The organism is Paracoccus acridae, from assembly GCF_014642735.1.
Lineage (GTDB): Bacteria > Pseudomonadota > Alphaproteobacteria > Rhodobacterales > Rhodobacteraceae > Paracoccus > Paracoccus acridae.
The window spans coordinates 109,889-165,247 of sequence record NZ_BMIV01000007.1 but is presented as its reverse complement, the minus strand read 5'-3'; the positions used below and the strand labels follow the sequence as shown (position 1 = coordinate 165,247).

Annotated in this window: 56 protein-coding genes and 1 riboswitch (2 of these 57 only partly in view); of the genes, 37 read left to right on the top strand and 19 right to left on the bottom strand. The window is 66.2% G+C overall.

The genetic code is table 11. The features are described 5' to 3' along the window. The 5 genes in view from odhB to IEX25_RS12135 are tightly spaced (at most 54 nt apart) and all read left to right on the top strand, a layout consistent with a single transcriptional unit that may run on beyond the window. Positions 1-945, top strand: the 3' portion of a protein-coding gene (gene odhB, locus IEX25_RS12155) for a 2-oxoglutarate dehydrogenase complex dihydrolipoyllysine-residue succinyltransferase (RefSeq protein ID WP_103171353.1). The gene continues 660 nt to the left of window position 1, outside the view; the window shows 945 of its 1,605 coding nt (coding positions 661-1,605); its start codon lies off the left edge, out of view; the stop codon is at positions 943-945. 54 nt (positions 946-999) lie between these two features. Further along, the gene (locus IEX25_RS12150) at positions 1,000-1,254 is read left to right on the top strand and encodes a hypothetical protein (protein ID WP_103171352.1); all 255 of its coding nucleotides are present in this window, start codon (positions 1,000-1,002) and stop codon (positions 1,252-1,254) included. Between the two features lie 5 nt (positions 1,255-1,259). Then, complete coding sequence (locus IEX25_RS12145; protein WP_103171681.1) at positions 1,260-1,649, top strand: MAPEG family protein; 390 nt, start codon at positions 1,260-1,262, stop codon at positions 1,647-1,649. Positions 1,650-1,695: 46 nt separating this feature from the next. Further along, complete coding sequence (gene lpdA, locus IEX25_RS12140; RefSeq protein WP_103171351.1) at positions 1,696-3,090, top strand: dihydrolipoyl dehydrogenase; 1,395 nt, start codon at positions 1,696-1,698, stop codon at positions 3,088-3,090. Continuing rightward, a complete protein-coding gene (locus IEX25_RS12135) occupies positions 3,083-3,622 on the top strand; it encodes a lytic transglycosylase domain-containing protein (protein WP_229665154.1) in 540 nt (179 codons plus the stop codon). The genes lpdA and IEX25_RS12135 overlap by 8 nt, the downstream gene beginning before the upstream one ends. 79 nt (positions 3,623-3,701) lie before the next feature. On the opposite strand, the gene IEX25_RS12130 is transcribed toward IEX25_RS12135, so the two are convergent. Further along, the gene (locus IEX25_RS12130; RefSeq protein ID WP_103171349.1) at positions 3,702-4,907 is read right to left on the bottom strand and encodes a phosphoglycerate kinase; all 1,206 of its coding nucleotides are present in this window, start codon (positions 4,905-4,907) and stop codon (positions 3,702-3,704) included. 159 nt (positions 4,908-5,066) lie between these two features. On the opposite strand from IEX25_RS12130, the gene IEX25_RS12125 reads away from it, so the two are divergent. From IEX25_RS12125 to IEX25_RS12115, 3 genes are all read left to right on the top strand, one after another. Further along, positions 5,067-5,573: a peptidylprolyl isomerase gene (locus IEX25_RS12125; protein ID WP_103171348.1), complete on the top strand. Its 507-nt coding sequence runs from the start codon at positions 5,067-5,069 to the stop codon at positions 5,571-5,573. Further along, positions 5,566-6,156, top strand: a complete 591-nt coding sequence (locus IEX25_RS12120; protein ID WP_103171347.1) for a peptidylprolyl isomerase — start codon at positions 5,566-5,568, stop codon at positions 6,154-6,156. Before IEX25_RS12125 ends, IEX25_RS12120 begins: the two co-directional genes overlap by 8 nt. 72 nt (positions 6,157-6,228) lie before the next feature. Next, entirely contained in the window at positions 6,229-8,772 is a 2,544-nt protein-coding gene (locus IEX25_RS12115; protein WP_103171680.1) for a putative PEP-binding protein, read from the top strand. A gap of 67 nt (positions 8,773-8,839) precedes the next feature. On the opposite strand, the gene IEX25_RS12110 is transcribed toward IEX25_RS12115, so the two are convergent. Further along, the gene (locus tag IEX25_RS12110; protein WP_158247936.1) at positions 8,840-8,995 is read right to left on the bottom strand and encodes a hypothetical protein; all 156 of its coding nucleotides are present in this window, start codon (positions 8,993-8,995) and stop codon (positions 8,840-8,842) included. A 61-nt stretch (positions 8,996-9,056) separates the two neighbouring features. Here IEX25_RS12110 and IEX25_RS12105 point away from each other — a divergent pair, with 61 nt between their 5' ends. Genes IEX25_RS12105 through glmM form a run of 4 tightly spaced genes read left to right on the top strand, consistent with a single transcriptional unit; the run spans position 9,057 to position 12,853 of the window. Then, positions 9,057-9,713, top strand: a complete 657-nt coding sequence (locus IEX25_RS12105; protein WP_103171346.1) for a cell wall hydrolase — start codon at positions 9,057-9,059, stop codon at positions 9,711-9,713. Between the two features lie 43 nt (positions 9,714-9,756). Beyond that, a complete protein-coding gene (locus IEX25_RS12100) occupies positions 9,757-10,536 on the top strand; it encodes a dihydroneopterin aldolase (RefSeq protein WP_188715261.1) in 780 nt (259 codons plus the stop codon). After that, a complete protein-coding gene (folP, locus tag IEX25_RS12095) occupies positions 10,533-11,510 on the top strand; it encodes a dihydropteroate synthase (protein WP_103171344.1) in 978 nt (325 codons plus the stop codon). The genes IEX25_RS12100 and folP overlap by 4 nt, the downstream gene beginning before the upstream one ends. Continuing rightward, positions 11,507-12,853, top strand: coding sequence for a phosphoglucosamine mutase (gene glmM / locus IEX25_RS12090; protein WP_103171343.1), 1,347 nt, complete (start codon positions 11,507-11,509; stop codon positions 12,851-12,853). Before folP ends, glmM begins: the two co-directional genes overlap by 4 nt. A gap of 65 nt (positions 12,854-12,918) precedes the next feature. On the opposite strand, the gene IEX25_RS12085 is transcribed toward glmM, so the two are convergent. Together IEX25_RS12085 and dksA are read right to left on the bottom strand one after the other, a co-directional pair. Continuing rightward, positions 12,919-14,046: an FAD-dependent oxidoreductase gene (locus tag IEX25_RS12085; protein WP_103171342.1), complete on the bottom strand. Its 1,128-nt coding sequence runs from the start codon at positions 14,044-14,046 to the stop codon at positions 12,919-12,921. Positions 14,047-14,050: 4 nt separating this feature from the next. After that, positions 14,051-14,473, bottom strand: coding sequence for an RNA polymerase-binding protein DksA (gene dksA, locus IEX25_RS12080; RefSeq protein ID WP_103171341.1), 423 nt, complete (start codon positions 14,471-14,473; stop codon positions 14,051-14,053). Between the two features lie 161 nt (positions 14,474-14,634). Here dksA and IEX25_RS12075 point away from each other — a divergent pair, with 161 nt between their 5' ends. Further along, the gene (locus IEX25_RS12075; RefSeq protein WP_103171340.1) at positions 14,635-15,474 is read left to right on the top strand and encodes an AAA family ATPase; all 840 of its coding nucleotides are present in this window, start codon (positions 14,635-14,637) and stop codon (positions 15,472-15,474) included. A 3-nt stretch (positions 15,475-15,477) separates the two neighbouring features. Here the strand turns inward: IEX25_RS12075 and IEX25_RS12070 are convergent, their stop codons facing one another. Next, positions 15,478-16,146 (bottom strand): hypothetical protein, encoded by a 669-nt coding sequence (locus IEX25_RS12070; protein ID WP_103171339.1) that lies wholly within the window; start codon positions 16,144-16,146, stop codon positions 15,478-15,480. 127 nt (positions 16,147-16,273) lie between these two features. On the opposite strand from IEX25_RS12070, the gene IEX25_RS12065 reads away from it, so the two are divergent. Then, entirely contained in the window at positions 16,274-17,554 is a 1,281-nt protein-coding gene (locus tag IEX25_RS12065; RefSeq protein ID WP_103171338.1) for an O-acetylhomoserine aminocarboxypropyltransferase/cysteine synthase family protein, read from the top strand. A 31-nt stretch (positions 17,555-17,585) separates the two neighbouring features. Here the strand turns inward: IEX25_RS12065 and IEX25_RS12060 are convergent, their stop codons facing one another. Continuing rightward, positions 17,586-18,656 (bottom strand): SIMPL domain-containing protein, encoded by a 1,071-nt coding sequence (locus tag IEX25_RS12060; protein ID WP_103171337.1) that lies wholly within the window; start codon positions 18,654-18,656, stop codon positions 17,586-17,588. A 188-nt stretch (positions 18,657-18,844) separates the two neighbouring features. Between IEX25_RS12060 and IEX25_RS12055 the strand changes: the two genes are divergently transcribed. Beyond that, positions 18,845-21,760 carry a hypothetical protein gene (locus tag IEX25_RS12055; protein WP_146038582.1) on the top strand — a complete coding sequence of 972 codons (2,916 nt, stop codon included), beginning with the start codon at positions 18,845-18,847 and terminating at the stop codon, positions 21,758-21,760. A 3-nt stretch (positions 21,761-21,763) separates the two neighbouring features. On the opposite strand, the gene IEX25_RS12050 is transcribed toward IEX25_RS12055, so the two are convergent. Next, positions 21,764-22,777: a TraB/GumN family protein gene (locus tag IEX25_RS12050; protein WP_229665153.1), complete on the bottom strand. Its 1,014-nt coding sequence runs from the start codon at positions 22,775-22,777 to the stop codon at positions 21,764-21,766. A 196-nt stretch (positions 22,778-22,973) separates the two neighbouring features. Between IEX25_RS12050 and IEX25_RS12045 the strand changes: the two genes are divergently transcribed. Both IEX25_RS12045 and groL read left to right on the top strand, forming a co-directional pair. Continuing rightward, complete coding sequence (locus tag IEX25_RS12045; RefSeq protein ID WP_089386456.1) at positions 22,974-23,261, top strand: co-chaperone GroES; 288 nt, start codon at positions 22,974-22,976, stop codon at positions 23,259-23,261. Positions 23,262-23,296: 35 nt separating this feature from the next. Continuing rightward, the gene (gene groL, locus IEX25_RS12040; protein ID WP_188715259.1) at positions 23,297-24,934 is read left to right on the top strand and encodes a chaperonin GroEL; all 1,638 of its coding nucleotides are present in this window, start codon (positions 23,297-23,299) and stop codon (positions 24,932-24,934) included. Positions 24,935-25,342: 408 nt separating this feature from the next. On the opposite strand, the gene IEX25_RS12035 is transcribed toward groL, so the two are convergent. Then, on the bottom strand, positions 25,343-25,720 hold the full coding sequence (locus IEX25_RS12035; RefSeq protein WP_188715257.1) for a DUF1622 domain-containing protein: 378 nt from the start codon (positions 25,718-25,720) through the stop codon (positions 25,343-25,345). A gap of 96 nt (positions 25,721-25,816) precedes the next feature. Here IEX25_RS12035 and IEX25_RS12030 point away from each other — a divergent pair, with 96 nt between their 5' ends. Continuing rightward, complete coding sequence (locus IEX25_RS12030; protein WP_188715255.1) at positions 25,817-26,266, top strand: DUF892 family protein; 450 nt, start codon at positions 25,817-25,819, stop codon at positions 26,264-26,266. A gap of 8 nt (positions 26,267-26,274) precedes the next feature. Here IEX25_RS12030 and IEX25_RS12025 read toward each other — a convergent pair whose 3' ends face one another. From IEX25_RS12025 to IEX25_RS12010, 4 genes are read right to left on the bottom strand one after another with little or no spacing between them, the layout of a single operon-like run. After that, on the bottom strand, positions 26,275-27,801 hold the full coding sequence (locus tag IEX25_RS12025; RefSeq protein WP_188715312.1) for a Ppx/GppA family phosphatase: 1,527 nt from the start codon (positions 27,799-27,801) through the stop codon (positions 26,275-26,277). Positions 27,802-27,857: 56 nt separating this feature from the next. Continuing rightward, positions 27,858-30,023 carry an RNA degradosome polyphosphate kinase gene (locus IEX25_RS12020; protein ID WP_103174642.1) on the bottom strand — a complete coding sequence of 722 codons (2,166 nt, stop codon included), beginning with the start codon at positions 30,021-30,023 and terminating at the stop codon, positions 27,858-27,860. 24 nt (positions 30,024-30,047) lie between these two features. After that, positions 30,048-30,746 carry a P-loop NTPase family protein gene (locus IEX25_RS12015; protein ID WP_103174662.1) on the bottom strand — a complete coding sequence of 233 codons (699 nt, stop codon included), beginning with the start codon at positions 30,744-30,746 and terminating at the stop codon, positions 30,048-30,050. Next, positions 30,746-31,960, bottom strand: coding sequence for an AI-2E family transporter (locus IEX25_RS12010; RefSeq protein WP_103174643.1), 1,215 nt, complete (start codon positions 31,958-31,960; stop codon positions 30,746-30,748). Before IEX25_RS12010 ends, IEX25_RS12015 begins: the two co-directional genes overlap by 1 nt. Positions 31,961-32,090: 130 nt before the next feature. Here IEX25_RS12010 and proS point away from each other — a divergent pair, with 130 nt between their 5' ends. The 7 genes from proS (at position 32,091) to IEX25_RS11975 (ending at position 39,319) form a co-directional block, all read left to right on the top strand. Continuing rightward, positions 32,091-33,452, top strand: coding sequence for a proline--tRNA ligase (gene proS, locus IEX25_RS12005; protein ID WP_103174644.1), 1,362 nt, complete (start codon positions 32,091-32,093; stop codon positions 33,450-33,452). Further along, positions 33,449-33,940, top strand: a complete 492-nt coding sequence (locus tag IEX25_RS12000; RefSeq protein ID WP_103174645.1) for a DUF2937 family protein — start codon at positions 33,449-33,451, stop codon at positions 33,938-33,940. The genes proS and IEX25_RS12000 overlap by 4 nt, the downstream gene beginning before the upstream one ends. A gap of 113 nt (positions 33,941-34,053) precedes the next feature. Beyond that, the gene (locus tag IEX25_RS11995) at positions 34,054-35,238 is read left to right on the top strand and encodes an ABC transporter substrate-binding protein (protein WP_103174646.1); all 1,185 of its coding nucleotides are present in this window, start codon (positions 34,054-34,056) and stop codon (positions 35,236-35,238) included. Between the two features lie 112 nt (positions 35,239-35,350). Continuing rightward, positions 35,351-36,133 carry an ABC transporter ATP-binding protein gene (locus IEX25_RS11990; protein ID WP_103174647.1) on the top strand — a complete coding sequence of 261 codons (783 nt, stop codon included), beginning with the start codon at positions 35,351-35,353 and terminating at the stop codon, positions 36,131-36,133. Further along, entirely contained in the window at positions 36,130-36,963 is an 834-nt protein-coding gene (locus IEX25_RS11985; RefSeq protein ID WP_103174648.1) for an ABC transporter ATP-binding protein, read from the top strand. The genes IEX25_RS11990 and IEX25_RS11985 overlap by 4 nt, the downstream gene beginning before the upstream one ends. Before the next feature lie 3 nt (positions 36,964-36,966). Beyond that, on the top strand, positions 36,967-37,974 hold the full coding sequence (locus IEX25_RS11980) for a branched-chain amino acid ABC transporter permease (protein WP_103174649.1): 1,008 nt from the start codon (positions 36,967-36,969) through the stop codon (positions 37,972-37,974). Positions 37,975-37,987: 13 nt separating this feature from the next. Continuing rightward, on the top strand, positions 37,988-39,319 hold the full coding sequence (locus IEX25_RS11975) for a branched-chain amino acid ABC transporter permease (protein WP_103174650.1): 1,332 nt from the start codon (positions 37,988-37,990) through the stop codon (positions 39,317-39,319). A 31-nt stretch (positions 39,320-39,350) separates the two neighbouring features. Here IEX25_RS11975 and IEX25_RS11970 read toward each other — a convergent pair whose 3' ends face one another. Next, positions 39,351-39,878 (bottom strand): CAP domain-containing protein, encoded by a 528-nt coding sequence (locus IEX25_RS11970; protein WP_158248071.1) that lies wholly within the window; start codon positions 39,876-39,878, stop codon positions 39,351-39,353. 101 nt (positions 39,879-39,979) lie between these two features. Here IEX25_RS11970 and guaA point away from each other — a divergent pair, with 101 nt between their 5' ends. From guaA to IEX25_RS11940, 6 genes are all read left to right on the top strand, one after another. Next, positions 39,980-41,539: a glutamine-hydrolyzing GMP synthase gene (guaA, locus tag IEX25_RS11965; RefSeq protein WP_103174652.1), complete on the top strand. Its 1,560-nt coding sequence runs from the start codon at positions 39,980-39,982 to the stop codon at positions 41,537-41,539. Between the two features lie 27 nt (positions 41,540-41,566). Then, positions 41,567-42,373, top strand: coding sequence for a GNAT family N-acetyltransferase (locus IEX25_RS11960; protein WP_103174653.1), 807 nt, complete (start codon positions 41,567-41,569; stop codon positions 42,371-42,373). A 66-nt stretch (positions 42,374-42,439) separates the two neighbouring features. Beyond that, a complete protein-coding gene (locus tag IEX25_RS11955; RefSeq protein WP_103174654.1) occupies positions 42,440-44,257 on the top strand; it encodes a M3 family oligoendopeptidase in 1,818 nt (605 codons plus the stop codon). Positions 44,258-44,315: 58 nt separating this feature from the next. Next, on the top strand, positions 44,316-45,506 hold the full coding sequence (locus tag IEX25_RS11950) for a dipeptidase (RefSeq protein ID WP_103174655.1): 1,191 nt from the start codon (positions 44,316-44,318) through the stop codon (positions 45,504-45,506). 3 nt (positions 45,507-45,509) lie between these two features. After that, positions 45,510-45,893, top strand: coding sequence for a D-ribose pyranase (gene rbsD / locus IEX25_RS11945; protein WP_103174656.1), 384 nt, complete (start codon positions 45,510-45,512; stop codon positions 45,891-45,893). 63 nt (positions 45,894-45,956) lie between these two features. Beyond that, positions 45,957-46,094 carry an entericidin EcnAB gene (locus tag IEX25_RS11940; protein ID WP_103174657.1) on the top strand — a complete coding sequence of 46 codons (138 nt, stop codon included), beginning with the start codon at positions 45,957-45,959 and terminating at the stop codon, positions 46,092-46,094. Between the two features lie 40 nt (positions 46,095-46,134). Here the strand turns inward: IEX25_RS11940 and IEX25_RS11935 are convergent, their stop codons facing one another. Continuing rightward, positions 46,135-46,395: a hypothetical protein gene (locus IEX25_RS11935; protein ID WP_188715253.1), complete on the bottom strand. Its 261-nt coding sequence runs from the start codon at positions 46,393-46,395 to the stop codon at positions 46,135-46,137. A gap of 66 nt (positions 46,396-46,461) precedes the next feature. Here IEX25_RS11935 and IEX25_RS11930 point away from each other — a divergent pair, with 66 nt between their 5' ends. Beyond that, the gene (locus IEX25_RS11930) at positions 46,462-46,845 is read left to right on the top strand and encodes a hypothetical protein (protein ID WP_103174659.1); all 384 of its coding nucleotides are present in this window, start codon (positions 46,462-46,464) and stop codon (positions 46,843-46,845) included. On the opposite strand, the gene IEX25_RS11925 is transcribed toward IEX25_RS11930, so the two are convergent. Beyond that, positions 46,842-47,342: a GAF domain-containing protein gene (locus IEX25_RS11925; RefSeq protein ID WP_188715252.1), complete on the bottom strand. Its 501-nt coding sequence runs from the start codon at positions 47,340-47,342 to the stop codon at positions 46,842-46,844. The genes IEX25_RS11930 and IEX25_RS11925 overlap by 4 nt on opposite strands. Positions 47,343-47,467: 125 nt before the next feature. On the opposite strand from IEX25_RS11925, the gene IEX25_RS11920 reads away from it, so the two are divergent. Beyond that, positions 47,468-48,130, top strand: a complete 663-nt coding sequence (locus tag IEX25_RS11920) for an REP-associated tyrosine transposase (RefSeq protein WP_229665151.1) — start codon at positions 47,468-47,470, stop codon at positions 48,128-48,130. On the opposite strand, the gene IEX25_RS11915 is transcribed toward IEX25_RS11920, so the two are convergent. Genes IEX25_RS11915 through IEX25_RS11900 form a run of 4 tightly spaced genes read right to left on the bottom strand, consistent with a single transcriptional unit; the run spans position 48,127 to position 53,233 of the window. Further along, positions 48,127-49,806: an ATP-dependent nuclease gene (locus tag IEX25_RS11915; protein ID WP_188715250.1), complete on the bottom strand. Its 1,680-nt coding sequence runs from the start codon at positions 49,804-49,806 to the stop codon at positions 48,127-48,129. The two genes, IEX25_RS11920 and IEX25_RS11915, sit on opposite strands and share 4 nt — an antisense overlap. Positions 49,807-49,809: 3 nt before the next feature. Next, positions 49,810-51,609, bottom strand: a complete 1,800-nt coding sequence (gene lepA, locus IEX25_RS11910; RefSeq protein ID WP_103172924.1) for a translation elongation factor 4 — start codon at positions 51,607-51,609, stop codon at positions 49,810-49,812. 51 nt (positions 51,610-51,660) lie between these two features. Continuing rightward, positions 51,661-52,542, bottom strand: coding sequence for a DMT family transporter (locus IEX25_RS11905; protein WP_103172925.1), 882 nt, complete (start codon positions 52,540-52,542; stop codon positions 51,661-51,663). Next, positions 52,535-53,233 carry an HAD family hydrolase gene (locus IEX25_RS11900; protein WP_103173035.1) on the bottom strand — a complete coding sequence of 233 codons (699 nt, stop codon included), beginning with the start codon at positions 53,231-53,233 and terminating at the stop codon, positions 52,535-52,537. Before IEX25_RS11900 ends, IEX25_RS11905 begins: the two co-directional genes overlap by 8 nt. An 89-nt stretch (positions 53,234-53,322) precedes the next feature. Here IEX25_RS11900 and IEX25_RS11895 point away from each other — a divergent pair, with 89 nt between their 5' ends. The 4 genes from IEX25_RS11895 to IEX25_RS11880 form a co-directional block, all read left to right on the top strand. Next, the gene (locus tag IEX25_RS11895; RefSeq protein WP_103172926.1) at positions 53,323-53,514 is read left to right on the top strand and encodes a heavy-metal-associated domain-containing protein; all 192 of its coding nucleotides are present in this window, start codon (positions 53,323-53,325) and stop codon (positions 53,512-53,514) included. Between the two features lie 134 nt (positions 53,515-53,648). After that, positions 53,649-53,951: a hypothetical protein gene (locus tag IEX25_RS11890; protein WP_103172927.1), complete on the top strand. Its 303-nt coding sequence runs from the start codon at positions 53,649-53,651 to the stop codon at positions 53,949-53,951. Positions 53,952-53,957: 6 nt separating this feature from the next. Further along, positions 53,958-54,635, top strand: a complete 678-nt coding sequence (locus tag IEX25_RS11885; RefSeq protein ID WP_103172928.1) for an NAD-dependent deacylase — start codon at positions 53,958-53,960, stop codon at positions 54,633-54,635. A gap of 30 nt (positions 54,636-54,665) precedes the next feature. Next, positions 54,666-54,859: riboswitch (cobalamin riboswitch) on the top strand. Positions 54,860-54,994: 135 nt separating this feature from the next. Beyond that, positions 54,995-55,359, top strand: the 5' end (the start) of a protein-coding gene (locus IEX25_RS11880; protein ID WP_188715249.1) for a TonB-dependent receptor plug domain-containing protein. 1,495 nt of this gene lie beyond the right edge of the window; the window shows 365 of its 1,860 coding nt (coding positions 1-365); the start codon lies at positions 54,995-54,997; the stop codon falls past the right edge of the window.

Sequence of the window (55,359 nt, the reverse complement as noted above, 5' to 3'; positions counted from 1 at the left end):
GGCGAGGATGGGGTGACCGCAGGCCAGGTCGGATCCCCCGGCGCCGGCCCCGAGCAGACCCAGCCCCGCACCGATGTCGAGGATGCGCCCTCGGCCCGGAAGGCCATGGCCGAAAAGGGCGTCAGCCGCGATCAGGTGACCGGCTCGGGCCGCGACGGCCGCGTGATGAAGGAAGACGTCGCCAAGGCAGCCGCCGCGCCGAAGCCCGCCGCCGTCCCGGCAGCCCCCCGCCCGGCCGAGGACGCCGCGCGCGAGGAACGCGTCAAGATGACCCGCCTGCGCCAGACCATCGCGCGGCGCCTGAAGGACGCGCAGAACACCGCCGCGATGCTGACGACCTATAACGAGGCCGACATGTCCGGCATCATGGGTCTGCGCAACGAATACAAGGACGCCTTCGAGAAGAAGCACAAGGTCAAGCTGGGCTTCATGTCCTTCTTCGTGAAGGCCTGCTGCCACGCCCTGAAGGAAGTCCCCGAGGTCAACGCCGAGATCGACGGCACCGACGTGGTTTACAAGAACTATGTCAACATGGGCGTGGCCGTGGGCACCCCCTCGGGCCTGGTGGTTCCGGTGGTGCGCGACGCCGACCAGAAGGGCTTCGCCGCTATCGAGAAGGAAATCGCCGAACTGGGCGCCAAGGGCCGGGACGGCAAGCTGACCATGCAGGAAATGCAGGGCGGCACCTTCACCATCTCGAACGGGGGGGTTTATGGCTCGCTGATGTCCTCGCCGATCCTGAACCCCCCGCAGTCGGGGATCCTGGGGATGCACAAGATCCAGGACCGTCCGGTCGTCGTCGGCGGGCAGATCGTGATCCGGCCGATGATGTATCTGGCGCTGTCCTATGACCACCGGATCGTGGACGGCAAAGGCGCCGTGACCTTCCTGGTCCGCGTCAAGGAGGCGCTGGAGGATCCCCGCCGCCTGCTGATGGATCTGTAAAGACCCGGCACCGCCGATCCCAGCGGCGGTGCCTTTCCCTTGAAAGGACAGGCCATGCAACTGATCGCCCATTACACCGTCGCCGATTATGCCGCCTTTCGCACGGCCTTCGACGCCGATGCCGAGGATCGCGGCCATGCCGGCCTGTCGCTGCTGCAATTGTGGCACGAAGATGACCGCAATGCCTGGGCGCTGTTCCAGGTGACCGACCCCAAGGCCGCGCGGGCCTATCTGTCCGGCGGCGCGGCCCCCTTCAACGCGCAGGCGGGCGTGACCGGCACCGATTTCCACTTCGTGAAGACCGCCTGACCATGATGACGCCGGAACTGACCGTCCTGGCGCTTGCGGGCCTGCTGCAGGGCCTGCAATTCGCGGCTTTCTCGGTCGCGGCGAACATGCAGGTCGGGCCGCGCGTGGCGATGGGGCCGCGCGATCATGCCCCGGCGCTGACCGGGACGGCGGGGCGCCTGCAGCGGGCGCTGAACAACCATTTCGAAGGGCTGATCCTGTTCACCCTGGCCGTTGTCGTGGTGACGCTGGGCGGGCAGGCCAGCGGCGCGACGACGGCCTGCGCATGGATTTATCTTGCGGCGCGAATCCTCTATGTGCCGGCCTATGTCTTTGGCTGGGTGCCCTGGCGCTCGGTCATCTGGGCCGTGGGATTCGCGGCGACGATGCTGATGATACTGGCCGCGCTGTTCTAGGCACGCCCTGGACACTGGCCCCTGAGGGACAATGAAGGAGAAGTTGATGTCCACCTATGACCTGATCGTGATCGGGGCGGGACCGGGCGGCTATGTCTGCGCGATCCGGGCAGCCCAGCTGGGCCTCAAGGTCGCCTGCGTCGAGGGGCGCGAGACGCTGGGCGGCACCTGCCTGAACGTGGGCTGCATCCCGTCCAAGGCCCTGCTGCACGCCAGCCACATGCTGCACGAGACGCACGAGAATTTCGCCAAGATGGGCCTGATGGCCGGCCACGTCGAAATCGATTGGCAGAAGATGCAGGGCTACAAGTCCGAAACCGTCGCCGGCAACACCAAGGGCATCGAGTTCCTGTTCAAGAAGAACAAGATCGACTGGCTGAAAGGCTGGGCCGTGATCGAGACGCCGGGCAAGGTCAGGGTCGGCGAGACCACTCATGAGGCGAAGAACATCGTGATCGCCACCGGCTCGGTCCCCTCGGCGCTGAAGGGCGTGACGGTGGACAACGATGCGGGCATCGTGGTGGATTCGACCGGCGCGCTTGCGCTGCCGAAGATCCCGGAATCCATGGTGGTGATCGGCGCTGGCGTGATCGGGCTGGAACTGGGTTCGGTCTATGCGCGCCTCGGCGCGCAGGTGACGGTGATCGAATACCTGGACGCCATCACCCCCGGCATGGACGGCGAGGTGCAGAAGCAGTTCCAGCGCATCCTGACCAAGCAGGGCCTCAAGTTCATCCTGGGCGCCGCCGTGTCCGAGGTCGAGGTCGAGGATGGCCGGGCCGAGGTCGAATACGAGCTGCGCAAGGACGGCAGCAAGCACGAGATCAAGGCCGATGTGGTCCTGGTCGCCACCGGCCGCCGCCCCTATGCCGACGGCCTGGGCCTGGATGCCTTGGGCGTGCAGATGACCGATCGCGGCTATATCAAGGTGGACGGCCACTGGGCGACCTCGGTTCCCGGCATCTATGCCATCGGCGACGCGGTGCCTGGCCCGATGCTGGCCCACAAGGCCGAGGACGAGGGCATGGCCGTGGCCGAGGTGATCGCGGGCAAGCATGGGCACGTCAACTATGGCCTGATCCCCGGCGTGATCTATACCATGCCCGAAGTCGCCAGCGTCGGCCTGACCGAGGAAGCCGCCAAGGAAGGCGGCCGCAAGATCAAGGTCGGCAAGTTCCCCTTCATGGGCAATGCGCGGGCAAAGGCGGTCATGCAGGCCGAGGGCTTCGTCAAGATGATCGCCGATGCGGAAACCGACCGCATCCTCGGCTGCCACATCATCGGCCCCAACGCGGGCGAGATGATCCACGAGGTCTGCGTGGCGATGGAATTCGGCGCCGCTGCGCAGGATCTGGCGCTGACCTGCCACGCGCATCCGACCACCTCGGAAGCGGTGCGGGAAGCGGCGCTTGCCTGCGGGGACGGCGCCATCCATGTCTGATCTGGCAAGGGGGGCGCTGCCCCCCTCGACGCTGGCGCGTCTCACCCCCCGGGATATTTCCGCACAGAAGATGGGAAGGCGCGGCCTGATCCTGGCGACGCTTGCGCTTGCCGCCTGTGGCGGCGGGGGCCAGAAGATGCCGGACGGCCTGGGCCGCAACGGGCTTTACCCGAACGAGACGCCGCAGCTGCGCGCCCGCATCAACTATTGGTCGCGCCATTACGAGGTGCCTTCCGCGATGGTGCAGCGCATCATCCTGCGGGAATCGCAGCATCGCCCCGGCGCGCGCAACGGTTCCTATTACGGGCTGATGCAGCTGAACCCGCAGACCGCCCGCACCATGGGCCATCGCGGATCGCCCGAGGCGCTGCTGGATGCGGACACGAACCTGCGCTATGGGGTCAAATACCTGCGCGGCGCCTGGATGGTGGCCGACGGCAATCCCGACAAGACGGTGATGTGGTATTCGCGCGGCTATTATTACGAGGCCAAGCGCAAGGGGCTGCTGAAAAAGACCGGCCTGCGCGGCTAGGGTTTTCTTCTGTGCCAAATATCCTCGGGGGTGAATTGCGCCCGAGGCGCAAGAGGGGGCGCGAGCGCCCCCTTTTTCGTCAGCCGTTCCGCGCGTCCTTCAGGGCGGCGACGCCGGGCAGTTCCTTTCCTTCCATCCATTCCAGAAAGGCGCCCCCGGCGGTCGAGATGAAGGTGAAATCCCCGCTGACGCCCGCCTTGTTCAGCGCCGCGACCGTATCCCCGCCCCCCGCGACCGAGGTCATCGTGCCATTGCGCGTCAGTTGCGCCGCGGCCTGGGCCGCCGCATTGGTCGCGCGGTCGAAGGGCTCGATCTCGAAGGCGCCAAGGGGGCCGTTCCAGATCAGCGTCTTGCAATGGCCCATCGCCTCGCGCAGCGCGTCCACAGTGGCGGGGCCCGCGTCGAGGATCATCGCGTCGGGCGGGCATTGATCGACCGGCAGCACCTGCGATTCCGCGCCCGCCTTGAACTCGCGCGCCACCACGATGTCCAGCGGCAGATGGATCACGCAGCCGCCCTGGTCGGCCTTTTCCAGGATCTGGCGCGCCGTGTCGGCCATGTCGCGTTCGGCCAGGGACTTGCCCACCTCGACGCCCTTGGCGACCAGGAAGGTGTTGGCCATGCCGCCGCCGATCACCAGGTGATCGACCTTGTCCACCAGGTTCATCAGCAGGTCCAGCTTGGTCGAGACCTTGGCCCCGCCCACGACCGCCATCACCGGCCGTTGCGGATTGCCAAGCGCCGCATCCAGCGCCTTGAGTTCCGCCTCCATCAGCCGGCCCGCCCCGGCGGGCAGCAGTCGCGCCAGCCCTTCGGTCGAGCCATGCGCGCGATGCGCGGCCGAGAAGGCGTCGTTGATATAGACCTTGCCAAGCGCCGCGATGGATGCGGCGAAGGTGGCGTCGTTCTTTTCCTCGCCTTCATGGAAGCGGGTGTTTTCCAGAAGCGCAACATCGCCCGGCTTCAGCCCCGCCACCACCCGCTTGGCGGGCCCGCCGATGCAGTCGTCGGCAAAGATGACCGACTGCCCAAGCGCGGCTTCCAGCGCCGGGACGATCTGCTTCAGGCTCATGGCATCCACGCGCTTGCCCTTGGGGCGGTCGAAATGGGCCAGCAGCACCGGGATGCCGCCCTTGGCCTGGATGTCCTTGACCGTGGGCACGATCTTCTCGATCCGCGTGGCGTCGGTCACGCGGCCGTCCTCGACCGGCACGTTCACGTCCACGCGGGTCAGGACGACCTTGCCGTCCATGTCCAGATCATCGATCGTCTTGAAATCGGCCATCGTCCGTCCTCGCAGCATTGGGATTGCCGGGCTTGTCCCGCATGGGGCTGCCCGCGTCAACTCTCGCGTAAGTATGATCAACGCGTGAGGGGGTTTGCGCGTTGCGATCGGGGCGGCAAAGCCCTAGACCAAGGACCGAACGTGGCAAAGGAGGGCCGCATGGCCGAGATCAAGGATCCCGAAAACACCATCATCATCGAGCTGAAGGACGGCCGCGTCGTTGTCGAGCTTCTGCCCGATGTCGCCCCGAAACATGCCGAACGCATGAAGGAACTGGCCCGCGCCGGGAAATACGACAACGTGGCCTTCCACCGCGTGATCGAGGGTTTCATGGCCCAGACCGGCGACGTCCAGCACGCCAACATGGAAAACAACTACAACCCCGGTCGTTCGGGCACGGGCGGGTCGGACCTGCCGGACCTGCCGGCGGAATTTTCCAAGCTGCCGCATGATCGTGGCACGCTGGGTGCCGCGCGGTCGCAGAACCCCAACAGCGCCAACAGCCAGTTCTTCATCAACTTCAAGGACAACCATTTCCTGAACGGCCAGTACACCGTCTATGGCCGCGTGATCGAGGGAATGGAGCATGTGGACAAGATCGCGCGCGGAGAGCCGCCTGCGAACCCCGACCGCATGATCTCGGTCAAGGTGGCTGCCGATGCGTAAGCTGCTGATCCCCGCATTCGTCCTGGCCGCAACGGCGGCCCATGCCCAGGCCCCCGCGCATGAGGACGGCCCCGGCCCGAACATGGTGATCGAAGTGGCTGCCGCCGACGGCACGTCCAAGGGCACCATCACGCTGGACCTGCTGGCCGACAAGGCGCCGAACCATGTCGCCCGCCTGGTCGAACTGGCCAAGGCCGGCGCCTATGACGGCGTGGTCTTCCACCGCGTGATCGACGGCTTCATGGCACAGACGGGCGATGTGGAACATGGCAAGCAGGGCGGCGCCAGCGTCGCCATGGCCGGCACCGGCGGATCGGACCTGCCGGATCTGGAAGCCGAGTTCAACGACGTGTCGTTCCAGGCGGGCACCGTGGGCATGGCCCGCGCGCAGGATCCGAACAGCGCCAACAGCCAGTTCTTCATCGACCTGGCGCCCGCGACCTTCCTTGACGGGCAATATACCGTCGTTGGCCAGTTGATCGACGGCTGGGACGTGCTGACCGGCATCAAGAAAGGCGACGCGAACGCGAATGGCGCGGTCGAGGAACCCGACTACATGGCGAAAGTCACCATCGTCGAATAAGATCAAGGGGGCCGATGGCCCCCTTTTTCGCGCTTGCGGCATTGGCCGCCGCGCGCCTATCTTTCGCGCGACATGGAACCGCGCAACCTTCCAGACGTAACTGAAATCACCCCCTCGGCCGGGGTGGAACGCGCGTGCCACGGCTGGCGGGCGAAGTGCCTGCAACGGCTGATCCGGATGCGCCTGCCGGTGCCGCGCAGCTTTGCGATCCCCGCGGAATCGGTGCAGTCCATCGCGACGGGCAGGCGGATCGACCTGGGGGATCTGGCGGACCTTTTCAGCGACGGCGACGGGTTGGTCAGCGTGCGCCCCTCGGCCCTGATGCCGGAATGGGGCGGGCCGGGCACGATCCTGAACGTCGGCATCAACGACAGGACGCACAAGCGGCTGGCCCATCGGATCGGCCGCGCCAATGCCGACACCCTGTATCGCCGCTTTGTCCAAAGCTATGCCATCCATATCGCGCGCCTGGACCCCGACATGTTCGCCCAGGACGGCGAAGGCGCCCTGGCCGAGGCGCTTCGCAGCTATCGCGACGAAACGGACGAGGATTTTCCCCAGGATCCCGCCATCCAACTGGCCGAGGTCCTGCGGTCCATGGCCCGCGCCTGGGACGGCCCGACCGCGCGGCTGCTGCGCCAGGCCAAGGGCGCGCCCCCGGACGCGCCGCTGGGGCTGGTGGTTCAGCAGATGGCGCTTGGCCTGGGGCCGGGGCTGTGCGGATCGGGCAGCATCCAGTTCGTCGATTCCGCAACCGGCGCGCCCCGCGTCACCGGCCGCTTCAAGCGCCAGCACCATGGGGGCGCGGATGGGGCGGGGGCCGAAACCCAGTTCCTGGTCCGCGACGACCGTGGTCCGTCGCTGGAAGACACCGCGCCCGAGGTTTTCGCCGACCTGATCCGCTTCGGCGTCGCCGCGCGCGAGCGCCTGCGCGAGGAAATGCAGATCGAGTTCGTGGTGGCCGACAGCCAGATCTCGATCATCGACGCCACGCGGGTTCAGCGGACATCCCGCGCCGGGGTCTGCATCGCCGTGGCCTTGGCCCGCGACGGCATCATCCCGGAATCCGAGGCCGTGATGCGCGTCGAACCCCGCGCGCTTGCCGATCTGCTGCACCGACAGGTCGATCCCCACGCCCCGCGAGAGGTGATCGCGCGCGGCATCAACGCCAGCCCTGGCGCCGCCACCGGCCGGATCGTCTTCACCGCCGCCGCCGCCCAGGCCGCCGCCGCGCGGGACGAGGCTTGCATCCTGGTCCGCCGTGAAACCGTCCCTGAAGACGTGCGCGGGATGCACGCATCCGTGGGCGTCCTGACCGAACGGGGCGGCACCACCAGCCACGCGGCCGTGATCGCGCGGGGCATGGGTCTGCCCTGCATCGTGGGTGCCAATGGCATCAGCATCGACGCGCGCCAGCGGACCCTTCGCGCGGGCGGCATCACCCTGCACGAAGGGGACGAGATCACCATCGACGGATCCAGCGGAGAGGTGTTGACGGGACGTGTCCCCCTGCTGGAACCGGCGCTCGACGACAATTTCTCGCAACTGCTGGTCTGGGCGGATGCGGCGGGGGGCATCGCGGTGCGCGCCAATTGCGACACGCCGGAAGACGCCCGCACCGCCCGGCGCTTCAACGCGCAGGGCATCGGGCTGTGCCGGACCGAACACATGTTCTTCGACGCCGAGCGCCTGCCCGCCATGCGCGAGATGATCTTTGCCGACACCCCCCAGGATCGCCGCCTGGCCCTGGACCGCATCCTGCCCATGCAGCGCCAGGACTTCACCGCCCTGTTCGAGATCATGGCAGGCCTGCCGGTCACCATCCGCCTGTTCGACCCGCCGCTGCACGAATTCCTGCCCCATGACCGCGAGGGGTTGCGCGAACTGGCCGATACCATGGACCTGCCCTTGTCCGACGTGACCCGCCGGGTCGAGGCGCTGTCGGAATTCAACCCGATGCTGGGGATGCGCGGGGTCCGGCTGGGCATCACCGTTCCCGAAATCTATGACATGCAGGCCCGTGCCATCTTCGAGGCCACCATTGAAGCCAGCCGCAAGGGCGACCCGGTCGTCCCCGAGATCATGATCCCCCTGGTCAGCGCCATGCGAGAGGTCGAGCTGGTCAAGAACCGCATCGACGCGGTGGCCGCCGCCGTCAGGAACGACCGCCGCATCGACTTCACCTATCGCCTGGGGGTGATGGTGGAAACGCCGCGCGCCTGCCTGCGCGCGGGCGACATCGCCGCTCATTCGGCCTTCCTGTCCTTCGGCACGAACGACCTGACGCAGATGACCTATGGCCTGTCGCGCGACGATGCGGGGCGCTTCATGGGCACCTATGTCGGCCAGCGCGTCTATGAGGAAGATCCCTTCCACTGCCTTGACCAGGACGGCGTCGGGGAATTGCTGCTGACCGGGGCGCAGAGGGCACGCCAGCAGCATCCCGGGATCACCATCTCGGTCTGCGGGGAACATGGCGGCAATCCCGAATCCATCGGGTTCTGCCATGATGCGGGATTCGACTATGTGTCCTGTTCGCCGTTCCGCGTTCCCGTAGCCCGGCTGGCGGCGGCGCAATCGGCCTTGCGCGCCCGGCTTCTGCGCGGCGACGGCTGACTGATTCGCCGGTCGATCACGCAAAATCTTGCGTCTCGACAGCCTCTTGCTGCACCCGCAAAGGTTGTCATCGTGCCGAAACCTGCCGGTTGACGCTTTGCAGGTCGGCGAGATGCTGCCGGAAACGTCCCTTTTTCCCCTGAAACGGAACCTCACGGGGAAGTTCGGTGGATGCGCCGATCGCTAAAACCGTAATCATTCCGGCGAACGCGGTGGTGTCCATCTGCTCTGGGCCAGCCGTGATCTTAACGACCTGTCCATCCGACACGGTTATAGGGATAGATATGAAAACGCTGCTTCAGCGGTTGGTGCCGTCATGCCTGTGCGCCGCCGCCCTTACCTTCACGGCGACATACGCCATTGCAGGCAACGGATCGCTGTTTTCGTCCGATGCCGGGCTGTTCGGTTCCGCGACACAGTCAGCGCGTCCGACGCCGCTTCTACATACGGGTGACGAACCTGTGAAGGCTGAATCTGCCGTCCAGCGTGAAAATCAGCGTGCAAGATTGCTGCCGGCCAGCGCCGAACGGTCGGCGAGGGGCAGGTTCGACGAACGCGACCTGAACTGCCTGGCCGAGGCGATCTATCACGAGGCGCGCGGCGAAAGCACCCGCGGCCAGGCCGCCGTGGCCGAGGTGATCCTGAACCGCGTCGACAGCCGGCAGTTCCCCTCGTCGGTCTGCGGGGTGGTGAACCAGCCCAGCCAGTTCAGCTATACCATCGGCGGGCGCAAGCCGATCAAGAACAAGAGCGCCTATCTGCGTGCCCGCGACATCGCCCGCAACGCCCTGGCCGGGGCACCGCGCGCCTTGACGAACGGGGCCACCTATTTCCACACGCCCGCCGTAAGCCCGTCCTGGTCGCGCCGGTTCCAGCGCACCGTGCAGATCGGGCAGCACATCTTCTATCGCCCCGGCGGCCAGCGCGTCGCCTCGAATTAAGGCCGGACTTGCCTGCGGCTGGGAATTGCTGTGAATGGCAGGCATGAGCCAGCCTGACCGCATCCATCTGCGCGACCATGTCGTCGAAGCCGAAATCGGCGCCTTTCAATCCGAACGCGGCCGCACCCAGCGGCTGCGTTTTTCGCTTTCCGTCGATCTGCGCGATCCCGTGGACGCCAGGGACGACCATGTGGACCGCATCCTGTCCTATGACGTGCTGGTCCAGGCGGTGGATGCAGCCCTTGCGGAGCAGCGGTTCAACCTGGTGGAAACGCTGGCCGAACGCATCGCGGCGCAGGTGCTGGCCGATCCCCGCGCCGCGCGGATAACCGTCACGGTGGAAAAGCTGGATCGCGGCCCCGGCGCCCTGGGCATCACCATCACCCGCGATGCGGGCCGCATGGCCGTGACATCGCAGCATCTGCCGGTGCGGATCGTCGTGGGCCGTCCGGCGGCCTTGCCTTCTGGTGCCCTGGTGGTAGTGCCCGAAGCGCCCGTCGCGCCCCTGCCGCAGGGTGGCGACACCCGCCGCATCGCCTTGCTGGGCCTTGATCAGGCCGCCTGGATCCTGTCGGACGCCTTGGGCATCGAGGTGGCCGAGACGCGGACCGAACTCGACGCCGCCATTCGGGCCGAAGCCGCGGTGGTCTGGGCCCCGGCCCGGCTTGCGGTCGAAGCACCCGGCATCCTGCCCGCCGCGCCGGACCTGGCCTTCTGGCTGGCCGCGCGCCTGTCCGCCCACCGCGTCGATTTCGCGACCGATGCGCCCCTGCCCGCCCCGCCCGAGGGGATTGCCGTGGGCCGTGTTCCGGTGGCGACATGAGCCTTTATTACCGCCCCCTTCCCGACCCATACGGCCGCCACCGCCTTGCGGGCGGCTGGATCCGCTTTTCCCAGGTCGAGGTCCTGGAACGCGGCCAGCTGCCCCGGCTTGGCACGGACATCCCGCCCGATCTGCTGGAACGCCTGACCGCGCCCCGTTCCGGCGTCCTGGACCTGTCCATGGACCGCCCGCGCGTGATGGGCATCGTCAACGCGACGCCGGACAGCTTCTCGGACGGCGGCACCTATGACCCCGTCCAATGGGGCCGGCAACTGATGCAGGATGGGGCCGACCTGCTGGACATCGGCGGCGAATCCACCCGCCCCGGCGCGGCCGAGGTTCCGGTGGCCGAGGAGATCGGCCGGATCGTCCCCGTCATCCGCGCCCTGGCCGATGCGCCGCTTTCCGTCGATACCCGCAAGACGGCGGTCGCACGGGCCGCGCTGGCGGCGGGCGCAGGGCTGATCAACGACGTGTCGGGCTTCGACTTCGACCCCGCGCTTGCAAGCCTGACGGCGGAGGCGAAGGTGCCGGTCTGCCTGATGCATGCGCAGGGCCTGCCCGAGACGATGCAGGACGATCCGCGCTATGACGATGTGCTGCTGGACGTCTATGACGCGCTGGAAGCGCGGATCCGCCGGGCCGAGGCTGCGGGCATCGCGCGCAATCGGATCCTGGTCGATCCCGGCATCGGCTTCGGCAAGACGCAGGCGCATAATCTTGCCATCCTGCGGCGGATTTCGCTGTATCATGGGCTTGGCTGCGCGATCCTTCTGGGCGTCTCGCGCAAGCGGTTCATCGGCGCGGTCGGCGGGGCGCAGGATCCCGCCGACAGATCGCCGGGAACGCTGGCGGTGACGCTTGCGGCGGTGGCGCAGGGGGTTCAGATACACCGCGTCCACGATGTGCGCGGACTGGTGCAGGGGCTGCGGCTGTGGCAGGCCGTCAACGATAACGAAAAGGCAGGAACATGAGCAGAGGCTTGTTCGGGACAGACGGCGTGCGCGGACGCGCCAACACCCACCCCATGACCGCCGAGATGGCCCTGCGCCTTGGCGCGGCGGCGGGGCGGTATTTCCGCCGCTCGGGCGATGACAGCGCGCATCGCGTGGTGATCGGCAAGGACACGCGGCTGTCCGGCTACATGCTGGAAAACGCCCTGACGGCGGGGCTGACCAGCACCGGCATGAACGTGCTGCTGCTGGGTCCGGTGCCCACCCCGGCCGTGGGCTTCCTGACCCGGTCGATGCGCGCGGATGTGGGAATCATGATTTCCGCCAGCCACAACCCGGCCGAGGACAACGGCATCAAGTTCTTCGGCCCCGACGGCTTCAAGCTGTCGGACGAGGCCGAAGCCGAGATCGAGCGCATCGTCGCGGGCGACATCACCCCGGCCCAGCCCGCCAATATCGGCCGCGCCAGGCGCATCGACGACGGTCGCGGGCGTTATGTCGAATATGCCAAGACCACCTTCCCGTCAGGACAGCGCCTGGACGGCTTGCGCGTGGTGATCGACTGCGCCAACGGCGCCGCTTATCGCGCCGCGCCCGACGTGCTGTGGGAACTGGGCGCCCATGTGATCCCCATCGGGGTGAAGCCGGACGGCTTCAACATCAATGCCGGCGTGGGTTCCACCCATCCTCAGGCCTGCGCGGCGGCGGTTCTGGACCATGGCGCGCATCTGGGCATCAGCCTGGACGGCGATGCGGACCGGGTGATCATCATCGACGAAAAGGGTCAGGTGGCCGACGGGGACCAGATCATGGCATTGATGGCGGCCCGCTGGGCCGACCAGGGACGCCTGCAAGGGAACGCCCTTGTCGCCACTGTGATGTCGAACCTGGGGCTGGAACATTTCCTGACCGGGCGCGGGCTGCGGCTGGAGCGCACCAAGGTCGGCGACCGCTATGTGGTCGAACGGATGCGCGGGGGCGGGTTCAACCTGGGCGGCGAACAGTCGGGCCATATCGTGATGACCGACTATGCCACCACCGGGGACGGGCTGATCGCGGCGATGCAGTTCCTGGCCGCCATGGCCGAGACGGGCGAAAGCGCCAGCGTCCTGGCCGCGCAGTTCGACCCGGTGCCGCAGATGCTGAAGAACGTCCGCTACGCCGCAGGCGCCGACCCCTTGTCGGCGGCCGAGGTGCGCGCCGTGATCGCGGATGCCGAGGCACGGCTGGCAGGCACGGGCCGCGTCCTGATCCGCAAGTCCGGCACCGAACCCCTGATCCGCGTGATGGCCGAGGCCGAGAACGAGACCGTGCTGCGCGAAGTCGTGGACGGGATCGTCGCGGCGGTGGAAAAGGCAGCCTGAGGCGGCAAACGCCGGGGGACTTCACGTCCCCCGGACCCCCTGTGGGATATTTTCACACAGAAGATTCAGGGCGCTTCCGCAACCGGGTCGAAATCATAGATCCAGTCGAAGCGCGACAAAATTGCGCCGGGTGCCACCTTGCCGCCCAAACGCAGCGCGGCATGGGCGGCAAGCCGCCTCGGACCGGTCAGGTGATAGTTGCCTGCATTGGCATTCGCCGCCTCGACGATGCGGGTCGTGCGAGGCTTGCGCAGGCTTTCATAGCGCATCAGCGCGGCCTGCTGGTCGGGCACGGCGTCCAGGCAGGCGGCCAGCGTCCAGGCATCCTCGATGGCCATGCAGGCGCCTTGGGCCATGAAGGGCAGCGTCGGATGGGCGGCGTCGCCCAGGATCGCCATGCGTCCGTCTTGCCAGCGGGCTGCGACCTGATGGCGGAACAGGCCCCAGACATGGACCCGATCGACCTGTGCCAGCCATCCCGGCACCGGGCCGCCGAAGCGGGCGAAGGCCGCGCGCAGGTTGGCGGGATCGTCGGGATGGGACCAGCCTTCGTCCTGCCAGTCGCGGGTTTCCAGGACCGCCACGATGTTGCGAAGCCCGCCCGCCAGGGGATAGCTGACCAGGTGGCGGTTCGGTCCCATGAAGACCTGAGCCTCAGGGGGCTTGTCCTGGTCTGCAATGACGGCGCGCCAGGCCGTCTGGCCCGTGAAGAAGGGCACTTCGCGTCCGTTCAGGGCGGCGCGGATCCCGCTGTGCAGCCCGTCGGCGCCGATCAGCAGGGGGGCGTCGGGTGGAGATTCAACTGGATGGTCCAGGACGATCCGCACACCCGCCCGCCTTGCGGCCTGTTCCAGAACCTCGATCAAACGGGCGCGGTGGATCAGGCGGAACCGGGCCTGGGGGCGGTGGCGGGCCAGGTCCAGCCGAACCACATCCGAACCCGAGGCATCGCGCAACCGCACCGCATGGCTGGGCAGCGACACCGCATCAAGCGCCGCAGACAGCCCAAGCGCGTCAAGCACGCGCATCGCGTTGGGGGAGAGTTGCAGGCCCGCGCCGACCTCGGCGATGGCGGGCGCGCGTTCCAGGACGGTGACCTTTGCCCCGCGCTGTTGCAGCGCGATGGCGGCGGTCAGCCCCGCGACGCCGCCGCCGACGACCGTGACGGGCCGTGATCGCAGGGCGCCTGGCATCGGATCAGTCGTCGCGGTGGACCCGCTCGCGGCGTTCGTGGCGTTCCTGCGCTTCCAGCGTCATGGTGGCGATAGGGCGGGCGTCCAGGCGTTTCAGGCTGATCGGTTCGCCCGTCATTTCGCAGTAACCGTATTCGCCCGTCTCGATCCGGCGCAAGGCCGCGTCGATCTTGCTGACCAGCTTGCGCTGGCGGTCGCGGGTGCGCAGTTCAAGGGCGCGATCGGTTTCCTCGGACGCGCGGTCGGCCAGATCCGGCACGGCGCGGGCGCTGTCTTGCAGGCCTTCCAGCGTTTCGGCGGATTGATCCAGCAATTCCTGCTTCCAGGCTTCCAGCTTGCGCCGGAAATATTCCAACTGCCGGTCGTTCATGAACGGCTCATCCTCGGCGGGACGATAGTCCTGGGGCAGGAAGGTCTGGGCTTTCATAAATGCTCTCCGGCAGGGCCGGGTGGAACGCGAACCGGCACCTTGCGCGCCCCCATAAAGTATGACGTGCTGCTTGTCACTAGGCGAAACGTTCAAGGTTGAATGACATGCGATCCCGTGCGTTGTTCGTGCCCAAGTATTTCACCTGAAAGGAGAGTTTGATGCAGTTCACCGGCACCGGCCGATATGTCGCCCCGCCCGACCTGGCGATCGCGGTCAATGCCGCCGTCACGCTGGAACGCCCGCTGCTGGTCAAGGGCGAACCGGGCACGGGCAAGACCGAACTGGCCCGGCAGGTGGCGGAAAGCCTGTCCCTGCCGATCATCGAATGGCATGTCAAATCAACGACCAAGGCCCAGCAGGGCTTGTATGAATACGACGCCGTCAGCCGGTTGCGCGACAGCCAGTTGGGCGATGCGCGGGTCCATGATGTCGCCAACTATATCCGCAAGGGCAAGCTGTGGCAGGCCTTCGAGGCGCCCGGCAAGGTGGTCTTGCTGATCGACGAGATCGACAAGGCCGACATCGAGTTTCCGAACGACCTTCTGCAGGAACTCGACCGGATGGAGTTTCACGTTTACGAGACCGGCGAGACGATCCGCGCCGCACACCGGCCGGTTGTCATCATCACCTCGAACAACGAAAAGGAACTGCCGGACGCATTCCTGCGGCGCTGTTTCTTCCATTATATCCGGTTTCCCGATGCCGACACGCTGCGCGCCATCGTGGACGTGCATTATCCGGGCCTGAAGCGCGGGCTGCTGGACCAGGCGTTGACGCAGTTCTTCGAATTGCGCGACACGCCGGGGCTGAAGAAGAAGCCCTCGACCAGCGAGCTTCTGGACTGGCTGAAGCTGATCCTGGCCGAGGATCTGGCGCCCGAGGATCTGCGGCGTGACCCCCACACGATGCTGCCGAAGCTGCACGGCGCGCTGCTGAAGAACGAACAGGATGTGGCACTGTTCGAAAAGCTGGCCTTCATGGCACGGCGGCAGCGGTAAGCCTCAGCCGCCGGTCGCGGGATCGTCGGCCTGGCGGCCCGCAGCCATGCCCATGCCCATGCCGCCACCACCCCCGGCGCCCGCCCCTCCTCCGCCGCCGGTGCCGCGGGACCGCCCCTCGTCCCCGCCCCTGCCCTTGCCGCCACCCGGTGCGGGGCGGGTCGGTCCCTGGGGCGGGATGGCAAGGCCGGTGGGCACGGGTTCCAGATCCAGGGCTTTGCGGATGAAGTCGCGCAGGGATCGCACCAGTTCATCCGTCTGGACCGGCCGCCCTTCCACCAGGTCGCGGGCGGCGCGTTCGGCCAGGCGGACATGGGTTTCCGTGCCCAGCAGCAGGATGTCGGACAGCGCGGCTTCGACCGCATCCCGGATCCGGCGGCGGCGGTCCGAGCCTTCGGTCAGATCCGTGCCCTCCTCGGTCGCGCGCTGGCGCAGGTCGCGCAGATGGGCGGGATCCACGGCCAGATCGCCCGTGAAGGATCCGCCCAGCACCTTGTAGGCGGCGATCAGCACCCGCAGGCGTTCGTTGATCTGGCGGTTCATCCGTTCGCGGCGCTGCTGGACGGTGAACATCACCAGCACCCGGATGCCGATGCCGATCAGCGCGAACAGCGCGATCCCGATCACGGTGGACAGGATGCTGTTCCAGTTGCTGAAGTCGATCATGCGCATGGCTGTCCCTTAAGGAGATGACGGCATGATCGGGGCAAGGTCCGGCAGGGACAACCCGGTATTTCCAATTGAAACCCGGGCGCTGTCGTGACCTTCTGCCCGCAACCGACATCGAGAGGAGAGAGAGATGACCCAGGGCTTTGACACCACCGCGATCCATGCCGGGACCGAACCCGATCCCGCGACCGGCGCGCGGCAGGTGCCGATCTATCAGACCACGTCCTATGTCTTCAAGGACGCCGACCACGCGGCGCGCCTGTTCGGGCTGCAAGAGGTGGGATACATCTATTCCCGCCTGACCAACCCCACCGTCGGCGCGCTGCAGAACCGGGTCGCCGCGCTGGAAGGCGGCGCGGGGGCGGTCTGCTGTTCGTCGGGGCACGCGGCGCAGATCATGGCGCTGTTCCCGCTGATGGGGCCGGGGCGCAATATCATCGCCTCGACCCGGCTTTACGGCGGCACGGTCACGCAGTTCAGCCAGACCATCAAGCGGTTCGGCTGGTCCGCCAAATTCGTGGACTTCGACGATCTGGACGCCCTGCGTGCGGCCATCGACGACGACACGCGCGCGGTCTTCTGCGAATCGATCAGCAATCCCGGCGGCTATGTCACCGACATTCCGGCAGTTGCCGAGATCACCAATGCCGCAGGCATCCCGTTGATCGTGGACAACACGCTGGCCACACCATACCTGTGCCGCCCGATCGAGATGGGCGCGACGCTGGTCGTCCACAGCCTGACCAAATACATGACCGGCAACGGCACCGTGACGGGCGGCGTGGTCGTGGACAGCGGCAGCTTCGACTGGTCGGCCTCGGGCAAGTTCCCCAGCCTGTCGGATCCCGAACCCGCCTATCACGGCCTGAAGTTCCACGAGACCTTCGGCAACCTGGCCTTCACCTTCCATTCTATCGCCATCGGTCTGCGCGACCTGGGCATGACCATGAACCCGCAGGGCGCGCATTACACGCTGATGGGGATCGAAACCCTGGGCCTGCGCATGGCCCGCCATGTGGAGAACGCCCAGAAGGTCGCGGAATGGCTGGAAAACGACCCGCGCGTGACCGCCGTGACCTATGCCGGGCTGGCATCCTCGCCCTGGAACGCGACGGCGAAGCGGCTGTATCCGAAGGGGGCCGGGGCGCTGTTCACCTTTTCGGTCAAGGGCGGCTATGAAACGGCGGTCAAGGTGGTGGGCGCGCTGAAGCTGTTCAGCCATGTGGCGAACCTGGGCGACGCGCGGTCGCTGGTGATCCATTCGGCTTCGACCACCCACCGCCAGTTGACCGAGGATCAGCAGCGCGCGGCGGGCGCGGCCCCCGACCTGCTGCGCCTGTCCATCGGGATCGAGGATCCGGCCGACCTGATCGCCGACCTGGACCAGGCGCTGTCGGCCGCGGTCGGATAAGGAAAGGGGGCCGCGCGGCCCCCTTTCACGTTCAGTTTGCGGGTGCCTGACCCTCGGCAGGGGCGTCCGCCGGGGCTTCGCCCAGCGGCACGACAGGCTCATCGGGTTCGGGTGCGCCGGTATCGGTGCCCAGGGGCGGCGGCAGCTCGCCCGGTGACGGTGCGGCCGGGTCGTTGCCGGGGACGGGCGCTGCGGCACCGCCGTCGGGCGCGGGGGTTTCCATGCCGGGAACGGGCGGATGGCCGGGGGGCAGGACACCCTGTTCGGCGTCATCGGTCCCCTGGCCCGAAGCGGGGCCTTCGCCATGCCCGTGGCCGTGGCCGTGGCCGCCTTTCCGATCCATCATCGGACCGCAATCCTGGCCGGTCAGCGCGAACTGCATTTCCACATTGGCGGACAAGGCGACCTCGCCCGCGGCAATCGGCACCTTGGCGGCATCCGCGGCGGCACGGGCCTCCATCATCATGGGGCGCGGCCCCTCCATCGTGGGGGTGTCGCGCAGGACAAGGACCGGGCCAAGGGTCAGCCCGGCAGCCTCGGCCAGGATCTCGGCCTTGTGGCGGGCATCAGCGACGGCGGCGCGACGGGCCTCGTCCTCGGCCGCGCTGCTGTTGTCGCGGATGAAGCTGATGCCGTTGATCTCGTTCGCGCCCGCCACGACGATGGCGTCCAGAACCTCGCCCAGTCGGGCCACGTCGCGGACGCGGACCGTCACCATGTTCGTGGCCTGGTAACCCGTGACGCTGGGCGCGCGGCCTTCGGCATAATCCATCACGGGATTGAGGTTCAGGCCCGAGGTCTGGACATCCGCCGCCTCGATCCCCGCGCCTGCCAGGGCGTCGATCACCGCGGTCTGCTGGGTGGAATTCTGGCGCATCGCCTCGGCCGCGCTGGGGGCCTGCGTCGTCACGCCCAGTTGGATCGTCGCCAGATCCGGGGCCGCGCGCGCCTCTCCCTCGCCGGTCACGGTCAGGCGCGACATGCCGGGATGGCACATGCCGTATCCCCCCTTGCCCGGTGCGGCCATGGCCGGTGCCCCAAGCGCCAGGGCCGTGGATGCCACCAGGGCGGCCCGTGCCAGCCGGTGCGAAAAGATGGTCATGTCTCTGTCCTCTCTGCGGAAATTTCCTTGTTCCAGCTAACAGCGATCCGGCTGGTAAGTTCAAAGCAATTGCGTTCACGGATCCGCCAGTTTGGCTTTCCTCAGGGCGCAAAATCCGGTAGATCTGCCGTAATCCCACCAAGTCGCGGACCTTCATAACACGCGATCGTCATCGAGCAGTCATTACCATGAACAGACATATTGCGCCGCCCGATTTCGCCATGAGCTTCACGCCCGAGGCGGTCCTGCTGGAACATCGCGACGGACTTGGATGGCGCCCCCTGGGCCAGGCCCCCTTCGCGGGCCGGGAAATGACCGCCCGGCTGGCCGCCCTGCGTGACGAGGCGGGCACCGCATCGGGCCAGGCCGACACCGTTCTGGTCATTCCCGACGACCAGATCCTTTACACCACGCTGACGGTTCCGGTGGGCAGCGACACCCCCAAGGCCATCGCCCGCGCGCTGGAGGCGATAACCCCCTATCAGGCCGAGGATCTGGCCTTCGACTGGTGCCCGTCGGCCCATGGCGACATCGAGACGCTGCGCATCGCCGCCGTCGCCCGCCGCACCCTGGAAGAGGCCGAGGATTTCGCCCGCGCCCAGGGCTTCCGCCCCGCAGGCTTCGTCGCCCGCCCCGAGGATGAGCGTTTCGACGGCCAGCCCGACTTCGGCCCCAGCCGGATGGCCGGCGACGGGTTCACCCGCCCGCCCTTCAGCCAGCCGGATCTGGCGCAGGCGCGCGTGACCGACCCGGTCGTGCCGGTCGCGGAACCCGCCGCCGCCAAGGTCGATGCCCCCGTCGTCATCAGCCGCATCGTGCCGCATGTGGTCGCCGCCGCCGTTCCGGCGCAGGCCCGGCCCGCGCCCGAAGCCGCCGCTGCCGCCGTGATCCGCCACAAGGAGGTCAAGGCCCCTGCGGCGCCCCGCACCCTGCCGCCGCGCGCGCAGGCCGTCCATGACCGCGCCCGCGAAGCCCGGGCCCGCCCCGCAGCCCTATCCGAGGACACGGCAGCCTCGCCGTCGCTTGCGGCGCGCCTGCGCAGCCTGGATCCGGGCCGGTTGCCCGTGATGATGGGGATTCTGGTTCTGGGCCTCGTGCTGGTCCTGGCCTTCTTCGGCGCGCCGTCGGGCGATGATGGCGTGGCGCCGACGCCCGCGACCACCGCCGAAGCCCTGGCCATGCCTGCCGACCCGGTGACGCAGCCCGCGCCGGTCGAGACCGCCGAGGCGCCGCAGGAAGCCGTGCCGCCTGCGCCCGTGGCGGATGCCGAAACCCCGGCCCAGGCCCCTGCGGTCGAAGCCGTTGCCGAAGCGCCCGCTGCGGAACCCGCGCAGGTCCAGCCCGAAGCGCAACCGACCGCAACCGCCGCAGCCCCGGTGGCCACACCCCTGCCCCCAGCGGCGGACACTGAAACCGCCGAGGCTGCGGAGACCACGCAAGCCGCGCCCGAAACTGCCGCCATCCAGCCCGTTCCTGTCGCGCCCGTGGTGACCGCCACGCGTCCCCAGCCGGCACCCGCGCAGCCCGATGATGCGCTGACCCAGGCATTGACGCAGGCCATGGCCGCGCCCCCGGCCACCGCGCCGCAGGCCCCGGTCAGCGCCCTGACCATGGCAGACGCCCCGGCCTCAGCCGCTGCCCCGGCCGCTGCCTCGCCCTCGGCCCCGGCGAGCGTTCCGACGGCTGCCTCTCCGGTCGCGGCAGCGCCGGCGGCGCCTGCTGCCCGCGTGGAAACCCCGACGCAGCGGCTTGCCAGTTCGGCCCGTCCGCCGCGCGTGGCCCCGGTGCGGGCCGCGCCTCCGGCACGGACCGATGCCCGCCCGGCGGTTCCCGCCAATCCGCAGCCCTTCGCGGAACGCGCACGTCCCGACACGGCCCGGCTGACCGGGTCCCGCCCGCCCGAACGACCCACCACCCAGCAAGCCAGCCAGCCCGCTGTGACACCGGCATCGGGACCCGCACGCGCGACGCCGCCGGCCGCGTCGTCGAACCGCCCGCCCGCCCGTCCCGAACGCCAAAGCATGATCGAGGAAGGCAGCCGGGCCGAGGATGGCCAGCCGACCCGCCTGACACAGGCCGAAAAACGCGCCCTGACCGACCTGCTGCGCGACCTGCGCACGGCACAGGCCGGTGCGTCAGGCCTCAGCACGGCGGAACGCGGCGCATTGATCCGGCTGGCCGATGCCCGCCCGACCCGCAAGCCGGTCGCGGTCGGCGGACCGGCGCAACGGGCGGTGCAGGATGCCGTCGCGGCGGCGGTCGCCGATGCGCCCCCTGCGCGGTCGGCATCGGGAGCAGGACTGGGACAGTCGGCCCGTCCCAAGGCCAGGCCCGGCGGGGCCAGATCCGTCGCCCGCAGCGATCCCGGTCCCGGCAACGCCAGCCTGTCCGGCAGGGCCATCGACCAGGCCGTTGCCGAAGCCGTATCCGAAAGCTCTCCCTTGCCAGGCGCCGTCGCTTTGACGGCGCTTCGTTCATCTGCCCTTCCGCCACGCCGCGCGACGGGGGCCGGGGCTGCGGCCGCCGCGGCCGTCACCGCCGCCGCGGCACCCATCGCGACCCTGGCGCCCACATCCGGCGACCTGCGCGCCGCGGCCCAGGCCCAGTCCGAGGAAGCGGCCCTGGCTGAACAGCGCCGCCAGGATGCCGAGTTGCAGGCCCAGGCCGAAGCCCGCGCCCGCGCCCGCGCCGCCCAGGACGCCCAGGCCGAGGCACAGGCCCGCGCCGCAGCCGAAGCCCGCGCCCGTGCCCAGGCCGAGGCAGAGGCCCGCGCCGCAGCCAGCCGCCAGCAACGCTATGCCCCGCCCGAGGCCGAGGACGAGCCGGAAGTCGCGGCCAATATCCCCGACGGCCGCACGCCGACCACGGCAGGCGTCGCCGCCACCGTCAAGGACGGCATCCAGATCAACCGCACCCAGATCATCGGCACCATCGGCGCGGGCAAGGCCAGCCGCGCCCTTGTGCGCCTGTCGAACGGCCGCGTGCTGACCCTGCGGCTGGGGGACCGGATCAACGGCGGCACGATCACCGATATCGGCGACAGCCGCATCACCTTCGTGAAGGGTGGCCAGCAGCAGGCGCTGTCGGTGCTGGGCGGGCGCTGAGGATCAACCGTCCAGCCCGGTGATGGTCCAGCCGTCCTGTTCCAGCAGGTGCAGCACGCCCCCCCTGCCCGGCAGGTGCAGCGCGCCGAAACCCGCGACGATGCCCTTGCCCTGCGCGGCGGCCTTTCGCGCGCCCTTGGTCAGCGGACCGATCCAGGCCGCGTTCCGCCGATCCATCAGTTGGTCCTTGACCAGATCCATCTGCGCATCGACCTGATCCCGCGTCAGTCCCGAATTGCGGTAAGCGTCGAATCGGCCGAACTCCCAGATCCGCCAGACATCCCCCGCGAAATAGGCATCGGTCAACGTGACGGCATAATCGTCGGCATAGGATGCGGCAGGCAAGGCCGCCCGGATCATCTCGATCTCCTGCTGGGGCGTCAGGTCGCGAAACAGGGTGAAGACCGTATCCCAGGGTTCCAGGGACCGCACGGGGATATCCAGCGCCTCGGCCCGGTCCATCAGGCGGTGATCCAGGCTGTCCCGCTGCCCCTGCCCATCGGCCACCTGCCGCATCATGCAGGGGCTGACCCCCAGCATCATCGCCACATACCAGGGCCGCAGCTTCGAGGTGATGATGGCGGGTGTCCCGCGATCCGCCATCGCGGCCGAAAGCGCCGCCCAGTCGCGGTCATCAAGACGTTCCGGCAGGGTGGGCCCGGCCGGATCGACCATCAGGGTCGGATCAGAGGCCAGGGCCTCGGTCAGTTTCCGTTCCTCGGCCGGTCCCGTTTCGACAAAGACGGCGGCGGCGTCGGCCAGCATCGGCTCCAACCGGGCCAGCATCGCGTCGTGGCGCGGATCGCCGAAATGATAGGTGCCGACCAGAATCATCGTCTGGTCGCCCTTGCTGGCCCGCCACAGCAACCCTTGGTGATAGGGGACATCCGCCACGGCGGCGTCGATCTCGGCCCGCTGGTCGGGGGTCATGGTGTCGAAAAGGTTCGTGCCCACGCATTGCGAGGCAGAGGCCGCCCCCGCCCACAGCATCAGGGTTCCCACCAGAAGGCTGCGCACGGTTCTCTCCTTGACTGCCAGACACCGGGAAACTGTCACAGGCCCCCCGCTTTGGCCAGCATCGGCCGCGCACATTTTGGCGACCGCGCGCCGTTGACAGGCCCGAAGCCTTGGCCTAAATCAGCGTCCATTGGCACTCACCTGGTGTGAGTGCCAACAAAGCGACACTGCAACCTGAAACACGGAGTGTTCAACCATGGCATTCACACCGCTGCATGACCGCGTTCTGGTCCGCCGCGTCCAGTCGGACGAAAAGACCAAGGGCGGCCTGATCATCCCTGACAGCGCCAAGGAAAAGCCCGCCGAGGGCGAGGTCATCTCGACCGGCGAAGGCGCGCGCAAGGATTCGGGCGAACTGATCGCGCCCTCGGTCAAGGCGGGGGACCGCGTGCTGTTCGGCAAATGGTCGGGCACCGAAGTCACGATCGACGGCGAAGAGCTGCTGATCATGAAGGAAAGCGACATCCTGGGCGTCATCGCCTGATCCGCCACCTTCACCGATAAATTCAGGAGAATCAAATGGCTGCGAAAGAAGTCAAGTTCAATACCGACGCCCGCGACCGGATGCTGAAAGGCGTCAACATCCTGGCCGACGCCGTGAAGGTCACGCTTGGCCCCAAGGGCCGCAACGTCGTGATCGACAAGTCCTTCGGCGCCCCGCGCATCACCAAGGACGGCGTCTCGGTCGCCAAGGAAATCGAACTGGCCGACAAGTTCGAGAACATGGGCGCCCAGATGGTCCGCGAAGTCGCGTCGCGCACCAACGATGAGGCCGGCGACGGCACCACCACCGCCACCGTTCTGGCCCAGGCCATCGTGAAAGAGGGTATGAAGGCGGTTGCCGCCGGCATGAACCCGATGGATCTGAAGCGCGGCATCGACCTCGCGACCTCGAAAGTGGTCGAGGCGATCAAGGCGGCCTCGCGTCCGGTCAACGACAGCGACGAAGTCGCCCAGGTCGGCACCATCTCGGCCAACGGCGAAGCCCAGATCGGCCGCTTCATCGCCGATGCAATGCAGAAAGTCGGCAACGAGGGTGTGATCACCGTCGAAGAAAACAAGGGGATGGAGACGGAAGTCGAAGTCGTCGAAGGCATGCAGTTCGACCGCGGCTACCTGTCGCCCTATTTCGTGACCAACCCCGACAAGATGGTCGCGGAACTGGAAGACGCCTATATCCTGCTGCACGAGAAGAAGCTCTCGTCGCTGCAGCCGATGGTGCCGCTGCTGGAAGCCGTGATCCAGTCGGGCAAGCCGCTGGTGATCGTTGCCGAGGACGTCGAAGGCGAGGCCCTGGCCACGCTGGTCGTCAACAAGCTGCGTGGCGGCCTGAAGATCGCTGCCGTCAAGGCTCCGGGCTTCGGCGATCGCCGCAAGGCCATGCTGCAGGACATCGCGATCCTGACCGGCGGTCAGGTCATCAGCGAAGACCTGGGCATGAAGCTGGAAAACGTCGGCATCGACATGCTGGGCCGCGCGAAGAAGGTCTCGATCAACAAGGACAACACCACCATCGTCGATGGCGCCGGTGAAAAGGCCGAGATCGAAGCCCGCGTGTCGCAAATCCGTCAGCAGATCGAGGAAACCACCTCGGACTACGACCGCGAGAAGCTGCAGGAGCGTGTTGCCAAGCTGGCCGGCGGCGTTGCCGTCATCCGCGTCGGCGGCATGACCGAGGTCGAGGTGAAAGAGCGCAAGGACCGTGTGGACGACGCGCTGAACGCGACCCGCGCAGCCGTGCAGGAAGGCGTGGTCGTCGGCGGCGGCGTGGCCCTGGTTCAGGGCGGCAAGGCCCTGGAAGGCCTGTCGGCCGAGAACAGCGACCAGGAAGCCGGCATCGCCATCGTGCGCCGCGCCCTGGAAGCCCCGATGCGCCAGATCGCCGAGAACGCCGGCGTTGACGGTGCCGTGGTTGCCGGCAAGGTCCGCGAGTCGAACGACAAGTCCTTCGGCTTCAACGCCCAGACCGAAGAATATGGCGACATGTTCAAGTTCGGCGTCATCGACCCGGCCAAGGTGGTTCGCACCGCGCTGGAAGACGCAGCCTCGGTCGCCGGTCTGCTGATCACCACCGAAGCCATGATTGCCGAAAAGCCCGAGCCGAAGGCTGGGGCCGGCGGCATGCCCGACATGGGCGGCATGGGCGGGATGATGTAATCATCCCCTGCCCTGCGGCAGAAACGGAAAGGGCGCCGGAAGGCGCCCTTTTTGCTTTTCGCCTGTATCGCGCTAACTGTTCCTTGAGGCTTTTCCTGTAGGCAAGGGCAACACGCCGTCAGGAGATTTCATGGTCCGTATCATCGCAGGTCTTGTTCTGGCCGTCTTCTGCCTTGCCGGACCGGCACGGGCGTGCAGTACCACGGCCAGCAGCACCTTTTGCGCCGACGGTTGGATCTCGCAGCCTACGGACAGGCGCGGGCCGCCAGATGAGCAGCCAGGATCGGGGCTCCAAGACGGTACGGATTTGGAACCGGGGCCTGATGGCCTTTATGTCGAAGGTGCCGTCGTGGTGGACGACCCGGCATCAGGGAACGACGGACAGTTGTGAAGGGATAATGCCCTTCGTTAGGATTTCCCTTCTTGATCCAGATGGCTCATTTCCCGTTCCAGGAAGAACGAGATTAGCGATCGGATAGCCACCAGCCCGCCCAGAAGCAGGATATTGTCCATCGTCAGGTGCAGCATCGTGCGGATCAGGTCGGCGACGATCAGCACCTCCAGCCCCGACAGGATGTGGCGGCCCAGTGTTAGCCGGCCTACGTTCAGCCTGTGGCCGCGCTCATGCGCATCGCGACGCAGGATTTCGCCGGATACGAAGTCTTTCGCGAACCGCAACAAACCCAGCAGAAGGATGGCAATGGCAAACAGTTCGATGACCACTACAAGCCACTCGAAGGCGAGCGTTAGCGGACCCAGATGATCTGACAGGGAAAAGGTCGTCATGGTGTCCTTCCTGGCCAGGATCCATTCGACCTAGGAACAAACGCCGCACGGGGACGGTTCAGCCTTTCTGAACCACAATCTTCAGGAGGCTTCTTCATGGCCACGACTGTCGGCACCGAAGACAACATCCGCGACCTTGTGCGTAACCTCATCCTGCTAGAACGCGATGCGATCGCGGCCTATGAATCCACGATCGAGCGCCTGTCAGACACCAGCTTGTCCCAACAGGTGGAATCCTTCCGGCAGGACCACCTGCAACACCTCAACGTGCTTCAGGAAGTGGCTGTCGAAACAGGGGCCGAAGGGCCGCAGCAAGGCGACATGAAGCAACTTCTGACCACTGGCAAAATCGCCCTGGCGGATATGTTCGGGGACGCGGCCATCCTGAAGGCGATGGCGACGAACGAAAACGACACGGTCACGGCCTATGAGCGTGCCTCGGCCCACCCAGACGCCATCGAGAAGTCGCGCTCCTTCTTCCAGAAGGCCTTTGCCGACGAACAGCGCCATCGCGAATGGCTGCAGCGCACGGCGGAATCGCTCTGACGGCGCGGTCAGGCGATCACGGGTTCCTTGTCCAGGGCATTGCACAGCGACCGGAACCGCGCCTCGGCGACCTCGCCCATCAGCTTGCGGCCGATGGACGTCAGATGCAGGCGCAGTTCCTGATCCGTCAGGGTCAACTTGCCCGCATCCGCCGGATCGTCAAGCGCCAGCATCGCTCCGAAGCGCATCGCCTTGCCCAGGATCTCGGCATCGCGGATCTCTGCCTCCGACAGCAGCTTGAACAGCGGCGCCATGGGCGAACCGGCACGGCTGTTCTTGTAGCGGTGCAGCAGCGCAAGGCCCAGGAAGACCCGCTCGGGATGGCTCAGCGCGGCCATGTTCGCGCGGGTCACATTGTCGAAGCAGGCCTCGGCCCGGTAATCGGGATGGGCGCGCCAGCTTGTGTCATGGAGCAGGCAGGCGGCGCGGATCAGGCGGTCGCGTTCGGGGGACACGTCGCCAAACAGCGGTTGCAGGAAATGATACAGCTTCTTGCCCGATCCCGGCATCCGCGCCATCTGGCGTTCGGTGAACCGCGCGGCCTCGATCAGGGGGTCGCGCTTGCGCAGGTTGTCCGGCATCTGTTCGTAGAGCAGCCCTTCGCGGATGCCATAGCTGGATATGGCCAGTTCTGCCGGCGCGAAGATTTCGGTCAGTTGCGCCAGCACTTGGGCAGCCAAGGGCACAAGTTCGATCCGCGACGATGACAGCCCGGTCCGCGCCTTGAGGTCAGCCAGGTCATTATCCGCAATCCAGGCGACAGTATCGGCCACAGCCTGGGGCGTCATGCGGTATTCGTGCAGGACGGTCATAGGATAGCCCACGCGTTCCATGTCCAACCGGGCAATGGCCCGCCAGCTGCCGCCGACCAGATAGATGCGTTCGTGATGGGTGCCCATCGTCCGGGCCAGGTCGGCCACGGTCTTCCTGATGTGCTTGCGCAGCCCGTCCTTGCCGCCGGGCACCTGTTGCAGGCGGAAGGGACCAAGCTGCGACGACACGCGCTTGCCAACCTGTCCGTCCGCCACCTCGGCCAGTTCCATCGAGTTGCCGCCGATGTCGCAGACCAGCCCGCGCGCGTCGGGCCAGCCCAGCAGCACGCCTTGCGCCGAAAGGCGGGCCTCCTCCTCGCCGTCGATGACATACATCTTGATGCCGGTCTCGCGTTCGACGCGGGCCTGGAATTCTGGACCGTCGGCGGCCTCGCGCACGGCGGCGGTGGCCACGCAGGTCAGCGGGTCGATGTCCATGCCCTTGGCAAGCGCGGCAAAGCGTTGCATGGCGGCAAAGCCGCGTTCGACGCCGTCGGGGTTCAGCCGGCCGGTCTGGGCCATCTTGGCGCCCAGTCCCGCCATGACCTTTTCGTTGTAGAAATAGGCGGGCGACCGCGCCGCGCCGTCGAAGACCACCATGCGGATCGAGTTCGACCCCACATCGACCACGCCCACGCGCGACAAGGCCCGCTTGGGCAGGGTCGCGAACATCTTGCCGAAAGGCTCGACCTTCTTGCCGGTCGTCGTCCGCACGCCGTTCATCCGCGTCTCCTGCTTGGCCCGCATCGCGCCGTTAATGACTTGCCCTTCCCGGCACGTCAATCATTCGAATGGGTCAGTGCCGGAACGTCCCCGGCACCTGCCGTGCCCCGCCCGGACAGCGAGGGATGGTCCATGAAGAAGCGGTGACAGTTGAACAGGTCGTCGCGCCCTTCGGGAAGATAGCGCACGAACCGCCCATCGGGTTGCAAAAGCCAGCTTTGCGCCTCGTCCGCCATGTTGGCGGCCATGATCTGGCTGACGATCTGCGCCTTGACGGTGTCGTTCACGCATTCGACCAGGGTTTCGACCCGGCGGTTCAGGTTGCGGTCCATCCAGTCGGCCGAGCTGATGAAGACCCGCGCCCGCTTCGACGGCAGGCCATAGCCGTTGCCGAAGCAGACGATGCGCGAATGTTCCAGATAGCGGCCGACGATCGACTTGACGCGGATGTTGTCCGACAGGCCGCGGATGCCGGGCCTGAGGCCGCAGATGCCGCGCACGACCAGGCTGATCCTGACGCCAGCGGCGCTTGCCGCATAAAGCGCGTCGATCACGTCCCTTTCGATCAACGAGTTCATCTTGGCCCAGATCGCGGCCGGGCGGCCTTGCCGGGCCAGTTCCGCCTCGCGCGAGATCAGGGACAGCAGGCGGTCCTTGAGGTCGATCGGAGAGACCGAGATGTTTTCCAGCCCCGCAGGCTGCACATAGCCCGACAGATAGTTGAACAGCTTGGTCGCGTCCCGCCCCAGCGCCGGATCGCAGGTGAACAGCGACAGGTCGGTATAGATCCGCGCCGTGATCGGGTGATAGTTGCCGGTCCCATAATGGGTATAGGTGACCAGGTTGTCGCCTTCCCGCCGGACGACCGTGCTGATCTTGGCATGGGTCTTGTAGTTGATGAAGCCATAGACGACATGCGCGCCCGCCCGTTCCAGCCTGCGCGACTGGCGGATATTGGCGGCCTCGTCGAAGCGGGCCTTCAGTTCCACCAGGGCCGTGACCGACTTGCCGGATTCGGCGGCCTCGCACAGGGCATCGACGATGGGGCTGTCGCGGCTGGTGCGATAAAGCGTCTGCTTGATCGCCAGCACGTTCGGATCCCGCGCCGCCTGGGCCAGGAAGCGCACCACCATGTCGAAGGTCTCATAGGGGTGGTGCAGCAGCATGTCCTTTTGCTTGATGGCGGCGAACATGTCGCCGTCATGGTCCTGCACCCGTTCGGGAACGCGCGGCGTGAAGGCGGGCCACAGCAGGTCGCGGCGCGAATCCAGCACCAGTTCGGACAGGTCGGCCACGCCCAGAAGCCCCTCGACCTCGATCACCTCGTCGGGGCCGACCTCAAGCTCGTCCATGATCAGGCGGCGCAGGCGGTCGGGCGCGCCGCGCGTGATCTTCAGCCGGATCACGCTGCCCCGGCGGCGGCGCTTCAGCGCGGTCTCGAACTCGCGGACCAGATCCTCGGCTTCCTCCTCGACCTCGAGGTCGCTGTCGCGCAGCACGCGGAAGGCGCAATGGCCGGTGTCGCGATAGCCGGGGAACAGGCTGGACAGGTGCATCAGCAGCAGATCCTCCAGCTTGAAGAACCGTTCCCCGCCCGGAAGGGGGATGAAGCGGTTCAACTGCGCAGGGATCGGCAGCAGCGCCTGCATCTGCCGCCCGTCGGTTTCCCGCGCCAGTTCCAGCGCCAGCGAGAAGCCCGCATTGGGGATGAAGGGAAACGGATGCGCCGGGTCGATGGCCAGCGGCGACAGGACCGGAAAGACCTTGCGCTCGAAGTAATCGTGCAGGAACTCCTCCTCGGCGCGGGTCAGGCGGGACCGGGACAGGATGACGATGCCCGCCTCCTCCATCTCGCGGCGGATGCGGTTCCAGACGCCCTGCTGCGCGCCCATCAGGCGGCGGGCATCGGCGTTGATGACCGCAAGCTGCTCGGCCGGGGTCATGCCGTCGTCGGACGGTGTGGCATTGCCCTCGCGCACCAGTTCGCGCAGGCCCGCCACGCGCACGGTATAGAATTCGTCCAGGTTGGTCGCGCTGATCGACACGAAGCGCAGCCGTTCCAGAAGCGGCACGCGGGGGTTTCGCGCCTCGTCCAAGACGCGCCAGTTGAAGGACAGCCAGCTGACTTCGCGGTTGAAGAAGCGCGACCCGTTCTGGGGCACCCCGTCAGGCAGGTCCTGGGGTGCGGGAAAGGGCGTCCGAAGGAAATCTGCTTGTGTCATGGTCCTGACCTTGGGGGCGGAGAGTCACATATCCTCTGCGGATAGACCGTTCAGCAACTCGGCTGCAATGCGCCGCGTGATCGGCCGCTTGTCGGCCATGGCGGCGCGGTCCATCGCGGCGACAAGCCGGCGGGCAAGGCCGAGGTCGCGCGGCATGTGCAGGACCAGCCAGTCGATCAGGTCGGCGGGAACGGCCTGCTGGCGATCCGCGAACAGCTTGACCAGCACGGCGGCCAGCAGGGATTCGTCGGGGGGCATCAGGCGCACCTGCGGCATCGCGTCCATGCGGCTTCGCAGGTCGGGCAGGACAAGGCCCCAGTCGCGCGGCGGCGTGCGCGCCGTCAGCAGCAGCAGGCAATCGCGCGGCGCGCACAGGTTCCACAGGTGGAACAGCGCCTGTTCCGCCCCCGCCGCCCGGCCGGCGCGGTCCGCATCCTCGATCACCAGGGCGCCCCCTTCGGTGGCAAGCCCGTCTGCCGCATCGGGCCGCAGGGCGGCGGCCTTCATGCGGCGGGCGCCGTTCTCGGCCGCCCAGAAGGCCGCAAGATGCGATTTGCCCGCCCCTTCCGGGCCGATCAGAAGCATCCGCCCCTGCGGCCAGTCCTGGGGCGCGTCAAGAACGGCAAGCGCGTTGCTGTTCGCCGGCGCGGGCAGGAAATCCGCGCGCGAATGGGCGGGCGGAGTCGTCAGGTCCAGTGTCAATTGCCGGGACGCTGCGGACATCATTCCGCTTCTGAATGCCTGCGGGCGATTTCCTCGCGCATCATCTCGATCTGGCCTTGGGCGCGGTTCTGGTCGGCGCGGATGCGCGCCTCGCGGATGGTGTTGGCGACGGTGCCCTGGGGCACGATCTCGACCAGCATGGGCTGGCCCGGATCGGGGGGCAGCGCCTGACCGGTGAACAGCGCGCTGTCCTGATACCGCTGCGTCAGGAACCGCCCGATCACCCCCAAGGCTGCGGCCAGCGGCACCGCCATGACCATGCCGACAAATCCGAACAGCGCGCCGAAGACCGACAAGGCCAGCAGCAGCCAGACGGGGTGCAGCCCGACATGGTGGCCGACGATCTTGGGCTGCAGGTAATTGCCCTCGACCACCTGGCCGATGGCGAAGATCGCGATCACAAGCCCGATCCACAGGGGATCCCCCCAAAAGCTGAACAGCGCGACCCCGATGGCGGTGGCCCCGCCGATCAGCACGCCGACATAGGGGATGAAGGACAGAAGCGCCGCCATGATGCCGATGAAGAAGCCGAAGGGCAGGCCCACGATCATCAGCCCGAAGGCGTACCATGTGCCCAGGATCAGCATGACCAGCCCCTGCCCCCGGACGAAGCCGGACAGCGCCTCGTCGATTTCCCGCGCGATGCGGCGCAGCGTGGGGGCATGTTCGCGCGGCAGCAGCGTGTCCACCCGGTCCACCAGGTGATCCCAGTCCAGCAGCAGATAGAAGGCCACGACCGGCACGATCACCAGGATCGCGATGGCGCTGATGATGCCCCCGACCGACGACAAGAGCCGCGACGCCACCGTGCCCATCTGTTCGCCCATGGCCGCGCCCAGGTCGGTCAGCGCGGTGCCGATGCTGCCGTCCGCGGGCAGAAGTTCGGGAAAGCGGGCGGACAGGAACAGGCGTCCCTGTTCGATCATGGCGGGCGCGGTCTCGATCAGCGACGTCGCCTGGCGCAGCATGACCGGCACGATCAGCAGGACGACCGCCGCGAAGGCCAGAACGGCGCCGACGGTGATGACCACCACCGACATCACCCGCGACAGGCCCGCGCGTTCCAGCCGGTCGGCCACCGGGTCCAGCAGATAGGCCACGCCCGCGCCCAGGATGAAGGGCAGGATCGCCTGGCCCAGCAGCCACATCGCCAGCAACAGCGCCACCGCCGCAACGCCCCACCACATCAGCTGCTTGTGTATCGGTATGCGCATGGCCGTGTCCTGATGCGAGTGTCGCGTGGAATGTGACCGCGACGCGCGGCAGTTGCAAGCGGGCGGTTCTTGGCAAGGCAGGACCGATCCGCTAGGGCTTTGCGCCGTATACGCTCAAAGGATCCTGCCCATGCGTTTGTCGCGCTATTTCCTGCCGGTGCTGAAGGAAGACCCGAAAGAGGCGCAGATCGTCAGCCACCGGCTGATGCTGCGCGCCGGGATGATCAAGCAGCAGGCGGCAGGCATCTATTCCTGGCTGCCGCTGGGCTTCAAGGTCCTGCGCCGGATCGAGCAGATCGTGCACGAGGAGCAGAGCCGCGCGGGCCATATCCCCCTGCTGATGCCGACGCTGCAGCCCGCCGACCTGTGGCGCGAAAGCGGCCGCTACGACGATTACGGCGAGGAGATGCTGCGCATCAAGGACCGCCACAAGCGCGACCTGCTGTATGGTCCCACGAACGAGGAGATGATCACCGACATCTTCCGGTCCCATGTGAACAGCTACAAGGACCTTCCGCTGACGCTGTATCACGTCCAGTGGAAGTTCCGCGACGAGATCCGCCCCCGCTTCGGCGTGATGCGCGGGCGCGAGTTCCTGATGAAGGACGGCTACAACTTCGACCTGACGCGGGAAGCCGCGCTGCACGCCTATAACCGGCACCTGGTCAGCTATCTGCGGACCTATGAACGGATGGGGTTGCAGGCGATCCCGATGCGCGCGGACGGGGGGCCGATCGGCGGGGATTACACCCATGAATTCCTGGTGCTGGCGGAAACCGGGGAATCCGAGGTCTTCTATGACAGCCAGATCACCGACCTGACCTTCGGCGACCGGCAGATCGACTATGACAGCGTCGAACAGTGCCAGGCCGTGCTGGAGGAGTTCACCAGCCGTTACGCCCGCACCGACGAGACGCATGACGAGGCGATCTTCGCCCAGGTCCCCGAGGAACGCAGGCGAACCGCGCGCGGGATCGAGGTCGGCCAGATCTTCTATTTCGGCACCAAGTATTCCGAGGCCATGGGCGCCACCGTGGTCGGCCCCGACGGGCAGCGCGTGCCGGTGGAAATGGGCAGCCACGGCATCGGCGTGTCCCGCCTGCTGGGCGCCATCATCGAGGCCAACCACGACGACAAGGGCATCATCTGGCCCGAGGGCGTGACCCCCTTCCATGTCGGCATCGTCAACCTGAAACAGGGCGACAATTCCACCGACGCCGCCTGCGACGCGATCTATGCCGAATTGCAGGCGCGGGGTCTGGATCCGCTTTATGACGACCGGGACGACCGGGCGGGGGCCAAGTTCGCCACCATGGACCTGATCGGCCTGCCCTGGCGGATCACGGTGGGGCCGCGTGGCCTGGCCGCGAACAAGGTGGAACTGACCAACCGCCGCACCGGCGCGACCGAGGAAATGTCGCCCAAGGACGCAATCGCCCGGCTGGAACAGGTCTATGCCCCCGTGCTGGGCCTGAAGGTGCAGGACCGGTGATCGGCATCCTGCGGCTGGCGGTGGCGGTCTGCGTCGCCATCGTCCTGTCGCAGTTTCCGGCCTTTTCGGACCAATATGTCCAGCGGCTTGGCGGTCAGGTCGATGCCCTTTCCCGTGTCGCCGCCGAATTCGACGCAAGCGCCCAGGGCGCGGGCCTGACGCGGGAACGGGCGCTTGCGGATCTGTCAGGCAGCGCCTTTCGCGACGCCCACCAGTCGAACATGCGCGATGTCTTCGCCCGCCTGGATCGCGCGCGGCAGGATCTGGAACTGCTGCGCCTTGCGGGGCCGCTGGAACGGATGCTGCTGCCCCACCGGATCCGCGACGGGGAAACCCTGGCCGCCACCTGGGGCGATTTCCGCCCCGCCGTTCCCGTGACGGTTGCGGGCCTGTGGGCTGCGGGGATCGGTCTGGTCCTGGGCTGGCTGCTGGCGGGTCTCGCCGGGCGCGTCTTCCGGCGCCCCCAGGATCGGCTGGGTTGGCGTTGACCATGCGTCACCAGCCTGAAAAGGCAAGGATTGTTGATAATATCCTGCTTTTCTTTTGAACAGGGCGCTTCTAACGTGCGGCGCAGGACATTGTTCCAACTGGGAGACAATCAATGAAAAAACTTCTTCTGGCCACCGCTGCCGGTGCCCTTCTGGCCGGTGCGGCCTCTGCCGAAGAAATCAAGCTTGGCATGTCGCTGGGCTTTACCGGACCGCTGGAATCCATGGCGCCGGGCATGGCGGCGGGGGCCGAACTGGCCATGAAAGAGGTCACCGATTCCGGCCTGCTTCTGGACGGATCGACCGTTGTGCCCGTGCAGGGCGATTCGACCTGCATCGACGCCGCCGCAGCCACCGCGACCGTTGAACGCCTGATCACCGCCGAAGGGGTCAAGGGGATCGTCGGCGGCATGTGCTCGGGCGAGGCGATCGCATCGCTGCAGAACGTGGCCGTGCCGAATGGCGTGGTGATGATCTCGCCGTCGGCGACCTCGCCCGCGCTGTCCACGATCGAGGATAACGGGTTGTTCTTCCGCACCTCGCCGTCCGACGCCCGCCAGGGCGAAGTGATGGCCGAGATCATGATCGAGAAGGGCATCCAGAACGCCGCCGTCACCTATACCAACAACGACTATGGCAAGGGCCTGGCGGATGCCTTCGCGGCGGCCTTCCAGGAAAAGGGCGGCACCGTGACGGTGAACAGCGCCCATGACGACGGCAAGGCCGACTATTCGGCCGAGGTCGCGGCGCTTGCCGCGGCGGGCGGCGATGCGCTTGTCGTCGCGGGCTATGTGGACCAGGGCGGTTCGGGCGTGGTGCGCGCGGCGCTGGATACCGGCGCCTTCGACACCTTCGTCTTCCCCGACGGCATGGTCGGTCAGGCCCTGGTTGACAACTTCGGGTCGGAAATCGACGGCAGCTTCGGCCAGAACCCCGCGGCCGAGGGCGAGGGCCGCGAGAAGTTCCTGGAAATGGCCAAGGCCGCAGGCTTCGACGGCACCAGCGCCTATTCGGCCGAGGCTTATGACGCCGCCGCGCTGATGCTGCTGTCCATGGCCGCCGCCAAGTCCAGCGATCCCAATGTCTGGAAGAACAACGTCATGGATGTCGCCAACGAGCCGGGCGAGAAGATCCTGCCGGGCGAACTGGCCAAGGGCATCGAGATCCTGAACGGCGGCGGCGACATCGACTATGTCGGCGCCTCCTCCATCGAGATGGTGGGCGCGGGCGAAACCGCCGGCGTCTATCGCGAGATCGCCATCGAGAACGGCGAATTGGCCGTTATCGGCTATCGCTGAGGCATCAGGAATGCTCCGGCCCGGCAGCCACGCGGTTGCCGGGCCATTTTTCATGACAAGAGCCGCAGAATGCGGTCACACTTCACCAATGGCGTGAAGACGGGGTAAACGAATGATCAGGGTCGAAGACCTACACCGGCATTTCGGGGGCTTCCGCGCCGTCGATGGCGCCAGCCTGACCATCGAGACGGGGTCCATCACCGGGCTGATCGGACCGAACGGCGCGGGCAAGTCCACGCTGTTCAACGTGATCGCGGGCGTGCTGCCGCCGACATCGGGCCGCGTCTTCATGGATGGCGAGGATATCACCGGCCTGCCGCCGCACGCCTTGTTCCACAAGGGCCTGCTGCGCACCTTCCAGCTTGCGCATGAGTTCAGTTCCATGACCGTGCGCGAGAACCTGATGATGGTGCCGGGCGCGCAATCGGGCGAGACGATCTGGAAGACCTGGTTCCAGCGCGGCCGGATCGAGCGCGAGGAAGCCGCCCTGCGTAAGAAGGCCGACGAGGTTCTGGACTTTCTGACCATCCGCCACCTGACCCATGAAAAGGCCGGCAACCTGTCGGGCGGGCAGAAGAAGCTTCTGGAACTGGGCCGCACCATGATGGTGGATGCCAAGGTGGTCTTCCTGGACGAGGTCGGCGCGGGCGTGAACCGGACGCTGCTGATGACCATCGCCGACGCGATCATCCGGCTGAACAGGGAACGCGGCTATACCTTCTGCGTGATCGAACACGACATGGATTTCATCGGCAAGCTGTGCGACCCGGTGATCGTCATGGCCGAAGGCAAGGTGCTGGCCAAGGGAAGCGCCTCCGACATCATGCAGAACGAGGCCGTGATCGAGGCCTATCTGGGCACGGGCCTCAAGAACAAGGACATGGTGGGCGCATGAGCGATCTGGACGCAGCCTTCGGCAATCGCGGCAACCGCGACTCTTCGATCGTGAACCTGCACGGCCGGGGCACCATCGATGGCACCCGCCCTTCGGGCCCGGTCGGGCCGGGCCATGCCGGCGATCCCTTCCTGATCGGCGAAGGCATGACCGGCGGATACGGCAAGGGCGCCGACATCCTGCACGATTGCACGATTTCCGTGGAACAGGGCCAGATCGCCGTGATCGTCGGCCCGAACGGCGCGGGCAAGTCCACTGCCATGAAGGCGATCTTCGGGATGCTGAACCTGCGCAAGGGCAGCGTCCGGCTGAACGGGCGCGACATCACCGCGCTGAACCCCCAGGACCGGGTCAAGGCGGGCATGGGCTTCGTGCCGCAGGTCAACAACATCTTCCCGTCCATGACGGTCGAGGAGAACCTGGAAATGGGCGCCTTCATCCGCAAGGACGACATCCGCCGCACGATGGAGCAGGTCTATGAGCTGTTCCCGGCCGTCGCCGCCAAGCGACGCCAGGCCGCGGGCGAACTCTCGGGCGGGCAGCGCCAGCAGGTGGCCGTGGGCCGCGCGCTGATGACGCAGCCCTCCGTCCTGATGCTGGACGAACCCACTGCGGGTGTCAGCCCCATCGTCATGGACGAATTGTTCGACCGCATCATCGCCATCGCGCGCGGCGGGTTGCCGGTGCTGATGGTCGAACAGAACGCCAAGCAGGCGATGATGATCGCCGACAAGGCCTATGTGCTGGTCCAGGGCGCGAATGCCCATACCGGCACCGGCCACGAGTTGATGCAGAACGACGAGGTGCGCCGCACCTTCCTGGGGGGCTGAGCCTTGGATATCCTCAACGCCCTTGTGGCCTTTCTGAACTTCGTCTTCATCCCCGCCGCCGCCTATGGCGCGCAGCTTGCGCTTGGCGCGCTTGGGGTGACGCTGATCTATGGCATCCTGCGGTTCTCGAACTTCGCCCATGGCGACACCATGGCCTTCGGCACCGCCATCACCATCCTGACGACCTGGGGCCTGCAATCGCTTGGCGTCTCGCTCGGGCCGCTGCCGACCGCGCTTCTGGCCCTGCCGGTGGGGATCGCCGCCACCGCGCTGCTGGTGCTGGGCACGGACCGCGTGGTCTATCGCTTTTATCGCGCGCAGAAGGCGGCGCCGATCATCTTCGTCATGGCCTCGGTCGGCGTGATGTTCATCATGAACGGCCTGACGCGGCTTATCATCGGCGTGGACGACCAGCGGTTCGACGACGGCGCGCGCTTCATCATCAACGTGCGCGACTTCCGCGAATGGACCGGCCTGGCCGAGGGTCTGGCCCTGCGGTCCACGCAGGTGCTGACGCTGGTGGTGACGGCGATCGTCTGCGCCGCGCTGTTCTGGTTCCTGAACCGGACCAAGAAGGGCAAGGCCATGCGCGCCTATTCCGACAACGAGGATCTGGCGCTGCTGTCGGGCATCGACCCCGAACGCGTCGTGCGCATGACCTGGATCATTGCCGCTGCGCTGATCACCATCGCCGGGGTGCTGTATGGGCTGGACAAGTCGTTCCGCCCCTTCAATTATTTCCAGCTTCTGCTGCCGATCTTCGCCGCTGCCATCGTCGGCGGCCTGGGCAGCCCGCTTGGCGCCATCGCGGGCGGCTTCCTGGTCGCCTTCTCGGAAGTCGCCGTCACCTATCCTTGGGTCAAGGTCGCGGGCTATCTGGCCCCCGGTTGGGAACCGGCCGGATTGCTTCAGCTTCTGGGCACCGAATACAAGTTCGCCGTCAGCTTCGTCATCCTGATCGTGGTCCTGCTGTTCCGCCCGACCGGGCTGTTCCGCGGCAAGTCGGTGTAGGGGAGATCCAGTCATGTCATCCAACCGTCAAGCCGCCCAAGCCAGCCCCTGGCGCGCGCCCATCCTGTTCGCGATCCTTGCCATCCTGTTCGTGCTGGAAGGTACGGTCAGGAACGGCATGTTCTCGGGGTCGTGGAACACCTCGCTGGCGATCCTGAACATGGGCCTGATCTCGGCGATCACGGCTTTGGGCGTGAACATGCAATGGGGCTATGCCGGGCTGTTCAACGCCGGCGTCGTGGGCTTCCTGGCGCTTGGCGGCCTGGCCCCGGTGCTGGTCTCGCTGCCCCCGGTCGAAGGCGCCTGGGCCGCGGGCGGACCGCGCCTGATCCTGGCGCTGCTGGTGGGCCTGGGCACGCTGGCCCTGGCGAAGATCGCCTATACCCGCACCCGGCGCGGCTGGATCATGGTCCTTGTCCTGGTCGCGGGCTTTGTCGCCTATCGCTGGCTGTTCGACCCCGCCGTCACCGCGATCGAGGCGAATGACAGCGCACGGACCGGCAATATCGGCGGCCTCGGCCTGCCGATCCTGCTGTCCTGGCTGGTGGGCGGGGCCTTCGCGGCGGCTGCCGCCTGGGCGGTGGGCAAGGTCGCGCTTGGGCTGCGGTCGGATTACCTGGCCATCGCGACCCTGGGCATCGGCGAGATCATCGTGGCGGTCCTGCGCAACGAGGATTGGCTGGCGCGCGGCGTCAAGAACGTCGCGGCCATCCCCCGGCCCGTGCCTTACGAAACCGACCTGCAGCAGAACCCGGCCTTTGCCGAATTCGCCGCAAGCTGGGGCTTCGGCGTGGCAGAGGCTTCGGGCATCTGGGTCAAGCTGTGCTACATGTCGCTGTTCCTGGTGGTGCTGCTAACGGTCATCCTGCTGGCCGAACTGGCGCTGAAATCGCCCTGGGGCCGGATGATGCGCGCGATCCGCGACAACGAGACCGCGGCCGAGGCGATGGGCAAGGACGTCACCGCGCGCCACCTGCAGATCTTCATCCTGGGTTCGGCGGTGATCGGCATCGCGGGGGCGATGATGATCACGCTGGACGGGCTGATGGCGCCCAACAGCTATAACCCGCTGCGCTATACTTTCCTGATCTGGGTGATGGTCGTGGTCGGCGGATCGGGCAACAACTGGGGCGCGGTGCTGGGCGCGGTGCTGATCTGGTTCCTGTGGATCAAGGCCGAGGTCTGGGGCCCGAACCTGATCGGCGCCCTGGTCGGCCCCCTGCCCGATGGCGACATCAAGTCCCATCTGCTGAACAGCGCCGCCCACATGCGCTTCATCGCCATGGGCCTGGTCCTGCTGCTGGTGCTGCGCTTTGCCCCGCGCGGGCTGGTGCCCGAGAAATAGGAACCGGGGGCGCAATGCCCCCCGCCTTTGGTCAGCGGCAGTTGTCGCCCAGGACCACGCTGTAATAGGTCCGCCCGTCCGCCCCGACGGCATGGCCGCTGCCCAGTTGCCGGCTGGTCTGGCCCAGAAGCTCGGTCCGCTGCGCATCCTGGGACAGCCAGGCGGCAAGGGCATCCGCCGGGCTGCCGCCCCGGCTGACAAGCTGCACCACCCCGCAGACCGGGTATCCCACCGCCCGCGCCCGGTCCACGACGCTGGACCCGTTCGAGCCTTCCACATCGACGCGGCCAAGCGCGGCCATGTCGCAGGCGTGGCTTTGCGCGATCTGCGCCAGCAAAGGCGCGCGGTCCAGCAGCGTCTTGCCCTCGGCCTGGCGCGCGGCGTTGACGGCGCCGTCCAGGGCGGCGGCGATGGCCGGATCGCCGGTGCAGGATGCGGCCAGGGACTCCTCGGCCGGGGGTTCCGCCTGCCGCCACGGCAGCGCCATGCCCGGTCCCTGCCCGCAGGCGGACAGCAGCGACAAGGCAAGCGGTGCGGCAAGGGCGCGGAAGGTGGACATGAAAACCTCTTTCGATGGTCCGGCGGAACGCGGGCCTGCTGGGGGCAGTTCCGGCAGCCGAATCCCTTGCACGACGGCATGGGCGCGCTTAAAGCGCATCCATGACCCAGCACCAACGCCTTCTGATCATCGACTTCGGATCCCAGGTGACGCAGTTGATCGCGCGCCGTCTGCGCGAACTGAACGTCTTTTGCGAAATCCACCCCTATAACCTGCTGACGGACGACATCCTGCGCGGGCTGAACCCGCAGGCGGTGATCCTGTCGGGCGGACCGGACAGCGTGACCCGCGCGGGCAGCCCCCGCGCCCCGCAGGCGGTCTTCGACCTGGGCGTGCCGATCTTCGGCATCTGCTATGGCCAGCAGGTGATGATGGAGCAGCTGGGCGGCGCGGTCGAAGGCGGGCACCATGCCGAATACGGCCGCGCCTTCATCGCCCCGGCCCCCGGTCACAAGGGCGACGGCATCTTCGCGGGCCTGTTCGATGCGGGACGCGAGGAGGTGTGGATGAGCCATGGCGACCGCGTGACCGCGCTTGCGCCCGGCTTCGAGGTGATCGGCGTCTCGCCCAATGCGCCCTTCGCGATGATCGCGGACGAAGCCCGTCGCTTCTATGGCGTGCAGTTCCACCCCGAGGTGCATCACACCCCGCGCGGCCGCATCATGCTGGAAAACTTCGTCCGGCTGGCGGGCTTTACCGGCGACTGGACCATGGCGGGTTACCGGGACGAGGCGATCCGCAAGATCCGCGAACAGGTCGGCGACAAGAAGGTCATCTGCGGACTGTCCGGCGGCGTGGACAGTTCCGTCGCCGCCGTCCTGATCCACGAGGCGATCGGCGACCAGCTGACCTGCGTCTTCGTGGACCACGGCCTTCTGCGCCTGAACGAGGCCGAGGAAGTCGTGACCATGTTCCGCGACCACTACAACATCCCGCTGATCCACGCCGACGAATCCGAACTGTTCCTGGGCGCGCTGGAAGGGGTTTCCGACCCCGAGGTCAAGCGCAAGACGATCGGGCGGCTGTTCATCGACGTGTTCCAGCGCTACGCATCCGCCATCGAGGGGGCCGAGTTCCTGGCCCAGGGCACGCTGTATCCCGACGTGATCGAATCCGTCAGCTTCAGCGGCGGTCCTTCGGTCACGATCAAGTCGCACCATAATGTCGGCGGCCTGCCGGAAAAGATGGGCCTGAAGCTGGTCGAGCCCCTGCGCGAGCTGTTCAAGGACGAGGTCCGCGCCCTGGGCCGAGAGCTTGGCCTGCCCGACAAGTTCATCGGCCGCCATCCCTTCCCTGGCCCCGGCCTTGCTATCCGCTGCCCCGGAGAGATCACGCGCGAAAAGCTGGACATCCTGCGCAAGGCCGATGCCGTCTTCATCGACCAGATCCGCAGGCACGGCCTTTACGACGAGATCTGGCAGGCCTTCGTGGCGATCCTGCCGGTGCGCACCGTGGGCGTGATGGGCGACGGGCGGACCTATGACTATGCCTGCGCACTGCGGGCTGTCACATCCGTGGACGGGATGACGGCGGATTATTATCCCTTCACCCACGATTTCCTGGGCGAAACCGCGACGCGGATCATCAACGAGGTCAAGGGCATCAACCGCTGCACCTATGACATCACCTCGAAGCCGCCGGGCACGATCGAGTGGGAATGACCCTTCTGATCCCCTGAAAGGACCATCATGACCTGCGCCTGCGGCCATCATCATTCGCCCCGCCACCACCACGAGGCCAAGGGCACGCCCGTTCCGCTGCCCAGGCCGATGCTGGGCCTGACCGGCCAGCTGGTCTGCCAGGACGCGGGCCAGATGATGACCGCGCTGTCGCTGCTGCCCGAACACCTTCGGCTGAGCCGCGAGGAACCGGGCTGCCTGCGCTTCGACCTGTGGCAGGACGAGGATCCGCTGATCTGGCACCTGTCCGAACTGTTCATCGACGCCGATGCCTTTGCGGCGCATGGCGCGCGGACCGCAGACAGCGCATGGGGGCGCGAAAGTTCCGGGATCGGGCGCGACTTCCAGCGCCGCGAAGTGTTCCCTGTCATCCGCCGCGAAACCCGCCAGGATCTGGACGCCATCGATGCCCTTCTGATTGCCGCCTTCGGGGGCGACGACGAGGCGCGCCTGGTGCGCAAGCTGCGCCAGGACGGCGATCTGTCCCTATCGCTGGTGGCCGATGCGGCGGGCACCCTGTTGGGTCACGTCGCCTTGTCGCCGCTGGGCGCCGAGGCGCCGGCCTATGCCCTGGCACCCCTTTCCGTCGCGCCCAAGGCCCAGCGTCTGGGCCTTGGCATGGCCCTGGTGCAGCAGGCGGTGGCCTGGGCGGACACGGCCGCCGTGGTGGTCGTGGGCGCGCCAGGCTATTACGGGCAACTTGGCTTCAAGCCCGCCGATCTTCGCTCGCCCTATGCGGGGCTGGCGATGCAGATGATCGGCGACCTGCCCAAGGGCAGCGTTCTGCGTCACGCACCGGCTTTTGAGACGCTGTAAGGCCCGCGCAGCCTTGCGTCCCGGTCAAGGCGGGTTACATCTGGGACGATCAGGAAAGGAATTCCCATGGCTGGACAACCGACCTTCGACGCCCGCGAACAGGTCACGGGCAGCGATCTTGGCACCCTTCCCGCATGGGATCTGAGCGATCTTTATCCCGCCCCGGATGCGGTCGAACTGACCGCCGACATCGCCACCCTGGAAACCGAGGCCAGGGAATTCGCCGCCCGCTATCAGGGCAAGCTGGCCAGCCTGTCGCCCTCGGAGATGCTGGCCTGCATCGAGGCCTATCAGAAGATCGACATCACCGCGGGCCGGATCATGTCCTATGCCGGGCTGCGCTATTACCAGAACACCACGGATGCCGCGCGCGCCAAGATGATGGGCGACCTGCAGGGGCGGATCACCGACATCACCACGCCGCTGGTCTTCTTCAGCCTGGAATTCAACCGCATCCCCGACGAAACCTATCAGGCGGTCTTTGCCGCCGCGGACGGGCCTGCGCGCTACAAACCCGTCTTCGACCGGATGCGCGCCATGCGGCCCCACCAGTTGTCGGACGAACTGGAACAGTTCCTGCACGACAATTCGGTCGTGGGCGCCGCCGCCTGGAACCGGCTGTTCGATGAAACCACCGCCGCGCTGGAATTCGATGTCGAGGGCGAGACCCTGGGCCTTGAAGCCACGCTGAACCTGCTGACCGACCACGACCGCCCACGGCGCAAGGCCGCGGCCCATGCCCTGGCCGAGGTCTTCGGCAGACATGTCAAGCTGTTCGCCCGCATCCACAACACCCTGGCCAAGGAAAAGGCCATCGAGGACAAGTGGCGCAAGATGCCCACGCCGCAATATGGCCGCCACCTGTCGAACCACGTCGAGCCCGAGGTGGTCGAGGCGTTGCGAAACGCCGTCACCGCCGCCTATCCGCGCCTGTCGCACCGCTATTACGCGCTGAAGGCCAAGTGGCTGGGGCTGGACAAGCTGCAGGTCTGGGACCGCAATGCGCCGCTTCCCACGGCATCGGACAAGGTGATCGGCTGGGACGAGGCGCGGGCGATGGTTCTGGATGCCTATGCGGGCTTTTCGCCCCGGCTGGCGGAACTGGCGCAGCCCTTCTTTGACAAGGGCTGGATCGACGCCGCCGTGACGCCTGGCAAGGCGCCCGGTGCCTTCGCCCATCCGACCGTGACGACCGTGCATCCCTATGTCCTGCTGAACTATCTGGGCAAGCCGCGCGACGTGATGACGCTGGCGCATGAACTGGGCCACGGCGTCCATCAGCGGCTGGCCGCAGGTCAGGGCGAATTGCTGGCATCGACCCCGCTGACCCTGGCAGAAACCGCGTCGGTCTTTGGCGAGATGCTGACCTTCCGCGCCCTGCTGGCGAAAACCACCGATCCCGTCCAGAAGAAGGCCCTGCTGGCCGGCAAGGTCGAGGACATGATCAACACGGTCGTCCGCCAGATCGCCTTCTATGACTTCGAATGCAAGCTGCACGCGGCGCGGGCCGAGGGCGAGCTGACCCCCGACGACATCAACGCGCTGTGGATGTCGGTCCAGCATGAAAGCCTTGGCCCGGTCTTCGAATTCATGCCGGGATACGAGACCTTCTGGACCTATGTGCCGCATTTCGTGCATTCGCCCTTCTATGTCTATGCCTATGCTTTCGGCGACGGCTTGGTGAATGCGCTTTATGCGGCCTATGAAGGCGGGTTGCCGGATTTCCAGGGCAAGTATTTCGACCTGCTGGCGGCAGGGGGATCGAAGCACCACAAGGATCTGCTGGCGCCCTTCGGGCTGGACGCGTCCGACCCGAAGTTCTGGGACAAGGGCCTTTCGATGATCGAAGGCTTCATCGACGAGCTTGAGGCCTTGGAGGCATAAGGGGGCTGCCGCCCCCATCCGCTGCGCGGATCCCCCCGCGGATATTTTTGCACAGAAGATGGTGGCGATGCTGAGACGGATACTTGCAGCGGTGGCGGTGCTTATCGTCTTGGCGGGCGCTGCCTTCTTCATCCTGGCGCCCGGCTATGTCGAACGGGCGCTGAACCCGCTGCGGATGCCCGATGGCGGTTGGCCCGTCAGCCCCGAGGCACAGGCCCTGCATGACCGCCTGGTGATCGGCGACTGGCATTCCGACGCGCTGCTGTGGGACCGCGACATCCTGGAGCGCGCCGACCGGGGCCATACCGACGTGCCGCGCCTGCTTGAAGGCAATGTCGCGGTTCAGGTCTTTACCACGGTGACGAAAAGCCCGCGCGGCCAGAACTATGACCAGAACAGCGCGGACGCCGCCGACAACATCACGCCGTTGTTCATGGGCCAGTTGCGCCCGGTCCGGTCGTGGTTTTCCCTACGCGAACGCGCCCTGGTGCAGGCCGAGGCGCTTGCTCGCGCAGCCCAGGAAGTGCCCGACCGGCTGCGCCTGATCCGGTCGCGCGCGGACCTGCAGGCCGTCCTGGAGGCACGCGCGGGCGGGCAATCGGTCCTGGGGGCGATCCTGGGATCCGAGGGCGGGCATCCGCTGGAAGGCGACATTGCCAACCTCGACGTGCTGCATGACGCGGGCTTCCGGCTGATGGGCCTGACGCATTTCTTCGACAACGAACTGGGCGGCAGCCTGCATGGCGAAGGCGGCAGCGGCGCGGGTCTGTCGGATTTCGGACGGCAGGTCGTGGATGGGATGATCGAACGGGGCATGGTGATCGACCTGGCCCATGCCTCGCCCCTGATGGTGCAGGACGTGCTGGCGATCCCCGATGCGCGCCCCATCCTGTCCCATACCGGCATCCGCGGCCATTGCGGCAGCGCGCGGAACCTGGACGACGACCTGGTCCGGCAGATCGCGGCCAAGGGTGGCGTGATCGGCATCGGCTTCTGGGCCGATGTCGTCTGCGGCGGAACCCCCGCCCATGTCGCGGAAAGCATCGTCGCCGCCATCCGCCTTGTGGGCGAGAATCACGTCTCGCTGGGGTCGGATTATGACGGGTCCGTGGGCGTGCCCTTCGATGCGGCCAACCTTGCGGTCCTGACGCAGGCGCTGATGGACGAGGGCCTGACCGAGGCGCAGATCGCCAAGGTCATGGGCGGCAACATGATCCGATATCTGTCCGAAACCTTGCCCGAGGGCTGAGCCATGAAACGCACCACCTTGTTGCATTCCGAACTGTCCGGGCTGATCGCCGCGATGGGCCATGGCGACCTGCTGGTGATCGGCGATGCGGGGCTGCCGGTCCCGCCCGGCGTGCGCTGCATCGACCTGGCCGTGACGCGCGGCGTGCCGCGGTTCTTCGACGTGCTGGACGCCGTTGTGGCGGAACTGGTGGTGGAACGATCCGCCTGGGCCAGCGAGGCCTCGGCGGATCTGGATGCCGAACTGCGGGCGCGCGCCTTGGGCCAGGGCCGGACCGTGGCCCATGACGCGTTCAAGGCCCTGACCCGCGACGCCCGCGCCATCGTGCGCACCGGGGAATTCACGCCCTATGCCAATGTCGCGCTGTGGTCCGGGGTGGCATTCTGACGCTGCGGAACCTGTCCTGCAAAACCGCGTTCGGTCGCAGATCATGGCAAAGGAGTGTAACGAATGCAGAAGACCTTTATCGGCCTTGGCGCCATTCTTGCGATGCTGACCCTGGCCGGCTGCCAGACCGCGCAGGGGCTGGGCCGCGATGTCTCGACTGCGGGACAGGTGATCCAGCAGGAAAGCGCCGAGGCGATGTGACCCGATTGAAGGCGGCCTTGCGGGGCCGCCTTCATCGTCCTTACCGGCCGGGATGCTGCCGTGCCGCCGCCCGGATCCTGTCGGCGATCGGCCAGGTCCAGCCGATTTCCCTTGATCGGTTGGGCCGCAGATAGACCCAATTCAGCAGCGCGGCCGGGATGCCCAGGGCCAAGCCGATCACCGCGCCCCAGATGAAGGTGGCCACGGTGACATAGCCCATCGCCAGCCCCGCGATCACGACCGCCCCGCCGATCGAGGCGACCCAGATATGGATCAGGAACAGTCGAAGATGCATGATCATGCTCCGATGAACAGGTTCCGGTGAAACGAACCGGCGGTTGCGGCGGTTCCAGATAATGAGGATGCGATGCGACTGACATTCCTTGCCCCATTGCTGCTGCTGCCCCTGCCAGCCGCAGCCTTCACGGCGCAGAACGGCATGACGGCGGTGCAGACCGCCCCGTCCGAGATCACCGTGATCCACGACGTCAAGCGCGGGGATACCGATTACTGGTGCGCGGCGGGCGATTTCGCGCAGCGGGCGATGGGTCTGCCGGGGAACACCAGGCTGTGGCGGGCGTCCCCCAAGCCGCGCCGGGCGGGGGACGGGATCGTCTTCACGCTGGACGCATCCAAGGCTGCCCCCGGTGCGGGCCTGTCGCAATTCGGCAGCGGGCCGCAGGACGGGTCGATCCCCCTGTCGATGGCGGTGGGCAGTTATTGCCGCATCATCGTGCCCTTCTTCGACTAGGCGGGCATGGGCGCCGTTTCCCCCAAGCTGTCCAGGCGGCTGGCGACCAGGGCCGAATGGGTTTCGACCAGTTGCAGGGCATCCTCGGTCAGGTCGGGGCGCGGCTGGCGGCTGAGAAAGCAGAACATGCCGAAGATGCTGCCGTCGGGCCGGTGGACCGGCACGGACAGGTGGCTGCCGATGGGGATCATCTGGGTGATCGGCAGGTCGGTCGCGATCTTGTGGCGGCTGGTGTCGGGCATCAGGCGGGGCAGGTTGCCGTCGATGATGTGCTTGCAGTAAACCTCTCGCAGATCCATGCTCTGGCTGGGTTGGATCATCGCTTCCAGACCGGGGGCGCTGACGGCGCGAAAGACCGCGCGGCTGTCCATGAATTCCGACAGATAGGCAACCTCCATCCCCAGCGTTTCGCGAACCGTGTCCAGCGATTGCTGGATCGCCGCGTGATCGGCGGTGTTTTCGGCAACGGCGGACAAGGCGGGCGAACGGCTGGGCATGGCATCCTCGTTAAGCGACAGGATTGCAGGCTAGCACGGCAAGGGCTGCGGGCGATGCCGGAAATGCCTCGGTTTTTATCGGTCGCCGTTAACCGACCGGAAACCGAGGCGCGCGATGATGGCGCATGTCGCGCTATCTCCGCCCCCGCCTGCCCGGCGTCCCGATCTTCTTCACCGTCGCCCTGGCGCAGCGGGGCAGTCGGCTGCTGGTCGATGAGGTTGATCGCCTGCGCGAGGCGGTCAGGGCGACGCAGGCTGAACCGCCATTCGGGATAGAGGCATGGGTCGTGCTGCCGGATCACCTGCATTGCCTCTGGCGCCTGCCCGAGGGGGATTGCGATTATTCGACCCGGTGGCGGTTGATCAAGGCGCGCTTCTCTCGGGGCTTGCCAGCGGGACCGTTACGCGGCAGCCATGTGGCGGGGCAGGAACGCGGCATCTGGCAGCGCCGGTTCTGGGAACATCATATCCGCGATGACGAGGATCATGCGGCGCATCTGCGGTATTGTTGGTTCAATCCGGTGAAACACGGCTATGTGGAACGGCCCGAGGATTGGCCGTATTCGTCATTCCACCGCGACAAGGCCGCCATAAAAGTGGCGTGGGGTGCGTGCTTGCACGCATTGTGTGTCGGTGAAGTGGGAGGGAAGGGTCATAGTATGGGCGAGCAGACCGCCCGGATGATCGTGCAACCCGTAGGGTGCGTGTTCATACGCACGGTTGGCAACGGCGGCGAGGAAGCGGTGCGTGCAAGCACGCACTACGCTTGCTTCCCCACCGCCTACTAGGCAAATGCCCTTCCAATAACCTTGAATACATTTTTAAACGATGAAAGCTCTTTTTCAGTCAGTTCTGATGACTTAAAGGCTTCTAAGTATTTCTTTTTTAACTCAGCAGACGCTTCGTTGCGAACTTTGGAGCTAGCCGACTGAAGTTTCGTAACTAGAGGGATATTACTCCCATAAACATCACCCCGAATCCGATCAGGAAGAAGCCCTTCAATGCACTGCGCACCATCAGCATCCACTCCAATCCAGCAATAATGCGTATTTTGAACCAAGCCGAGCCTTTGAAGGGATTTCTCAGCCTCATCTCTGCAGTCCAAGTCAAAGTTTATAAATATTTTTGCAAACTTTTCAGTCATGAACTTAAGAAGCTGCGTATTTTTTAGGGAATCCTTACCCCCGTAAGATACAACCTCTACATCAGGTGGAATGTGATAAATTTCAGGATATTTTTTCTTTATGAACTCAAAATACTCTTTATCAATAGCCCCTTCAACTAAGACCACGCGGGATTTAGCTGACGAAAAAACCTCGTGCCACGCAGGAAACTCGGCGCTTGCAACTCCAAGAATGCGGCTGAATGGCTGCATCCAATTACTAGCAGATACATCCACCACCTCTGCCGCACGTGCCTTTCCGCGAGTAAGCTTACGCTCAATGAGAATATTTGCCGGCGGATCACTTTGATTCAGCATATATGGACTATGAGTTGTCGCCAATATTTGTATATTGAACTCCCGTGCCAAATCAGAAAGAACACGACCAAATTCAGCTTGCGCAGAAGGATGCAGGAAACTTTCCGGTTCCTCAACAAGAACAAGCGGCGCTGATCTATTCTCTGGGCTGTCTGAATTGCTTAAGCGAACCGCCTCTAGAACGGAAATCATTATCCGCGTTCTATTTTGTGTTCCAGCGCCCCAGTCAGAGAGAGGAACCTCCACGCTCTTGTCAGTCAGTTTAACTGAGATTGGTAAACGAGAGGATGAGCGATCAATTGTTGCGAGCTCTACCTCATATTTATCTTTAAGCTTCCCCAAGAGTTCTGTTAAGTTTTCTTTATGCTTCTTTGCTGCTTGCTTTACTCGTGTCTGCAGAGACTTTTCGGCTTCCTGTATTTTTTTTCGCTCGTCTCCCGAAAGGTGCATGTCAAACATCTCTGAAAGAGTATCGCCAAAATAGTAGTAGGCGCGCCTCTCAGCGTCGGTAGAGTTATGAACAACCAAGTTATGCGAATTTTGCAATTTCTTTAGTATTTCGCTCGCCTCTTGCCCAACCACCGGCTTTCCTTGAACAGTGCACTCAAGACTGGATGTATCTTGGGTAGAAAATTTTTCACGCAGAGATATTTTAACGCTGCTTCCTAAATCAGCAGCCTTAATTATTCTTTCAACAGTAAAATAGACCTCTGAGTCCCGATCTTTATCGAGGTCTAGAGTAATAGCTACCTCACAGTGATCTTCTGTCACCCACTGCGTTTTATCCTTTGCCAAGTCTATGCGTGTTGAACGAGGAGAGTAGATATCTCTATCATTTTTCTCCAAAAAATGCCTGATAATCTTAACAATGGCCGTTTTCCCAGCATTGTTTTCGCCAGATATCGTACAATATCCAGAGGAGAATTTTACTGAAAAGTCTTGGAGAGTACGGAAATTTTTTGTCTCTAACGAAACGATTTTCATTCCTTACCCATCCATCTTCAACGCCTGAATAAACGCCGTCTGCGGGATCTCCACTTTCCCGAACTGGCGCATCTTCTTCTTGCCGGCCTTCTGCTTCTCCAGCAGCTTCTTTTTCCGCGTCGCGTCGCCGCCATAGCATTTGGCGGTCACGTCCTTGCGCATCGCCGACAGCGTCTCGCGCGCGATCACGCGGGCGCCGATGGCGGCCTGGATCGGGATCTTGAACATGTGCCGGGGGATCAGTTCCTTGAGCTTTTCCACCATCACGCGGCCACGGGCCTCGGCGCGGTCGCGGTGGACCATGATGGACAGGGCGTCCACGGGCTCGTCGTTGACCAGGATCGACATCTTGACCAGGAAATCCTCGCGGTATTCGCTGATCTGATAGTCGAAGCTGGCATAGCCCTTGGTCACGGATTTCAGGCGGTCGTAGAAGTCGAAGACGACCTCGGCCAGGGGCAGGTCATAGACGACCATGGCACGGTTGCCGGCATAGGTCAGGTCGAGCTGGATGCCGCGGCGGTCCTGGCACAACTTCAGCACGTCGCCCAGGTATTCGTCGGGGACCATGATCGTGGCCTTGATGCGCGGCTCCTCGATATGGTCCACATGGGTCAGGTCGGGCATGTCGGCGGGGTTGTGCAGGTCGCGCACCTCTCCGTCGCGCATGTGCAGCTTGAAGACCACGCTGGGGGCGGTGGTGATCAGGTCCAGGTCGTATTCGCGTTCCAGTCGGTCGCGGATCACCTCGAGGTGCAGCAGGCCCAGGAAGCCGCAGCGGAAGCCGAAGCCGAGGGCGGCCGAGGTCTCCATCTCGTAGCTGAAGGAGGCGTCGTTCAGGGCCAGCTTCTCGATGGCGTCGCGCAGAGCCTCGAAGTCGTTGGCATCCACCGGGAACAGCCCGCAGAAGACCACAGGCTGGGCGGGCTTGAAGCCCGGCAGAGCCTCGGATGCGCCCTTCTTCTCATGGGTGATGGTGTCGCCCACGCGGGTGTCGCGGACCTGCTTGATGGAGGCGGTGAAGACGCCGATCTCGCCCGGACCCAGTTCGGCGATGTCCACCATCTGCGGGGTCAGCACGGCCAGCTTGTCGATGCCATAGACCGCGCCGGTCTGCATCATCTTGACCCGGTCGCCCTTGCGGATCACGCCGTCCATGACGCGGATCATCACGACGACCCCCAGATAGGCGTCATACCACGAATCCACCAGCATGGCTTTCAGCGGCGCGTCGCGGTCGCCCTTGGGGGCGGGCAGGCGCGTCACGATGGCCTCCAGCACGTCGGGGATGCCGAGGCCGGTCTTGGCGCTGATGGGAATGGCGTCCGAGGCGTCGATGCCGATCACCTCCTCGATGTTCTCCTTGACGCGGTCGGGTTCGGCCGCCGGAAGGTCGATCTTGTTCAGGACCGGCACGATCTCGTGGCCCGCGTCGATGGCCTGGTACACGTTGGCCAAGGTCTGCGCCTCGACCCCCTGGGAGGCGTCCACGACCAGCAGCGATCCTTCGACCGCGCGCATGGACCGGCTGACCTCGTAAGCGAAGTCCACATGGCCCGGCGTGTCGATCAGGTTCAGCACATAGGTCTGCCCATCACGCGCCGGATAGCTGATGCGGACGGTGTTGGCCTTGATGGTGATGCCGCGTTCCCGCTCGATATCCATGCTGTCCAGCAGCTGGGCCTTCATGTCGCGTTCGGCGACAGTGCCCGTCAGCTGGATCAGCCGGTCGGCCAGGGTGGATTTGCCGTGGTCGATATGGGCCACGATGGAGAAATTGCGGATCAGGGAAAGCTCGGTCATGGCCGGGCTATACAAGGGCTTTGGCCCTGCGGGAAGGGGATTTTGCAGCCCTTACACTGCGGCAAGACGCGCCCGCCGCAGGCGCGCCTCTCGCCACATGGAATAGATGCCGGCGCCCGCGATCAGGGCGGCCCCCAGCAGCGTCGCCGCATCGGGCCGTTCGCCGAAGATCGCGACCGCCAGCAGCATCGCGAACAGCAGCCGGGAATAGCGGAAGGGCGCGATGGCCGAAATCTCGGCCAGGCGGGTGGCGACGACCATGGTGATATAGCCCAGAAGACCGAAGCACAGGGTCGCCGCCATCAGCGCCCCCTGCCCCGGCGTGGGCAGCACGGCCTGCTGGCCGCCCAGCAGCATCAGCGCCAGGCCCGCCAGACCCATCGAGCCGAAGGCCCCCGCCGACAGCAGGCCCGACCCCACCTCGGGCGGCAGGCGGCGGGTCACAAGGTCGCGCACGGCCAGCGTCATCACGGCGATGATCGCCAGGACGGAACTGAATTCGAAGGCGGCGGTGCCGGGTTTCACGATCAGCAACACGCCCGCAAAGCCCACCGCGATGGACAGCCAGCGGCGCCAGCCGACCTGCTCGCCCAGGAAAAGCGCCGCACCCAGCGTCATCAGCAGGGGCTGCGCCTGCAGGATGGCCGAGGCGATGGACAAATCCCCCGTGGCAAGCGCGGTGACGAAGGTGACGGCGCAGATACCCTCGCACAGGTTGCGCAGGGCGACCTGGGGGCGCAGCAGGTGGCGCAGGCGCAGCCCCTCGGGACCGACGGCGATCCACAGGCCGAAGACGACCATGCCCGCAAAGCCGATCACCGCCAGAAGCTGGCCGGTGGGAATGCGGCCCGACAGGCCTTTCAACAGCGCGTCCTCGGCCGCAAAGGCGGCCATGGCCAGCACCATCAGCAGGGCCGCGCGCAGGTTATGCATGGCCTTCCTCCAGCCGGGCGACCAGGGCGGGAAGCCCGGCGATGGTTTCCAGGCGGTGCGCGCGGGGATGGTCGGGCGCATCCGCATGTTCGACGGCCCAGGTCATCGCGTGCGGGATGAAGACGCCGTGTCCGCCCAGTTCAACGACCGGCAGCACGTCGCTTTTCACCGAATTGCCGACCATCACGAAATCCTCGGGCGCGACACCTGCGCGGAACAGCACGCGGGAATAGGTTTCGGGCGACTTGTCGGCCAGGATCTCGACGGCATCGAAACGTTCAGCAAGGCCCGATGCGGCGATCTTGCGTTCCTGGTCGATCAGATCGCCCTTGGTGATCAGGATCAGCCGGTGCCCGGCCAGGGCGTCCAGCGCCTCGGGAACGCCGGGCAGCAGATCGACGGGATGGGCCAGCATCTCTTGCCCCAGTTCCAGGATGCGACCGATGGCGCGACCGTCGATGCGCCCGTCGGTCAGTTCGATCGCGGTCTGGACCATGGACAGCATGAAGCCCTTGATGCCGAAGCCGTAACGCGCAAGGTTCGCGCGCTCCACGTCCAGCAGGCGGCTGGCGATGTCGGCGCCGTCCGCGTATTCGCCCAGCAGGGCCACGAATTCGCCCTCGGTCACGCGGAAGAAGGTCTCGTTTTCCCACAGGGTGTCGTCGGCATCCAGCCCGATCGCCTCGATCATCGCATTCCCCATGCCTTGCCCTTGCCGCCTTGCAGGATCATGCTGCACCCGACTTGTCAAACCCCCACTCACCCCCAACGAGGACAGCCATGACCTTCACCGTCCCCGACATGACCTGCGGCCATTGCAAGGCCGCCGTCGAGACCGCCATCGCAGATGCAGGCGGCCGCGCCACCGTCGATCTGGCGCAGAAGACGGTCACCGTCGAAGGCCTGGACCCGGACCGCGCAGCCCAAGCGATTCGCGATGCCGGATACGAGGTTTTGCAGGCAACGTCCTGACGGCGCGCAGGAACCCTGCCGCACACCGCCTGATTGAGCGGGCGGCCCGTTCCTGATAACATCACCCCCGGACGGGCATCGCAGACCGGGACAACCGGCCCCCGCCGAACAACATGAAATCGAGGAGACAGTCCATGCTCAACCGCATCGTCATTGCGGCCGCGGCCATCATGATGACCGCCCCCCTGGCCGTGGCAGGCCCCATCGACAGCGCCTGCGTCCGGTCCGAACGCGCCCGCGGCAATGCACCCCTGTGCGGCTGCATCCAGCAGGTCGCCAACCAGACCCTGTCGCGGTCCGACCAGCGCCGCGCTGCGTCCTTTTTCCGCGACCCGCACCAGGCGCAAGAGGTGCGGATGTCGAAAAGCGATGCCGACAACGCCTTCTGGGCACGCTACAAGCGGTTCGCCTCCCAGGCCGAGGCTTACTGCCGGTAGGCCGCCTTGCGCATCACCGTCCTGACCGGCGCGGGCATTTCCGCCGAAAGCGGGCTTGCGACATTCCGCGCCGTCAACGGCTTATGGGAAAACCACCGGATCGAGGATGTGGCGACGCCCGAGGGTTTTGCCGCCGATCCGGCGCTTGTCCATCGCTTCTACAACATGCGCCGCAAGGATGGCTCCGGCGCACGCCCCAATGCCGCGCATCTGGCCCTGGCCGATCTGGCGCGGCGGCATGACGTGACGCTGGTCACGCAGAACGTGGACGACCTGCACGAACGCGCGGGCAGCACCGATGTCATCCACATGCATGGCGCGCTGTCCGGCGCGCTTTGCGCGGCTTGCGGGCATCGCTGGCGCGCGCCGATGGTGATGCAGCCTGAAGACCCCTGCCCCGCCTGCGCCCGTCCGGCGACCCGGCCCGACATCGTCTGGTTTGGGGAAATGCCCTATCACATGGAACGCATCTGGGACGCCCTGGAAGGGTCCGACCTGTTCGCGGCCATCGGCACGTCCGGCAACGTCTATCCGGCGGCGGGATTCGCCCAACACGCCCGCCGCAACGGCGTCGAATGTCTGGAACTGAACCTGGACGCCAGCGCCAATGCCCGCGACTTCCACCGGCGCATCATCGGCCCTGCCAGCCGCACGGTGCCGGACTGGGTGGCATCGCTGGGCTGATTGGCCTTGCCTCATGACAGGTTTGTGAGCTAAAGGCGGCCCTGCCTCGGTTCCGGGTTGATCCCCGGTTAAAAGGGAACGCGGTGCGAATCCGCGACTGCCCCCGCAACTGTCAGCGGAGAGCGAGGCCGGATTGACGCCACTGGTTCCGCCCGCGGGATTGGGAAGGCCCGGCCAAGCGATGACCCGCAAGTCAGGAGACCTGCCGAACGCGATCACCCTGACGGCGCGCGAGGGGCGCGCCGGATACGGAAACTTCCGTCGTGGTGGTGTCGCTGTCCGGTGGGTTCATCCCCCTGGACGAACCGCATCGCGCCCGGGCCGCACGCATCGCCCGGGTTTCTGGAAGGATGTCTTTCGTGACGCCGAAACCCTTTTTCCTGTCCCTGACCGCAGCCCTGGCGCTGACGACCGCCCTGCCCGCCGCCGCCCAGGATGCCGCGGCAAGGCCCTTCGTCCTGGACGACCTGACCCTGACCGCCAATCGCGAACCGACCGAGCTCAGCCGCTCGGGCAGTTCGGTATCCGTGCTGACCAGCGAAGACCTGCAGGACAGGGCCAGCCAGCCCCTGACCCGCAGCCTGACCAAGCTGCCAGGGGTGACGCTGCGCCAGTCGGGGCCGCTGGGCACCCTTGGAGTGGTTCAACTGCGCGGCGCGCCCGCTCAATACCTGCCTGTGGTCATCGACGGGATCGAGGTGTCGGACCCCGCTGCCGACAAGAC

Coding starts and splice junctions, on each gene's coding strand:
- IEX25_RS12150 (WP_103171352.1), top strand. CDS start 1,000: ATGCAACTGATCGCCCATTACACCGTCGCCGATTATGCCGCCTTTCGC.
- IEX25_RS12145 (WP_103171681.1), top strand. CDS start 1,260: ATGACGCCGGAACTGACCGTCCTGGCGCTTGCGGGCCTGCTGCAGGGC.
- lpdA (WP_103171351.1), top strand. CDS start 1,696: ATGTCCACCTATGACCTGATCGTGATCGGGGCGGGACCGGGCGGCTAT.
- IEX25_RS12135 (WP_229665154.1), top strand. CDS start 3,083: ATGTCTGATCTGGCAAGGGGGGCGCTGCCCCCCTCGACGCTGGCGCGT.
- IEX25_RS12130 (WP_103171349.1), bottom strand. CDS start 4,907: ATGGCCGATTTCAAGACGATCGATGATCTGGACATGGACGGCAAGGTC.
- IEX25_RS12125 (WP_103171348.1), top strand. CDS start 5,067: ATGGCCGAGATCAAGGATCCCGAAAACACCATCATCATCGAGCTGAAG.
- IEX25_RS12120 (WP_103171347.1), top strand. CDS start 5,566: ATGCGTAAGCTGCTGATCCCCGCATTCGTCCTGGCCGCAACGGCGGCC.
- IEX25_RS12115 (WP_103171680.1), top strand. CDS start 6,229: ATGGAACCGCGCAACCTTCCAGACGTAACTGAAATCACCCCCTCGGCC.
- IEX25_RS12110 (WP_158247936.1), bottom strand. CDS start 8,995: ATGGACACCACCGCGTTCGCCGGAATGATTACGGTTTTAGCGATCGGC.
- IEX25_RS12105 (WP_103171346.1), top strand. CDS start 9,057: ATGAAAACGCTGCTTCAGCGGTTGGTGCCGTCATGCCTGTGCGCCGCC.
- IEX25_RS12100 (WP_188715261.1), top strand. CDS start 9,757: ATGAGCCAGCCTGACCGCATCCATCTGCGCGACCATGTCGTCGAAGCC.
- folP (WP_103171344.1), top strand. CDS start 10,533: ATGAGCCTTTATTACCGCCCCCTTCCCGACCCATACGGCCGCCACCGC.
- glmM (WP_103171343.1), top strand. CDS start 11,507: ATGAGCAGAGGCTTGTTCGGGACAGACGGCGTGCGCGGACGCGCCAAC.
- IEX25_RS12085 (WP_103171342.1), bottom strand. CDS start 14,046: ATGCCAGGCGCCCTGCGATCACGGCCCGTCACGGTCGTCGGCGGCGGC.
- dksA (WP_103171341.1), bottom strand. CDS start 14,473: ATGAAAGCCCAGACCTTCCTGCCCCAGGACTATCGTCCCGCCGAGGAT.
- IEX25_RS12075 (WP_103171340.1), top strand. CDS start 14,635: ATGCAGTTCACCGGCACCGGCCGATATGTCGCCCCGCCCGACCTGGCG.
- IEX25_RS12070 (WP_103171339.1), bottom strand. CDS start 16,146: ATGCGCATGATCGACTTCAGCAACTGGAACAGCATCCTGTCCACCGTG.
- IEX25_RS12065 (WP_103171338.1), top strand. CDS start 16,274: ATGACCCAGGGCTTTGACACCACCGCGATCCATGCCGGGACCGAACCC.
- IEX25_RS12060 (WP_103171337.1), bottom strand. CDS start 18,656: ATGACCATCTTTTCGCACCGGCTGGCACGGGCCGCCCTGGTGGCATCC.
- IEX25_RS12055 (WP_146038582.1), top strand. CDS start 18,845: ATGAACAGACATATTGCGCCGCCCGATTTCGCCATGAGCTTCACGCCC.
- IEX25_RS12045 (WP_089386456.1), top strand. CDS start 22,974: ATGGCATTCACACCGCTGCATGACCGCGTTCTGGTCCGCCGCGTCCAG.
- groL (WP_188715259.1), top strand. CDS start 23,297: ATGGCTGCGAAAGAAGTCAAGTTCAATACCGACGCCCGCGACCGGATG.
- IEX25_RS12035 (WP_188715257.1), bottom strand. CDS start 25,720: ATGACGACCTTTTCCCTGTCAGATCATCTGGGTCCGCTAACGCTCGCC.
- IEX25_RS12030 (WP_188715255.1), top strand. CDS start 25,817: ATGGCCACGACTGTCGGCACCGAAGACAACATCCGCGACCTTGTGCGT.
- IEX25_RS12025 (WP_188715312.1), bottom strand. CDS start 27,801: ATGAACGGCGTGCGGACGACGACCGGCAAGAAGGTCGAGCCTTTCGGC.
- IEX25_RS12020 (WP_103174642.1), bottom strand. CDS start 30,023: ATGACACAAGCAGATTTCCTTCGGACGCCCTTTCCCGCACCCCAGGAC.
- IEX25_RS12015 (WP_103174662.1), bottom strand. CDS start 30,746: ATGTCCGCAGCGTCCCGGCAATTGACACTGGACCTGACGACTCCGCCC.
- IEX25_RS12010 (WP_103174643.1), bottom strand. CDS start 31,960: ATGCGCATACCGATACACAAGCAGCTGATGTGGTGGGGCGTTGCGGCG.
- proS (WP_103174644.1), top strand. CDS start 32,091: ATGCGTTTGTCGCGCTATTTCCTGCCGGTGCTGAAGGAAGACCCGAAA.
- IEX25_RS11995 (WP_103174646.1), top strand. CDS start 34,054: ATGAAAAAACTTCTTCTGGCCACCGCTGCCGGTGCCCTTCTGGCCGGT.
- IEX25_RS11990 (WP_103174647.1), top strand. CDS start 35,351: ATGATCAGGGTCGAAGACCTACACCGGCATTTCGGGGGCTTCCGCGCC.
- IEX25_RS11985 (WP_103174648.1), top strand. CDS start 36,130: ATGAGCGATCTGGACGCAGCCTTCGGCAATCGCGGCAACCGCGACTCT.
- IEX25_RS11975 (WP_103174650.1), top strand. CDS start 37,988: ATGTCATCCAACCGTCAAGCCGCCCAAGCCAGCCCCTGGCGCGCGCCC.
- IEX25_RS11970 (WP_158248071.1), bottom strand. CDS start 39,878: ATGTCCACCTTCCGCGCCCTTGCCGCACCGCTTGCCTTGTCGCTGCTG.
- guaA (WP_103174652.1), top strand. CDS start 39,980: ATGACCCAGCACCAACGCCTTCTGATCATCGACTTCGGATCCCAGGTG.
- IEX25_RS11960 (WP_103174653.1), top strand. CDS start 41,567: ATGACCTGCGCCTGCGGCCATCATCATTCGCCCCGCCACCACCACGAG.
- IEX25_RS11955 (WP_103174654.1), top strand. CDS start 42,440: ATGGCTGGACAACCGACCTTCGACGCCCGCGAACAGGTCACGGGCAGC.
- IEX25_RS11950 (WP_103174655.1), top strand. CDS start 44,316: ATGGTGGCGATGCTGAGACGGATACTTGCAGCGGTGGCGGTGCTTATC.
- rbsD (WP_103174656.1), top strand. CDS start 45,510: ATGAAACGCACCACCTTGTTGCATTCCGAACTGTCCGGGCTGATCGCC.
- IEX25_RS11940 (WP_103174657.1), top strand. CDS start 45,957: ATGCAGAAGACCTTTATCGGCCTTGGCGCCATTCTTGCGATGCTGACC.
- IEX25_RS11935 (WP_188715253.1), bottom strand. CDS start 46,395: ATGATCATGCATCTTCGACTGTTCCTGATCCATATCTGGGTCGCCTCG.
- IEX25_RS11930 (WP_103174659.1), top strand. CDS start 46,462: ATGCGACTGACATTCCTTGCCCCATTGCTGCTGCTGCCCCTGCCAGCC.
- IEX25_RS11925 (WP_188715252.1), bottom strand. CDS start 47,342: ATGCCCAGCCGTTCGCCCGCCTTGTCCGCCGTTGCCGAAAACACCGCC.
- IEX25_RS11920 (WP_229665151.1), top strand. CDS start 47,468: ATGTCGCGCTATCTCCGCCCCCGCCTGCCCGGCGTCCCGATCTTCTTC.
- IEX25_RS11915 (WP_188715250.1), bottom strand. CDS start 49,806: ATGAAAATCGTTTCGTTAGAGACAAAAAATTTCCGTACTCTCCAAGAC.
- lepA (WP_103172924.1), bottom strand. CDS start 51,609: ATGACCGAGCTTTCCCTGATCCGCAATTTCTCCATCGTGGCCCATATC.
- IEX25_RS11905 (WP_103172925.1), bottom strand. CDS start 52,542: ATGCATAACCTGCGCGCGGCCCTGCTGATGGTGCTGGCCATGGCCGCC.
- IEX25_RS11900 (WP_103173035.1), bottom strand. CDS start 53,233: ATGATCGAGGCGATCGGGCTGGATGCCGACGACACCCTGTGGGAAAAC.
- IEX25_RS11895 (WP_103172926.1), top strand. CDS start 53,323: ATGACCTTCACCGTCCCCGACATGACCTGCGGCCATTGCAAGGCCGCC.
- IEX25_RS11890 (WP_103172927.1), top strand. CDS start 53,649: ATGCTCAACCGCATCGTCATTGCGGCCGCGGCCATCATGATGACCGCC.